Origin of the sequence: Actinorugispora endophytica, from assembly GCF_004363075.1 — a bacterium.
Taxonomy (GTDB): Bacteria; Actinomycetota; Actinomycetes; order Streptosporangiales; family Streptosporangiaceae; genus Actinorugispora; species Actinorugispora endophytica.
This window is the reverse complement of sequence record NZ_SNYN01000022.1, coordinates 1-55,368: the sequence shown is the minus strand read 5'-3', so window position 1 is coordinate 55,368 and position 55,368 is coordinate 1. Positions and strand designations below refer to the sequence as shown.

The following is a 55,368-nucleotide window of genomic DNA, read 5'->3' as shown; positions in this document are numbered from 1 at the left end:
GTCCTCGGACGAGGAGGTCTACCTCTTCCAGTGCGTGGCGCGGGAGAACCCGTCGGACGACCGCCTCGTCGCGTTCGCGCAGGTGCGCGACCTGACCGAGCTGCGCGAGCACGACGGCAGGCTGGTCTCGCTGCCCACGGCCGAGGACACGGTCGCCGCCTGCCTCGACTCGATCCGCCGCGCGCAGGCGCGGCGGCCGTCCACGAAGCGCTTCAACACCAACCGGATCGTGGTCTACGTCTGGCCTCCGATCGACATCACCCGCGCGGAGCTGGAGATGATCGCCGGGCGCGTGCGGCCCACGACCGTGGGCGCCGGGCTGGAGGAGATCCTGTTCATCGCGCGCCAGCGCGACCGGGAGACCGGCGAGCTGGCCAAGATCGCCGTGCGCGTCTCCTTCGGCGCTGCCGGCGGCGCCGAGCTGACCGTCGGCGAGCCGTCGGACGAGCCGATCGAGCCCATCGACGACTACCGCCTGAAGGTGCTGCGCGCGAGCAGCCGCAACACGGTGTACCCGTACGAGCTGACCGGCCTGCTCGGCGACTTCGTCGAGCATGACCTCGACGGCGGCCACGCGCTGGTGCCGGTCGACCGGCCGAAGGGGAACAACACCGCGGCGATCGTCGCGGGCGTGGTGACCACGCCGACCCCGCGCCATCCGCAGGGCGTCACCAGGGTGGTGCTGCTCGGCGACCCGACCAGGTCGCTGGGCGCGCTGTCGGAGCCGGAGTGCCGCCGCGTGATCGCGGCGCTGGACCTGGCCGAGCGGATGCGGGTGCCGGTGGAGTGGTACGCGCTGTCCTCGGGGGCCCGGATCTCCATGGAGTCGGGCACCGAGAACATGGACTGGGTGGCCGCGGCGCTCAAGCGGATCGTCGAGTTCACCCAGGACGGCGGCGAGATCAACGTCGTGGTCGCGGGCATCAACGTCGGCGCGCAGCCGTACTGGAACGCCGAGGCGACGATGCTCATGCACACCAAGGGCGTCCTGGTGATGACGCCGGACTCGGCGATGGTGCTCACCGGCAAGCAGTCGCTCGACTTCTCCGGCGGGGTGTCGGCCGAGGACAACTTCGGCATCGGCGGCTACGACCGGGTGATGGGCCCCAACGGGCAGGCGCAGTACTGGGCGCCGAACCTGACCGCCGCGCGGGACGTGCTGATGGCGCACTACGCCCACTCCTACGTCGCGCCGGGGGAGGAGGCGCCGCGGCGGGCGGAGACCACCGACCCCGTCGACCGCGACGTCTCCGACTTCCCGCACGCCGTGGCGGGCAGCGACTTCACCACCGTGGGCGAGATCTTCTCCGCCGAGGCCAACCCCGACCGCAAGAAGCCGTTCGACATCCGGACCGTGATGCGGGCGCTGTCCGACCAGGACCACCCGGTGCTGGAGCGCTGGGCGGGCATGGCCGACGCGGAGACCGCGGTGGTACAGGACGCGCACCTGGGCGGTATGCCGGTGTGCCTGCTCGGCGTCGAGTCGCGGTCGGTGCAGCGGCGCGGCTTCCCGCCTACCGACGGCCCGGACACCTACACCGCGGGAACGCTGTTCCCTCGGTCGTCGAAGAAGGCCGCGCGGGCGATCAACGCGGCCAGCGGCAACCGGCCGCTGGTGGTGCTGGCGAACCTGTCGGGTTTCGACGGCTCGCCGGAGTCGATGCGGAGTCTGCAGCTGGAGTACGGGGCCGAGATCGGCCGCGCGATCGTGAACTTCCGCGGCCCCATCGTGTTCTGCGTGGTCTCGCGGTACCACGGCGGCGCGTTCGTGGTGTTCTCGAAGGCGCTGAACCCGAACATGACCGTGCTCGCGCTGGAGGGCTCGTTCGCCTCGGTGCTCGGCGGCGCGCCCGCCGCGGCGGTGGTGTTCTCCGGTGAGGTCAACGCCCGAACGGCGGCCGACCCGCGCGTGCGGGACCTGGAGGCCCGCGTCGCGGCCGCCTCCGGCGCCGGCCGCGCCTCGTTGACCGCGGAGCTCGACGAGCTGCGCTCGTCGGTCCGCTCGGAGAAGCTCGGCGAGGTGGCCGCGGAGTTCGACCGGGTGCACGACATCCGGCGCGCGGTCGAGGTCGGCTCCGTCGACGCCGTCATCCGCGCGGCGGAGCTGCGTCCCCGGATCATCGAGGCCATCGAGTCCCGCCTGCGCTGACCCCGCCCCGGGGCACTTCCGGCCGGGCGGGCCGACGCGACCGGTGCGCGTCGGCCCGCCCGGGTACCGCTCCGGGAGGGGACGGGCTACGAGCGCGCTCTGGCCGTTTCGGCCCACCACCAGGTCGCCCTCCCGGTGACCGGGCACGGCCCGGTCGCCGGCCTCGGCGGGCCGCGCCGAGATGTGGAACCGGTCGCTGGTCCGGGGCCGCCCCGAGCCGGCCCCGGTCGCGCGCGACCGGGGCCGGCGCGCGGTCTGCGGGGACGGCGACGTCCAGTTCCTCGCGCAGCGCGGGAACCAGGACGAACCATGGGGGTGTGATACTTCGCGGCCGTCGTGCCGCCCCGGGTGCGGCACGGGGTGCCGGCGGGTGCTTCACCGTTGGGGCAGTCGTGGCCTTCGACCGCTCGCGCGGCCTGATCGGGGGTCAGATCCGTGACCGCGGCCTCTCAGAACCCCTCGCACGACACATCGGTTTCGGGAGGACTTCCGCAAATGCTCACCTGCGGGAATCGGGGCACGCGGCGAACGTCTCGCAGAACTCCCACAACCGGTCGTTTATGAGAGATACTCGGCGGGTGTTCAAGGACTTCACCGCCGAGCAGATCCCGGTGGGCGACGCCTCCATCTTCGTCCGCCATGGCGGTGAAGGCCCTCCCGTGCTGCTGCTGCACGGCCACCCCAGGACCTCCGCGACCTGGCATCGCGTCGCCCCTGCACTCGTCGCACGCGGTTTCAAGGTCATCTGCCCGGACCTGCGGGGATACGGTCGCTCGCGCGGACCCGCGCCCTCAGGGGACCACACCGAGTACTCCAAGCGCGCGGTCGCCGAAGACCTGGTGAAGGTGATGCGAGCCCTGGGACACGACCGGTTCGCTCTGGCCGGTCACGACCGCGGGAGCTACGTCGCCTTCCGGCTCGCCCTGGACCACCCCGGCGCGGTCTCGCACGCGGCACTCATGGACGGCGTGCCGATCAGTGAACACCTCGCCCGCATCACCCCTGGTTTCGCGACCCGCTGGTGGCACTGGTTCTTCTTCGCCCAGCCCGAGACCCCCGAGCGCGTCATCAACGCCGACCCCGACAGCTGGTACCGCGGTGACCCGCAGTCCATGGGCCAGGAGAACTACGACGAGTGGCGCGCGGCCACCCGGAACCCCGCCGTGGTGCGGGCCATGCTGGAGGACTACCGAGCCGGCCTCACCGTCGACCGCAGCCATGAGGAAGCCGACCGACGCGCCGGCCGACGGCTGCGGTGCCCGGCTCTGATCCTGTGGTCGCTGCGAGACGACCTCGAAGACCTGTACGGCGACCCGGTGGAGATCTGGAAACCCTGGACCCGCGAGGTGCGCGGCCAGAGCATCGACTCGGGTCACCATATGGCCGAAGAGGCCCCTGAAGCGGTCGTCGCTTGCCTGGCGGACTTCTTCAGCGCCTACCGCTAAACCCTGTGGTGATCCTTCTCGGCCCCCGTCCTCCGGCCTAGGGGCTGAGGAGGATTGGGGGACGAGGGCGGGCCCGTGCGGGTCGGCCACGTGGCGGCACGCCGAACACCGTGGGTAGGCGGGCTGGTCGGGGCGAGGGCGAGCCACACCATGATCGGGACATCGACGCCTCCAAGGGGGGCGGGGCGGTCAGGGCTGCTCTCCCATCCCCAGTTCACGTTCGGTCGGGCACGGGTAAGTGGTTTCGCACGTCAAACAGCGGCGCTCGCGGACAGTGGGGCTCTCGTGGAGGTCGGAGGCGCGCGGTTCGAGGGAGGCCTGGATGACGGCCGGGCCGGTCTCGGGCACGGCTTCCACGGCGGCGTCGACGCGCGGCGCCTGCTCCAGGAGCTGGATGTGGTTCTCGGCCTTCAGGCCCGGGTGGGTGTGGGCCCGGTCCTCTCGAAGCTGCGGGGAGCCACAAAGTAACCGGTGGGTAACCACAACGGGCCCTGTGGTGTCATCCCCGCCGAAGTCGCAGACGGACGCGGCTGTTCCCCTCTTCAAGGGGTGGGCCGGGCTGTCGGATCTCGGTACGCGACCGGCCGAGGAAGACGGAGTGCGGCAGGTTTGCCAGTCGGGCCTGCCGCGCGGCCGCATCGAGCAGCCGGGCGACGAGGCGAGAGCAGCATCCGCTGGTCGCCGCGGAGTATGGGCGCGGATCGGCTGAGTGTGGGGGGCCGCCCTTCGCGTCCGCGGGACACCGGCGGGGCGGCCCTCGCGGTGCTTGTCTGGTGACCAGCGCCGCGAGGGTGGCGAGCGCCGTGGTCTGCTACAGGCTGTTCCAGAAATCTGACAGCATGCGGGCTGTCCGCGCCGGGTCGTGAAGCATCCACCAGTGACCGAGCCCGTCGAGGTCGACGGCGCGAGCGCCGGCACGCCGGGCGGCGCGGTGGCGGAGGGCGACGCTGCCGGCCGTGTGGTCCTCGGTGGCGACGGGAACCAAACCCGGTCTGACAGCGGCCGCGGGCAGGCCGAGGCCGCGTTCGGTCAGCACCGCCTGGGGCACGGACCGGTACAGAGCGAGAATGGCCTTGCCCATCTGCGGGCCCTGGCCGAGCGCCACCTCGTAGGCTGTCGGCTCGGGAACGCCCCAGTCGACCATGCGCGCTGCCCGCTCCTCGACGCCGCCCGAGAAGAGCTCCTCGACGTGGCGCTCCCCGTCGCCCGGCGTCTGCCATAGCTTCGCGATCTCGTGCCAGGCGAAGTCCGGCTCGTAACCGCCGATGGTGTCGCTGACCCAGCTGCGGAGCAGGTCGGGGCGGGTCATCGCCACCTCCAAGACGTACCCTCCGCCGAAGTCGTGGCCGACGAGGTCGACGGGCGCCTCGAATCGGGACAACTCGTCGATGAGCCAGTCCCGGTAGTCGACGAACGTGGCCCCGAAGTCCGGGGGAAGCGGCGCACCGAAGCCCGGAGGTGAGAGCAGGACCGCCTCCTGCTGCTGGGACTCGGACAACTCGTTGATCAGCGGCGTCCACACCGCGGAGGTCACGGGGACGCCGTTGACGAAGACAGTGGTCATAGGTGAATGACAGCAGAGGCCGGAGCGGGCCGTCCAAGACCCGTTTCGCACCCCGTCATGCACTAATCGCATAACGGGTAGGCTGTGCGGCATGAGCGCGCTTCCCGATCTGGATCTGCGGCTGGTCCGGTACTTCGCGGTCGTCGCCGAGCGGTTGAACTTCGCTCGTGCCGCCGAGGAGCTGCGGGTCGCCCAGCCCTCCCTGAGCCGTCAGATCCAGCGGCTGGAGAACGCCCTGGGCGTACGCCTGCTGGAGCGCACCACCCAGGGCAGCCGGCTCACCGCCGCCGGCGCGGCGTTCCTTCCCCAGGCCCAGCAGCTGGTGCACGGCGCCCAGCAGGCGGTGCTCACCGCACGCGCCGCCGCGCCGGCGCGCACTGTCACCATCGGGTACGCCGACGACCTGATCGTCACGCCCGCCGTACGCGACCTGCGCCACCGGCATCCCGACGCCCACGTCCGCACCCGCCACCTCGGCTCGCGGGAGGCCGGCGCCCTGCCCGACCGGCAGGTCGACGCCCTGGTCATCCGCACACCGCTGCCGATCCCGGCCGACGGCCTCGACCTGGCGGTCCTCTACGCCGAGCCCCGGGTCCTGCTCGTGCCCGCGTCCCACCGCCTCGCAGGCAAGGAGTCGGTCACCGCCGCTGACATCTCTGCGGAACCACTCGTCGGCTGCACCGGCGCGGGTGCCGACTGGACCGCCTTCTGGCGGCTCGAACCCCGACCGGACAACGGTCCCGCCCCGCTCGGCCCCACCCTTGCCGACACCTACGACGACAAGCTCGAGGCCATCGCCGAGGGGAATGCCATCGCCGTCGTCCCGGCCGGCGACCTGCGCCACACCCTCCGCCCCGGCCTCGTCGCCGTTCCAGTCGACGAGGTCGAGCCCTGTCAGGTCGTCGTCGCCACCCGGTCCGCGGACACCAGCCCCCTCGTCGCGGAGTTCGTCGAGTCCGCGAAGCGGCTCCTCGTCCGCCACGCCTGACCACCGGCCCCGCCGGCCTCATAGGCCCCATCGGTCCCGTCCGTCATGCAGCTCCTGCATGAGGGGTTGCGAAACAGGTCTTGGACGGGGCCGCCGGCAAACCCGTTGACTGGTCCCATGACCGTTGACTACCGCGCACAGACCGTTCTGCTCACCGGGGCCAGCTCCGGGATCGGAGCCGCCTTCGCCAAAGCCCTGGCCGCACGCGGTTCGAACCTCGTGATCGTCGCCCGGCGCGCCGAGCGGCTGGCATCGATGGCGGACGAGCTGCGCCGCACCACGGACGCCCGTATCGAGGCGATCCCGGCCGATCTCTCTCACCCGGCCGCCGCACACGAACTCCACCAGGCGGTCGCCGATCGGGGCATCCAGGTCACGAGCCTGATCAACAGTGCCGGGTTCGGCTCGTTCGCCCTGTTCCCCGGCGCGGATCCCGGACGGCTCACCGCCGAGATCGCCGTCCACGCGATGGCGCCGGTGCAGCTGACCGCGGCGTTCCTGCCCCAGATGGTGAACGCCGGCAACGGCTTCGTCATCAACCTCGCCAGCGTTTCCGCCTACCTTCCGTCCCCCCGGATGGCCGTCTACAGCGCCACCAAGGCATTCGTGCTCAGCTTCACCGAATCACTGTGGACGGAGCTGCGCGGCACCGGCCTTACCGTGTTCGCCGTCTCGCCCGGCGCCACCGCCACCGACTTCACCACCGGGATGGGGCCGGACGCCGAAGTACTGACCGCCGGGAGGCTGCGCACGCCCGAGGACGTCGTCACCACCACGCTGCGCCACCTCGAGCGCCGCAGCCCCGGCCCGACCGTCATCGACGGGAACCTCAACAAGCTCGGCGTGTTCACGAGCCGGTTCATGAGCCGACGCCGGAACGCCCTGATGATGGCGCGCGTCTTCGCCCCCGACCGTCGGTCTCCTTCGGAGGGCGGACAGGACAAGCCGGAAAGGGGCGATGGACAGCTCGGCGTGGGGAACTCCCCAACGCCCCGCGACAGGACGAGCAACCGGTGAGTCGCTGCACAAAGGCCTGTCGCCTCACTGAGGGCGGGTGTGGCAGCGCGGGGGACGAGACCGGCCGGCTCGACCCCCTGATCGAGCCGGCCCGCGGAGCCAGCGGGCCGGGACGCCCCCGGGGGAGGGCGCCGTCACCGGCGGCTCCGCCGGGGGGTGACCACGGTGGTCAGGCCGTCCAGCAGGCGTTCGAGGCCGAAGGCGAACAGCGACTCCAGGTCGAGTTCCGTGCCCGGCTCCGTGATCTGGGCGATCAGCGGCCCCTCGGCGGGGAGCCGGGCCCTGCTCCACTGCTTGCTGGTCATCCCCGTGTCCAGTTCGGCGCCGGCCTCGCTCTCGATGTTCATCGCCGTTCCCCGCACGTAGTTGACCATCGTGGCGTAGACGTGCAGCCGGGTGCCCGGGTCCAGGTCGAGGCCGTCGAGCGCGCCCAGGCTCCAATGCCCGTACTCCAGCAGCCCCGGCAGCGTGGCCGGCCGGGTGATGGACACGAGCCGCGGCAGCCAGGGATGGCGCTGGTAGGCCGCCCACTGCAGCCGGGCGGCCACCCGCAGGTGGGAACGCCATCCCGGCGGCGGCTCCGGGTAGTCGATCTCGGCGAACGCGGCGTCGGCGATCAGCTGGGTGAGCTCGGCCTTGGCGTCGAGGTGCCGGTAGAGGGCCATGGTGGCGACGCCGAGCTCGGCCGCGACCGCCCGCATGGACAGCGCGGCCAGGCCGTCGGCGTCTGCGAGCTTCATGGCCGCGCGAACGACGCGGTCGCGTTCGAGCCCCCCGGCCGAACGCGGGGGCAGCCTCCGGCGGGCGACCACGGCGCCGACCCGGGGCGTGGACTCGATGGCGCCCGCCTGCTTGAGCGCGGCCAGTGCTTTGGTGGCCGTCGCCATGGCGACGCCCCATTCGCGCATGACCACCCGGGTGGTGGGGACGGGATCACCGGGCCGCAGCTCCCCGTCGGCGATGCGCCGCTCGATGTCGGCGACGATCCGGAGGTACGGCGGTTGCGGGTCGTTCACGACGCCATGCTGCCACGCCTCAGCGGTCGGGAAGCCAGTTGCCGTGCAGGCCGAGCGGCACCCTGACCGGGAGGTGGACGCGCGCCACGGGCTCGCCGGTGAAGTCCTGGGCCGCGAGGATCACCAGGTCGCTGGCGTTTCGGAGGGGGTTGTGCGCGTACGTGAGCAGGTACCCGTCGTCCTCTCCCCGTCCCGCGGCGGCGAACACGGCTTCCCCTACCGCCTCGTCCTCGCCGAACCTGTGCACCTCGGCCGTCCCCCGTTCCAGGTCGTGCTTGACCAGGGCGTTGGTGAAGGCGTCGTCCGCCGGTGTGCCCTCGGGCGTGAACGGGAGCCCGTACAGGGCCGTCGCGGCCGAGTAGCCGTAGCGGTGCGGGCGGGTGGCGCGCGCGTCGTTCACACGCGGGAAGTCCTGCGGCCGGTCGTCGAGGCGCCGCTGGTGGACCTTGTCCGGCGCGATCGTCCAGCGGTCCAGCACGGGCCGGATCGCCCCGGGGTCGGCGGGGTCGAACGGGCCCTCGGCCGTGACCAGGTCGACCACGACCGAGTCGCCGTCGTCGTAGGCGTTGAGCGTGTGGCTGACATGGACCGGGTCGATGTCCAGCCAGCGCACCTCTCCACCGGCCCGCGGCATGACGCCCACCCGCGTGGGGTGCCCCGGCAGCCACCGGCACTCGAACCCGTCGAAGCCCAGCGGAGTGTCCCACAGCACCACGTGGTTCTCGGTGAGCGCGAAGTCGTGCATGAACGGCGTCCGCGCCATGGGGACGGAGGCGGCCCGCACGACGCTTCCCCCGGCGTCGGTCACGATGTGCTGCACGAAGTCGCGGCCCGGCATGTACGACAGCGAGTGCAGTTCGCCGGTGAGCGGGTCGTGCTTGGAGTGCGCCCCCGCCGTGAGCCCCTCCGCGGTCCCTCCCAGTTCGCACACGCCCACGGTGTTCAGGTCCTGGTCCAGCTCGGAGGGCGGCAGGCCGCCCTCGGCCAGGGCGAAGGTGCGCCGGGCGTGCTCGATCACGTGCACCATGGGCGCGAAGCCCGGTGCGCGCACGAAGCGGTTGCGGTACCACTCGGCCCGGCCGTCGCGCAGCCGGACTCCGTGCACCATGCCCCGGCCCATGCCCCAGATGTGGACGGCGGGGTCTTCCACGCCCAGCGGGTTGGGCCCGTTGCGCAGGTAGCGGCCGTTCAACTCGGCCGGGATCCGCCCGGTGACGGGGAGGTCGTAGGCGGTGACCTCTTCGGTGACAGGCGCGAAAGGCCCTTCGAGGTATCTCATGTGGACAACGTACGCAGGGCAGCGCCTCACCCCTGCCCCAACGAGGAAAAAGCCGTACCGTGCACTAGTGCAGACGCGTGGTCCGGCGGCACGGGCAGGAGCGTTTCCGCGCCACGCCCCAAGCCCGGGCACCGCCGGGGCCGCAGGCAGGGGGAGTCGGCGGTCATGCGCGGCCTGCTGTTGCCGGTCTTGGGCTTTCTGCCCGTTTCGGGGCCTGGAAGGGCGGAAAGCCCATGATCATTCCGAGCGAGGGCGGGACCGGTGCCCGAACCACCCCGCCCCGCAGACTCCCTCCTAATGGGCGACCCCGGCGTTCCGGGGCTTGCGTCTCAAGTCGCTTGAGGCACCACAGTGGCCCCATGGACAACCGAGAGCTGTACCCCATCGGAGACGCCGCGCGCCGCAGCGGCCTGAGCGTCAGCGCCGTCCGCTTCTACGCCGACGCCGGAATCGTCGAGCCCGCACACCTGTCCGGGGCGGGCCACCGCCTGTACGACGTCGACACCATCGCCCGCTTGGAACTCGTCCGCACCCTGCGCGAACTGGACACCGACCTGGACGAGATCCGCCGCCTGCTCGAAGGCGGCACGACCCTGCACGACCTGCTCACCACCCACCTGGAGATCGTCGAGCGCCAGGAGCGCACCCTGCGGGCCAGGAGGGCGGTGCTGCGGACCCTGATCAGGCAGGGCGGCACGACCGCGCAGGCCGACCTGATGCACAAGCTCGTCTCGATGACCGACGAGGAACGCGAGCAGACCATCGACGACTTCTGGAACGACGTCGGCGAGGGACTCGACGTCCCCGACGGTTTCGTCGACCGGCTGCGCGCGGTGCGGCCGGTCCTGCCCGCCGACCCCACGGCCGCCCAACTGGAGGCGTGGATCGAACTGGCCGACCTGGTGCGGGACCCGGCGTTTCGCGACGCGGTCCGCACCTACCTGCACGGCACCTACTCCACGGATATGGGCAGGAGCATCGCGAGCGCGCCGTCCCAGGACTTCATATACGGGAACGGGGCCGCGCTCATCGAGGAGGTCCTGGCCGCGCACCGCGCCGGTGAGTCCCCCCGGTCCCCCCGGGTGCAGAAAGCCGTCACCCGCTTCATGGAGGCGGCCGCCGCGCTGTCCGACACCCCGCTCACCCCCGAGCTCCGCGACCGCATGGCCGAAGGCTACCGGCGGATCCCCGAGATCGAGCGCCAGATCGCCGAGGAGGACGCCGCCTCCGAGGACCCCGTCTACGACGACACCCACGGCCGGTACCTGTCCCTGGTGGCGGTGGTCAACGGGACCGCGCCCGAGGAGGAAACGCTGCCCTACGCCTGGATCGCCGAGGCCATGCGCGCCCCGGCCGACGGCGTCTGAGGGGCCCGCCCCGCGCGGGCCTTCGCCCCGTCCGCGTCCCCCGGCGGGCCTCGTCCACGGGAGCCGAAAAAAATCCGGGCGGCGATGTCGAGAACCCGTGGCCGGCTTCGTCCCCGCAACGAACGCGGCCAGAATGGGTCGCACCAGTACCGAGGAGAGACACGATGGCCAAGTACCTGCTGCTCAAGCACTACCGCGGCGCCCCGGCTCCGGTCAACGACGTGCCCATGGACCGGTGGACGCCGGAGGAGATCTCGGCCCACATGCGGTACATGCGCGACTTCGCGGCCCGGCTGGAGGAGACCGGCGAGTTCGTCGACGGGCAGGCGCTCGCCCCCGAGGGGACGTTCGTCCGCTACGACGGCGAGGGGCGCCCGCCGGTCACCGACGGACCGTTCGCCGAGACCAAGGACCTCATCGCCGGTTGGATGGTGATCGACGTCGACGGCTACGAGCGCGCCGTCGAGCTGGCCGGGGAGTTGTCGGCCGCGCCCGGGGCGGGCGGGAAGCCGATCCACGAGTGGCTGGAGGTGCGCCCGTTCCTGACCGCGTCGCACACCATCACGGAGTGACCTCCGAGGTGAACGAGGTCCTCCTCCGGAGTCTCACGCCGAGCGTGCTCGGGATTCTCGTCCGCCGTGGGGCCGACTTCGCGGCGGCCGAGGACGCCGTGCAGGACGCGCTGGTCGAGGCGGTCCGCGTCTGGCCGGCCGACCCGCCGCGAGACCCCAAGGGATGGCTGATCACCGTGGCCTGGCACCGGTTCCTCGACGCGACCCGGGCGGACTCCGCCCGCCGCCGGCGTGAGGACCTCGTCGACGAGGAGCCGGCGCCCGGGCCCGCGTCCGCGGTGGACGACACGCTCCGGCTCTACTTCCTGTGCGCCCACCCGTCACTGACGCCGTCGTCCGCGGTCGCGCTCACCCTGCGCGCCGTCGGCGGGCTGACCACCCGCCAGATCGCCCGGGCCTACCTGGTGCCCGAGGCGACCATGGCGCAGCGCATCAGCCGGGCCAAGCGCACCGTCTCCGGTGTGCGGTTCGACCGGCCCGGCGACGTCGCCACCGTGCTGCGCGTCCTCTACCTGGTCTTCAACGAGGGCTACTCCGGCGACGTCGACCTCGCCGCCGAGGCCATCCGGCTCACCCGGCAGCTCGCGGCCGCCGTCGACCACCCCGAGGCGGCGGGGCTGCTCGCCCTCATGCTGCTTCACCACGCCCGGCGCGCCGCCCGGACCGCGCCCGACGGCAGCCTGGTGCCGCTCGCCGAGCAGGACCGCGGCCGGTGGGACACCGCGTCGATCGCCGGGGGCGTCGAAATCCTGCGGGCGGCCCTCGCCCGCGACCGGCTGGGCGAGTTCCAGGCCCAGGCCGCCATCGCGGCACTCCACGCCGACGCGCCCACCGCCGGGGAGACCGACTGGGCGCAGATCGTCGAGTGGTACGACGAGCTCGCGCGCCTGACCGACAACCCGGTCGTCCGGCTCAACCGCGCGGTCGCCGTCGGCGAGGCCGACGGACCGCGCGCCGGCCTGGCGGCGCTCGCGGAGCTGGACGCCTCACTGCCCCGCCACACCGCGGTGGCGGCGTACCTCCACGAGCGCGACGGCGACCCGGCGACGGCGGCACGGCTGTACGCCGAGGCGGCCCGCAAGGCACCCGACCTCGCCGAACGCGACCACCTGACGCGTCAGGCCGCCCGGCTCAACACCCGCCGGTGTCGCTGACGGCGGGTCGCGCCCGGGGTCCCCTCGGCACAGGGCCGATCCGGGTCCGCGCGGCCTCCGGGAAGCCCGGTAGGGGCTATCCGCCGGACGGCCGGGGCTGCCGCCAGCCGTTCCCGACCGACAGGCGGCACCCGGCCGGATCGTCTCCCGCGCCGACGAACAGCGAGGTCAGCATGGGGACGCCGTGGTCGAGGGTCTGGCGTGGCAGGGGGCCGTTGGCGACCAGGGAGACCAGCCCGTGGGCGACGGCCCAGCTCTGGACGGCCAGTTCCAGCGGGACGGTGTCGGAGCGGAAGCGTCCGGCGCCCCTGCCCCGTTCGACGGCCTGGACCAGGTGCTCCAGGGTCGCGTCCGCGGCCTTGAGGTCTTCGAGGTCGAAGCTCGCGTCGAACATGACCCGGTACAGGTCGGGGTGGTCCAGGGCGTTGCCGAGGTAGGCGGAGACCAGGGCGGTCAGGTCCCGCACCGGGTCCTGGGACGTCGCCACCGCCGCGAACCTGGACTCCAGGCGGGTGAAGCCCTCCTGGCGCAGGGCCTTCCACATTCCGTCCATGCCGCCGAAGTGGGTGTAGACGGCCATCGTCGACACGCCGGTCCCGGCCACCAGCGAGCGCAGGGTGACGGGTTCGCGGGTGCGGAGCATGTGCGCGGCCCGCTCGATGAGCAGGGTGCGAACCGCGGGGTCCTTCGTCCTTGCCATGGCACCAGAATACATAGCATTGCACTGCTATATTATTGGTGTCCCGAGCCCTCAGGACTCTCACGACAAGGAGCCGACATGGCCATCACCCTGGTGAACCCCGAAGGACTGCCGAAGGTCGACATCTACCGGCAGGTGTCGGTCGCCACCGGATCGAAGCTGGTGTTCGTCGCCGGCCAGGTCGCCCGCGACGCCGACGGCGGCAAGGTCGGCGAAGGCGACATCGCCGCCCAGGTCGAGCAGTGCTACCTCAACCTCGGCACCGCCCTGGCCGCGGTCGGCGCCTCCTTCGACGACGTGGCGAAGCTGACCGCCTACATCGTCGACTGGACCCCCGACAAGATGCCCCTGATCATGGAGGGGATCGCCCGGGCCGCCGCGAAGATGGGCGTCACCCCGGCGGTCCCGCCGCTCACCGGGATCGGCGTCGCGGCCCTGGCCGAGCCCGACCTCATGGTCGAGGTCGAGGCCACCGCGGTCATCGACTGAACGCGGGGCGGCGCGGCGACCGCCCTTCGACCCCCTGGTGACGAACGGTCCCCGCCCGCGACGGGCGGGGACCGTCCCCCTGCGCGGCCCGACCGCCGTCAGAGCCCGCGGTACATGATGTGCAGGCCGACGTATCCCTTCGAGGGGTGGCGGAACGCCTCGGGCAGGGTTGCCAGCACCTCGAAGCCCAGCGACCTCCACAGCCCGACCGCGCGGGTGTTGGTCTCCACCACGGCGTTGAACTGCATCGCCCGGTAGCCGTCGGCGCGCGCCCGGTCCAGGACGTGCTCGCCCAGGGCCCGCCCCACGCCGCGCCCCGCGTGAGCGGGGTCGACCATGAAGCTCGCGCTCGCGATGTGCGAGGCGGGGCCCATGTGGTTGGGGTACATCTTGGCGGAGCCCAGGACGGTGCCGTCGTCGTCGAGCGCGACGACGGTTCGGCCGGGCGGCGGCAGGAGCCACATGGCGCGGGCCTGCTCCTGGGTGACGTCGCGGTCCCAGGTGTAGGTCTCTCCGGCGGCGACGATGTCGCGCAGGAACGGCCAGATCGCGGGCCAGTGCTCGGGGGTGGCGTCTTTGATGATCACAGTGGTCATCATCAACGGTGCGCCGCCGGAACGCCAGCCCTCCTCCGGCCCGTTCCCCCGGAGAGTCCTGGGGACCGCCGCGCCGCAGACACTCTTCGGACCGGGGACGACGCCTCCCTCCGGGGAGGGATCGGCCTCACCCGCGCGCGGGATGTGGCGGCGGCGCCGGGGGGCGAGACTCGCTTCCATGACCAATGGGAAACCGGAACGGCGCACAGGACTCGGGGGTTCCGGACGACAGGTGCGCTGGCCCGCGTACGCGATGGCGGTGCTGTTCCTCGGCTACGCCGTGGGCAAGGGCCTCTTCGCGGCGCGGGGCAGGCTCGGGTTTCCGGGCGGGCCCGTGGTCCCCGCGAGCGAGTACGAGCGCTACGCCCGCATGGGGATGGACGTGGAGGTGGTGCAGTGGTTCGGAGTGCCGACCGGACTGCTGGCCGCGGCACTCGTCCTGGTGACCGTGACCGCCGCGGGACGCCGGGTCCCGCGCCCGCTGGTGCTGCTCGCGCTCGCCGGCATGCTGGCCGCCGTCGGTGCCGGTGCGGCGTTCATGGTCGTGGACGGGTTCGTCGGGATCGGGATCGGCTGGCAGTGGTACCACGGCGTCCTCGGGATCGCCGTGGTCGGGCTGCTGACGGCGACGATCCGGTCCTACGCCCGGTCGTCCCGGCCGGGGGCCGGCCGCCGCGCCCCGGTACCGGGTCCGTGACACCGGGAGCCTGCCCGGACCTGTCACGGGAGGAGGAATCCGGCCGCGCCGGCCGCCCCGCTCTCCCGGGGCGGGGGGAAGGCGACGGGACCCGGTGCTCACCTGGCCCCCGCTGTGGAGCCGTACTCGCCCGAACCGGTGCCCGCTCCGGGGTCGCAGAATTCACGCAGACGCCGGGAGACCGGTTCGGGGCTGAACCCCTGTATTCGTTCGAGGAGGTCCAGGGACCGCCGCCAGTGGGCACATGATCTACCGGGGTCCCCGGCGTCGCGGAAAACGTCACCCAGGACCATCAGCGAATCCGCTTCGTGGTACCCGTCTCCTATGTCGTGAAAGACCTCCGCCGCTCTTGCGAGCAGGTCGGTGGCTTCTTGATGGCTCCCAGTCCTCCAATGCGAGACGCCCGCCGTGTAAAGGCTGTGGGCCACTCCGTCCAAGTCCCCCTGCTCTTCGTGGAGGCGCAGCGACTCGATGGCGTGGTCGAGCGCTTCGGAGTGCCTGCCGAGGTGGATGCTCACCGCTCCCAGCTGGTTGAGGGCTCTCGCCGTCCAGTTCTCCGCGCCGATCGTACGAAAACGGTCCAGCGCGAGCCGGGCGTGTTCAAGGGCTTCGGGGTACCGTCCGGCCTCTCCGTAGGTCCAGCTCATGGCGAGAAGCGTCTGCCCCTCGCCGCGGGAGTCCCCGAGTTTCCGCCAGGCGTCCCTGGACTTCTCGAGTGAGGAGAGCGCGAGGTCCGGGGATTTCACCCTGTTGTAGTAGTGGCCGATTATGCGGTAGGCGCGGGCCTGGGCGTCCCTGTCCCCCAGTCTCTTCGCTGCGGCAAGCGATATGTCCTGGGTCTCTTTCCATTCGTGCCAGTGCCCTCCGGTGTAGAGGTAGTGGGCCAGTGTCCACGGTATCTTGCACGCGTAGAAATCCAATCCCCTCTCGGCCGCGTACCGCGCGGACGAGACCAGGTTCAGGCGTTCCACGGAAAGCCACTTCACGGCTTTCTCCAAAGAGGGAAAAGAGGGGTGGGCGATCTCAGGGGACCGAGCGGGAAGGATGATCGGGTCCCAGTGTGGACTGGAGGCCCTTTGCGCGTGGTAGGCCGAATGCAGAAGGTGGTCAAGGTAGCGGGACATCGCCTGATCCGGGGGAGTCCCGCTCTCCTCGTCGAGGAATGCCTCTACGGCGTACTCTTTCAGGAGGTCGTGGAGCGAATACCGATGGAGGCTCCTCTTCTCGACGAGATGCAGAGCGGCCAGTTCGGCGAGCAGCCTGCGGGAAGATTTCGGAGGTATTCCGGCGAGGGACGCCGCCGCTTGAATGTCGATATCGGGGCCCGGAGGAAGGCCGAGAAGGCGGAACAGGGACGCGGCCTCTTCTGAGAGTGCTTTGTAGGACCAGGAGAAAACGGGCCGGAGGTTCCCGTGCGGATCATCCATCTCGAGGAAATCCAGCCTGCTCTCCTCCAAGACCTCGCTCGCGAACTCTCCCAAGGGGATTTCGGCGTTCTGTGATATCCGGGCCGAGGCGACGGAAAGGGCGATGGGAAGACCCGCGCAGTGGTCGATGATCGTCGAGACCGCCTGCGGATCGCTTTCGACCCTTTCGGGACCGACGAATCCGGTCACCAGGTCCTCGGCTTCCCCCCGGTTCATAAGCCCGAGGGGAATCGGGCGTGCCCCGTTCAGGGCGACGAGCCCTTCCAGGTTGTTCCTGCTCGTCACGATGACGAAGCAGTCCTCCCCTCCGGGGAGGAGCTCGCGGACCTGGGCCGAGTCCCGCGCGTTGTCCAGCACCACGAGAAGCCGTTTCTGCGAGGTCAGACTCCGGTACAGCGCGGTCCGGGCTTCCAGACCGGTCGGCGCGCTCTCGACGGGAACGCAGAACGCGTCAAGGAAAAGGGACACCACTTCGGCTTGCGAGGCAGGGCGGCCCCCCGGGGAGAACCCTCGAAGGTTGACGTAGAGCTGCCCGTCGGGGAAGAGGTCCTTGGCCCGGTGCGACCAGAACACGGAAAGGGAAGTCTTCCCGACTCCCGCCGCGCCGTAGACCAGGAGGATCGGAGAACCACCGGTCTCTGCAGCGGCCTCGTCGAGGCCAAGAAGCTCTCTCTCCCGGCCGACGAAAACCGCCGGCGGGCGCGGGAGCTGCCGGGGGGTGACTCCGGATCCCCTTTTTCCGAGGTCCAGGTTCAGGTTCGCCGTATGCGCCTGGATCACCGTCCCGTAGACATCTTCTACGGTGTTTCGAACCGAGTCCCCTTCACCGGGCCGGACATCTCCCACTGGGTCGGCCTCCCATGTCCTCGCAGAACCAGTGACCGGTAGCCTGTCGGCTGCGCCTTCGCGACTGAAAGTCCGTTCGATCGCGGCTTCGCCCACTGAAGGATATCTTCCGGCCTCGGGTTCGGACCGTGTTCCGGCGCATCCGGTGGACTGCCCGGGTTCCGGTACAAAAAGCCGGAGGACATCTCACGGGGACGTGGTGGCAAGTGTTTCGGAGCTTTCGCCAACGACGGGGAATCGGTGGGACTCACCGTTCCAAGCCGGGCCCCGTGCTCGTCGCGGAGGCCGGGTCCGGGCGGTCCGGGGTCTCGGAGCGGTAGGAGTGACCGCGCTGGGGCCCCAGGCCGAAGTAGTGACGGAAGCTGTAGACCAGCGGGTTCCAACGGGCCGGATCGATGTGCTGGGTTCCGGGCACCACCAGGCTCTCCTCGGCGTGGACCCGCAGCACGTCGGCTTCGACGACGGCGTAGACATCGGAGTCGTCGAACCGCACCTGCGAGGCGCGGGCCTCCAGTTGCAGAGGGCACTCGGCGACCCGCGGCGGACCGACCAGCTCGGAGGGCTGCGGGGACAGACCCGCCGCGCCGAACTTGTCGGCTTCGAAGCGGCAGCCCGGCGGTTTGCCTTCGGGGACCGGGTGGCGCCCGGTCAACGGCGCCAGCCGCTCGACCTGCCGCCATTGGTCGGCCGCGGGCAGGTTGACCACCAGTTCGGGGCGCGCGGCGAGGTTGCGCGCCGTCTGCCCGGTGGCTCCGAGCCCCATCACGAGCAGGAAGCCCAGGGCCCAGGCCGAGGAGATCGGGGCGAGGTTGGGCGTGCCGTCCTCGTTGAGGGTGGAGACCAGCACCACGGGGGTGCCGAAGTAGAGGATCCGGGGTTCGATCCTGCGGTGGTTCAGGGGCGGGGCGGACTGTTCACGCGGGTTGTCGCTGGTCATGGACGACGACCTTAGAAGCCCGACACTTCGGCGCTCGCCGAAGCGTTCCGGGTGACAATAGGGTTCATGGACTCTGATCAGGGTGTTCCGGCTCTGGCGACGATGGCCGGGCTCCTGGCCGATCCGACACGGGCCCGGTTCTGCCTGGCGATGCTGGACGGACGCGCCTGGACCGCGGGTGAACTCGCCCGCCACGCGGGTGTCGCCGCGTCGACGGCGACCGAGCACCTCAACGCGCTGGTGGGCAGAGGACTGCTGGTGCAGGAACGGCAGGGGCGCCACCGTTACGTGCGTCTGGCCGCCCCGGACGTCGCCGAGCTCATCGAGGGGCTGGTCGCGCTCGACGCGCGACCGGTCGAACCGGAACGCTCCCTCAAGGCGACATCGCGCCGGCGGCGCCTCGCCCATGCCCGCACCTGCTACGACCACCTGGCCGGAACGGTGGGGGTGGCCATCACCGACGCCATGAGTGACCGCGGCCTGCTGGACTCCGGTCGGGGACTGGCCCTCACCCCCCGGGGCGCGGCCTGGGTCGGGGAGCTGGGACTTGCCGTCGCCCCCGGTTCTCGCAGGCCCGTCGTCCGCGCCTGCCTGGACTGGACCGAGCGGCGCCCCCACCTGGCGGGCGCGGTGGGGGCGGCGCTCTGCGGTCACGCCTTCTCCGCCGGGTGGATCGCCCGGGTGGGGGAGACACGCGCGGTCACGGTGACCCCGGCGGGGGTCGAGGCGTTCGAAGACCTGCTCGCGATCCCGCCGGGCACGCTGGTCGGCCCGCGTGACGGCGCATCGTGACCTCGGGGCGGGGGCTCCCCGGTGATCTTGACCTTTTCGGGGCCTCAACTGCTTCCGAGGCCCCGAAAAGGTCAAGATCACCGGGGGACAGCGGGTGGCGACCCGCGCAGGGACGACGAGACGGACAGCCCGGGGCTCCTTAACCGTGGCACCTGCCACGTTCACGTCACTCCCTCATGGCCTGTGAAGCTCACGTCGTCGGTCGCGGCGACGTGTTCGGCGGGCGCGGTGAGGTGCCCGGCGGTGTCCAGGGTTTCCCGGATGCGCTGAGCGAGGGGGTGTCGGTCGGGGTCGTTGATCCAGCGTTCGAAGGCGACCTTGAAGGTGGCGATCCCGATTTCGGCGGCGAGTGCGGCGGTGGTGGCCTCCAGGCCGCGTTCGCGCAGCGTGCGGGCGAGCATGGAGGCGAGTGCGGCGAGTTTGGCCAGTTCGCGTTCCTGGAGTTCGGGGTTGGCGGCGATGACGGCCTGGCGTTGCCGTGCCAGGTCCGCGCGTTCTTCGAGGACGGGGGCGGCTTCGGTCAGGGCGTGGGTGATCACCGCGAGCGGCGGGAGCGAGGCGGGGGCGGTGGCCGTGGCGTTCGCGAGGGTGTCGGCGAGGGGGTTGGCGGCCGGGAAGAGGACTTCCCGTTTGTCGGTGAAGTGCCGGTAGAAGGTCCGTTCGGTGAGCCCGGCGCGGGTGGCGATCTCCGCGACGGTGGTGGCGTCGAAGCCCTGGTGGTTGTAGAGCTCCAGCGCCGCCTTCTCCAGGCGGCCTCGTGCGTCGGGTTTCCATCGGCTCATGCTCCGATCCTAACTGCCGATGACAGAGCCTGACATTACCGTGACGTCAGTCACTGACGTAAGAGTGATGTCAGTGACTGACGTCGGTGTTACGGTGATGTCATCAACTGACATCACGGCGCCCCGGTGGGAGCCCGTAGCAGGAAGGCGCACCATGCGCGTATTCGTCACCGGAGCCTCCGGACACGTCGGCTCCGCCGTCGTCCCCGAACTCCTCGAAGCGGGACACCAGGTCGTCGGCCTGGCCCGCTCGGACAAGTCCGCCGCCGCGTTGGCGGCTGCCGGTGCCCAGGTGTACCGAGGCGACCTGGACAATCTCGACGGCATCGCCGCGGCCGCCGCCGCGGCCGACGGCGTCATCCACCTGGCCTTCAAGCACGACGCCATGTTCGCCGGCGACTTCGAGGGCGCGGTCGCGGCGGACCTGCGCGCCATCGAGGCGCTCGGGGACGCTCTGGCCGGCACCGACAAGCCCCTGGTGGCCACGTCGGGAACCGCGCTGTTCGCCTTCGCCGGCCTCAAAGACACCCTCACCGAAGCCGACGCGTTCGACGCCGGCCCGCGGATCGACGCCGAGAACGCGGTGGTCGCACTCGCGGAGCGCGGCATCCGCTCATCCGTCGTCCGGCTCACCCCGACCGTGCACAGCACACTCGACCACAACGGCTTCATCCCGACCTTCGTCTCCATCGCCCGGTCGAAGGGCGCCTCCGCCTACGTCGGCGACGGGGCCCATCGCTGGCCCGCCGTGCACACGCTCGACGCGGCACGCCTGTACCGTCTGGCACTGGAATCCGCGCCGGCGGGGTCACGGCTGCACGCCGTCGACGACGAGGGGATCACCTTCCGTCAGATCGCCGAGGCCATCGGCCGCGGGCTGGACCTTCCCGTCGTCAGCATCCCGCCGACGCAGGCCGACGACCACTTCGGCTTCCTCAGCGCCCACGCCCAGGCCGACAACCCGTCCTCGAGCACGCTGACCCGCGACCTCCTCGGCTGGAAGCCCCTCCATCTCGGCCTCATCGACGACCTCGCCCAGGGCCACTACTTCGACGCCCCGGCGACCACCACACACTGAGCCAAGCCCCTCAAGCTCCCCGGTTCCGCCGCGCCGCACCCGGCGGCGCGGCGGAACCGGTCCACACGCCCCCCCGCCCACGAAGACCGGCTGCCGCGCACCCCGCGCCACATCGCAGCCAGCGGAGACAACAACATGAACACGAAAGACGCACACGAGCGGATGGACCCCGAACTCGCCGAGGCCCTGAAGGCCATGCCGATGACGCATACGGGGGTGTTCGACCTCAACGACCTGGAGGGAACACGGGCCGGCGTCCGCGCCATGGCCGAATCCATCGCCGCCACCATCCCCGACGAGCCCACGGTCACCGCCCACGAGATCCAGGTGCCGCGCGCCGAAGGCCCCGACGTCCCGATCCTCCTGCTGCGTCCCCGGAACGCGCCCGGACCGCTGCCGGTCATCGTGTGGTTCCACGGCGGTGGGCAGGTGCTCGGCTTCGCCGCCCAGGACGCACCCTGGCTCAAGCCGCTGTGCGCGGCACTCGGCTGCGCCATTGTCAGTGTCGACTACCGGCTGGCCCCGGAAACCCCCGCGCCCGGGGCCGCCGAGGACGGATACACCGCCTACCGGTGGATCAGCGACAACGCCGCCGATTTTGGTCTCGACCCCGCCCGGGTCGGTCTGGCCGGCCAGAGCGGAGGCGGGGGCATCGCCGCCGCCACCGCCCTTCTGATCCGCGACACCGGAGCGGCGCCCCCGCTGTTCCAGCTGCTGATGTACCCGATGCTCGACGACCGCAACACGACTGACTCGAGCCACGAGATCACCGACATCGGCATCTGGGACCGCGCGACCAACGTCCTTGCCTGGAAGTCGATCCTCGGCGACCGCGTCGGCACCGACGGAGTTACGTCCTACTGCGCGGCCTCCCGGGCGACCGACCTCACCGGCCTGCCTCCGACTTTCATCGGTGTCGGTGAACTGGACCTCTTCCGCGACGAGAACCTCGACTACGCGGCGCGCCTGCGCGCCCAGGGCGTCCCCGTGGAGCTGCACCTCTACCCCGGCGCCTACCACGCGTTCGACCTGTTCGCCCCGCGGTCCCACCTTGCGACGAGCTTCCACCACACGTTGAACGACTACCTCGTCCGCAACTTCGCGAAGGCCCCGGAAACGGCGACCGTTTAGCAACACGCAGATCCGAAGGCCCGCACCTGTGCGGAATCCGCCGGCCTCCGAGCCGATTGCCCACACCGCCGCCCACGGGGCCTGGTCCTGGAGATGCCCGCCGGGCCCCTGTCCGGCGTCTACGACCCCACCGGGCCCGGCAAGTTACTGTTCGCGTTCTTCGCCGCGATGGCGGGGGAGCGGGAGAACATCCGCGAGGCGACCTTGGGGGCTCGACACCGCGGCCCGCAAGCACGGCGGCCGGCCCTTCGGCCCGTACGGCGCGGGCGTTCGCGATCCTGGAGACACGGAGATCGAGGTCCTGGTCGTGCCGGACTGCCCTCACCGGCAGTTCGCCGAGGAGTGAGGCAGGCCCTGGACGACCTCGGGCTGGACACCACCGGCTTCACCACCCGGGTGGTCGCCGACCAGGCCGAGGCTGAGCGGTCGGCCTTCGCCGGGTCCCCGACGATCCTGACCGACGGCCGTGACCCGTTCGCCGAGCCCGGCACAATGCCCTCGCCCTCTTGTCGGATCTACCGCGCCCCGCAGGGTCTGGCCGGGGCGCCCGGTCTCGACCAGCTCCACAGCTACTGGCGGGTTGCTTGTCACCTGGTTCGCCGCTCGTTAACGGCCCCGGATTTGTGAGGAGCGGGCCCGGTCGTGTTGCCCCCGTGGCGCCACTGTTCTTGTGCCGTTAATTACGTTGCGTTTGTTACGTTAAAGCTCAACGAAATCTCGTTTTCACGAACGAAATCACCTCCAGAGATGCCGGTTTTCACCCCTCCGATAAGTGAACCTTATCGGAGGTGAGCAAAGGAGGTGCGACGAGAGAGCCAGGAGGGGGGCCGGTTACGTTTGCGGGCGGGTTTCACACCCGTCGGGTGGGGTTCGACGCGATGAGAAGCAGCTGGCGGGGCGGTCTTTTCCCGAAAAGGCCCTGAAGTCGCCGCAGCGCGGAGTGGAAAGCCGAGCCATGCCCTGACATTCGGAGGGGTTCAATAGGGCTCCTCCGTTCGCCTGAGGGGCCCTGTTTTCAGGAGGACCGCCCAAAAAACTTCACAAAACGGTCATTTGGCCAAGTGGCCATCCGGTTGGATTCGTTGAACCACAGGTCAGAGGGCTCTCCGGAAGCGTGGTGACACGCCGAGGGCCTCGCCTCGCATGCCCATCGTCCCCGACGCCCCTCGGCCCACTGTCCGGTGGAAAGCGGCTGGATGGACGGTTTTTCTCGTCAGGGCGCTGAGATCGACGTGGAAGGAGGCGAGAAGTCGAGCCATGTCCTCACACTCGAACGATCCCGATGTGGCGCCTGCGTGCGTCTGGGGAGCCTTGTTTTTGGGAAACTGGGCCAAAAAAATTCACAAAACGGACATTTAGCCGGATGGTTGTTCGGTCAGATTCGTTGAACCGCAGGTCAGAGGGTTTTCCGGGAACGCGGTGACATGCCGACAGCCTCACGTGTGAAGCGGTGGGCCGGGATGCTCGCGTGGAACCAGCGTCAGGTCGACATTGCCGAGCGTGGAGTCGCGGTGAACCGCGCCGCGGTTCCCCGTGTCCTCCGGGTTGCTTGCGGCGGCAGGCGGGGACGACGGCCCCGCTGTCGAAGGGGACGGTGTCCACCAGTTCGAAATGGGCAGGGGAGAACCCGGCGATGACCGGGGAGAGCTTGACGACCAGTTCGTCGATCTCGGGCAGCAGCGCGCCCGCCGGCTTCGCGCCGCCCGCCAGGTAGATCCCCTTTCCCTCCTCCTGCTTGAGCTCGCGGACCTCGGCGAGCGGATCGCCGGAGACGACGCGCCGGTCAGGCGACGCACACGCCTCCGTAAGACGCCCCGGCCCCGGAGCTGCCGGCCACCCTCGACATGCCGGGCAAGGTCGCCGACTTCCTTCGCACCACCGAGCTGGAGCCCGCCGAGCGGGCCGCGCTCGACCATGGGATGACCGTACGGTGCGGCCGGGGCTACACCCGGCGCATCACAGCCGTGCCAGCGGTCCACCGCCAGCTCCTCGCCCGCTGCCAACCGCTCGACGGCGACCAGGTTGTCCCTGCCCAGCGCAAGGCCCGTCGCGAGTACGAGAACCGCGTCACCGGCCTCGGAGCTCCGGCCTGAACAAGATCACCGGCTTAGCGTCCACCGCTGTACCGATGTTCCCCGAGGCTTCTGTCGAAGCAGAGGCGCTTCACGATCGATACTCGGGGCCGATCGAATCCCGCAATCGGATAGGTCATCCGTTTATGCTATCGTCCTACTCAAGCGGATAACTTATCCAATTGTTTGGGTGGAGGAGCTCATGACGAAGACAGCCGTGGTCACGGCCGGCACAGGCGGCATCGGCCTGGAGACGGCACTGGGGCTGGCCGCCGCGGGATTCGCCGTCACCGTGATCGGTCGCGACGCCGACCGGGGCGCCAGGGCGGTCGAGCGGATCAACGCGGAGCAACCCGCGCACTCCGGCCGGTTCCTTTCTGCCGACCTGGCTTCGCTCGACCAGGTCCGCGCGCTGGCCGCCATGCTCGCCGCCGAGCACGCGGCGTCGGGGGAACCGCTGACGGTGCTGGTCAACAACGTGGGGGCGATGTTCGCCCGGCGGCAGCACATCGACGGCGTCGAAGCGTCGTTCGTGGTCAATCACCTATCGCCGTACCTGCTGACCGAGCTGCTGCTGCCCACGCTCACGGCCGGGGCCCCCAGCCGGGTCGTGAACGTGACCTCGGCCGCGGTCGGCACCGCCAGGCGGGTGTTCGACGACGTCGAGCCGCCGGGCGGCTACTACGGCTTCCACTGGTACGGGCGTGCCAAGCTGGCCAACCTCGCCTACACGCTCGACCTGGCGAAGCGGCTGCGGGGAACGGGCGTGTCGATCTTCGCCGCCGACCCCGGCGGCGCCGCGACCGACATGACCAACGGCACCCTGACCGACCCGAAGATCGTCTCCCCGCCGTTGCGGCTGTTGTGGCCGCTGGTGCGCCGCCGGTTCGAACGCTCCACCTCCGGCTCCGCGTCCGTGGCCGCCCGGCCCTCAATCACCGCCGCCACCGACCCCGCGCTGACCGGCCGGACCGGCCTCGTCATCGGCCCCTCGGCTGATCCCGTCGCCCCGTTCCGCGCCGCGACCGACCCCCGCATCGCCGACGCCGTGCGTCGGCTCAGCCAGGCCCACGCACCCGTGGCCACCCCAGCGAACACAGAGCACCTCGGATGAGCCCAGGGCTCGACGCCGGCCACACGACCAGCGCCGCCCCACCGCCGCCGCCCATTCATCCCTTCCGCATGAGGACACCATCATGACCACCGCAGACCCGACCCTCTACGCCCGGACCGTGCACGGCTCCGGCCTCCCCCTCGCCCATGGCGCAGGCGGCGGCATCGCGGCCGGCTTCGGGCCGATCATGGACGGTCCCGCCCCCCGGAATGATCACGGGCTTTCCGCCCTTCCCGGCCCCGAAACGGGCAGAAATCCCATGACCGCCAACGAAACCCCCACACAACGGACACCATGGGCGCGGTCCCGACCCGCACCCGCCGTCGCCGCCCGCCGTAACCTCGCGGTTCGCGGGCGTGAAGCCGAAAGACCCACCCGAAGCACCCGTGCGCGAATCACCCCCGCGTCGGAGACTCCGAACCGGCCGCCGCCGTCCCCGGCGCGCAGACCGCCGAGCTGATCACCGGGCACCTGCCGTTCCTGGAGCAGCCGAACCAGTGGCTGGAGACCATCACCGACTTCCTCGCCAAGCAGAACGACGCTCGCTGACCTGGGTGGTGGGAGGGCCAGGCAGCCCGCCACCCGAAGCCACCGCCCGCCCGGAAACGCCCGCATATGATCATCTGACCGGCCCGCGAACCAAGACGAGCAACCTGGACACTTCCCATGACGACCGCACCGCTGCGCAAGGACGCCGCCCGCAACTGGGAACGGATCGCCGCGATCGCCCGTACCCTGGTCGACCAGGGCACCCCCCTGCAGCTCAACGATGTCGCACACCGGGCCGGCCTCGGGGTCGCCACCGTCTACCGGCACTTCCCCACCCCCGAGGCACTACTGGAGACCGTCGCCGCCCCCTGCCTCGAAGACCTCGTCGGCCATGGCAAGCAGGCCCTGGCCGACGCCGACCCCTGGCGGGCGCTGGAGGGCTTCCTGTCCCGCGTCCTCGAAGCACAGCTCACCGATGCCGCTCTGCCCCCGGTCGCCGCCGCCGCCGTGGACGCCCTGCCACGAACCACGGAACTCAAAGAGTCACTCGCGTCGGTCGGCACCGAGCTCCTCGACCGGGCCCGTGACGCCGGAGCCGTCCGCCCAGACCTCGCCGCCCACGACCTGGTCCCGCTCATGTGCGGCATCGCCCATGCCGTGAACGTCCACGGCGGCACCCCCGCCGACAAGACCGAAACCGCCCACCGCTACCTTGACACCCTGCTCGGAGGCATGCGCCCAGCACCGTCGAACGCGTGACGTCCAAGACCCCCCCTTCTCGAAAACGACCCTTTCCGGGAGCAAGATCGGAAACGGCCGCTGGAGACGGTCCGGACGCCAGATCGGTTCTCGGAACTCGTTCTCACTCAAGTAGTGACAGGCCCGGTTCCGGGAATGGTTTGTGGGAGGACTTCGGGCGTGACGGCCCCTCAGGGCACCATCGAGAGCGACGACGTCGAGCGCCACGACTGCCCGCGCTGCGGCGTCCAGCCAGGCTCGCCCTGCCGCTCGCACTCGGGCGTGATCGCCGGGATCTACCGCACCGGCCGATTCAAGAAGGCGGCCCTGCGGGTGCCGACCGTGGCCCCGGACAGCCCTGGCGGCCTGGTATCCCGCCGCCGGCCGTGCCCGAGACGGACGCCCCAGGCGCGGGCATCCGCATCGGGTACGCCCGTTGCAGTCACCTCACCCAGGAACTGCAGTCGCAGCTGGACGCGCTCAGCGCGCACGGCATCCCGCGCGACAGGATCTTCTCGGAGAAGATCAGCACCCGTATCCGGGTCCGTCCCCAGTTCGAGGCCGCGCTCACCCTATTACGGCCGATCCGGTTTCGTCGGGGTCGTGGGTCGGATCCGCAGCCGCGGCCAGGCCGCGGTGTCGCGGAGCAGCTGTCGGTCGTGGGTGGCCACCACGACGGCGGCGTCCGTCGCGGCCAGCGCCCGGGACAGGTCCTCGACCAGGGCCATCGAAAGGTGGTTGGTCGGCTCGTCGAGCAGCAGGACGTGCGGTCGCGCGGCCAGCAGGACCGCCAGGTCGAGTCGTCGCTGCTGGCCGACCGACAGCTCGGCCACCGGCCGGTGGACCGTGTCGGAGGGGAGCAGGCCGAGCTGCGCGAGCTCGACCCGGTCGTCCTCGCGCAGCTCGCCGGAGACGACGAGGCGGTTCACGGCGGTTTCGTAGACCTCGTGGGCGGTCCGCCGGGACGGCGCCGGGGACTCCTGTCCGAGCAGCCCCACCCGCGCGCCCGGCTCGCGCAGCACCGTCCCCGAGTGGGGGGTCAGTTCTCCCGAGAGCACGGAGAGCAGCGTCGACTTGCCGGAGCCGTTGGGGCCGGTCACCACCAGGCGGCCGCCGGTCTCGAGGAGCGCCGAGCACGGCGTCGTGAGCCTGCCGTCCACCGTCACCTCTTCGGCCCGCAGGAGTGTGGTCTCCGGCCGCGCTCCGAGCGTCGGTGGTTGGAACCGCAACGGCGGTTCGGGGACGTCGAGGGCGTGCGCCCGGAGTTCCTCCTGGCGTCGGTGGACCGCCCGCACCAGGGCCGGCGCGCGGGTCGCGCGGGTGTGCTTGCCGGTCCCCTTGTCGGGACGCCATCCGGTGGACAGCCGGTTCCGCGCGGTGGAGAGGTTCTGTTCGAGTCGTCGCCGCTCCTCCTGCTGGTCCCGGTACTCGGTCTCCCAGCGTTCCCGCTCGGCGCGGCGCCCCTCCCGGTAGCCGGGGTAGCCGCCGCCGTAGGTCCGGGGGCGGCCGTCGCGGGTGGGGTCGAGGTCGATCACCGAGGTGGCGACGTCGGCCAGCAGCGCGCGGTCGTGGCTGACGAGCACGACCCCGCCCGGGTACTCGCGGAGCCGGGCGGTCAGGTGCTCCAGTCCGGCCGCGTCGAGGTGGTTGGTCGGCTCGTCCAGCAGGAGCAGGTCGTGTCCGGCGCCCAGCAGGCAGGCCAACCGGACGCGGTAGCGCTGTCCGACGGAGAGGCCGGCCAGCGTCCGGGTGCGGTCGCTCACCGCGCCGAGGGCGGCGAGCGAGACGTCGACGCGGCGGTGGGCGTCCCAGGCGTCGACGGCCTCCGCGTCGGCGAGCGCGTCGGCGTAGTCCTGTTCGGCGCCGGGGTGTCCGTCGGTGAGGGCGAGGGTCGCCGTCTCGAACGCGTGGAGTGCCGTGCGCACCCGGGAGAGTTCCACGTCGATCAGGTCGCCGACCGTGCGGTCGGCGTCGATCGGGACCTCCTGGCCGGCGACCCCGATCGTGCCGACCCGGCGCACCGTGCCGGAGTCGGGTCTCAGTGTCCCGGCGAGGGCCTGGAGCAGTGTGGTCTTCCCGCGCCCGTTCTCTCCCACCACCCCCAGCCGTTGGCCGGGGGAGACGGTCAGGTCGACACCGGTCAGAACCGGTCGGCCGCCGCGGGACAGGCGCAGGTCGGCGGTGCTGAGATGGACGCGCGCACGCGCGCGCGAAGCAGTGATGGCGGGCACTTTTCCTCCAGGGCGAAACCCTGCGGGCGGCGGCGCGGAAGAGGCGCGGCGGCCCGCGGGAGCGAAGAACGACGCGGGGGACGTCCGGCCGGGCCCGGTGCAGGGGCGGAAACGGCGGCCGGGGGCGTCGTCCTCAGAGGAAGTACAGGTACTGCATACCGCCAAGCTAACAGACGGCCTCCCCGGACCGCCAGTTCTCCGCCCCGGCCGCGGAGGGGGCCGGCTTGACGCCCTTTTAGATAACCGCTATCTATTGAAGTGTCGCAGAGGAGGATGGCCCGTGCAGGACGTGGTACTGGCGCTGCTGGCCAAGGAGCCGTCGCACGGGTACGACCTGCGCAGGCGGTTGGCGGCGGCGCTCGGACCGTTGGGGGAGACGCTGAACGCCGGGCAGGTCTACGTGACGCTCACCCGGCTCGAAAAGGCGGGCCTGGTCGTTCAGGAGCGTGAGGACGCGCCGGTGCGCGGCCCGCGGCGCAAGGTGTACGCGCTGACCGCGTCCGGGCAGGAGCGCGTGGCCGCGTGGCTGGCCGAAACCACCGGGCCCAGAGCCGACGTGACGGAGTTCCACCTGAAGCTGGTGGCCGCCGCCGAGTCGGGGCTGGCCGATCCGCTCGCGCTCGTGGCCGCGCGGCGGCGGGAGCTGATCCGCAACCTCGCCGAAGCCCAGCGAGCCGCCCTCGCTCACGACGCGAACTCGGAGGCCGGTCTGCTCCTGGAGGGCGTCGCCCTCCGGTTGCAGGCCGATCTGCGCTGGCTGGAGGCGTGCGAGCGGACCTGGGCCGCCCGCGCTCCGCGTGGGAAAGGCGGAGGAGACGGATGAGCAGAGACGGTCTGCGGGTCAGGGGCCGGTCGCAGCGAAGGGGTGCGAAGGACGGCCCCGACGCGGGACCGGCCGATCGCCACCCCGGTGAGGCGGCCGGGACGGCGCTGCGGGCGGTCGGCCTGTCGCGGACGTACGGGCGGGGCGAGAACCTGGTGCGGGCCGTCGACGGGGTCGACCTCGACGTTCCCGCCGGGCAGACGTTCGCCGTGACCGGGCCCAGCGGCTGCGGAAAGTCGACGCTGCTGCAGCTCTTCGGCGGTCTGGACCGGCCCACCGAGGGCGAGGTGTGGCTCGGCGGGCGGCGCGTCGACCACCTCGGCGAACGGGCGCTGGCCAGGCTGAGGCGCCGCGCCGTCGGCTTCGTCTTCCAGTCCTTCCACCTGATGGACGAGCTGACGGCGGCGGAGAACGTCGAGCTGCCCGCGCTGCTCGCCGGAGCCTCGCCGCGCACCGCCCGCCGCCGTGCCGCCGGGCTCCTCGACCGGGTCGGGGTCGCCGACCGGGCCCGGCACCTGCCCTCGAAGCTGTCCGGCGGGCAGCGGCAGCGGGTCGCCATCGCCCGCGCCCTGGTCAACGAACCGCTGGTGGTCCTCGCCGACGAGCCCACCGGAAACCTCGACAGCGCCGCGACCCACGACGTCCTCCGCCTCTTCGACGAGCTGCGCGCCGCCGGCCAGACCCTGGTCGTGGTCACCCATGACGAGCGCGTCGCCGCCACGGCGGACCGCGTCGTCTCCCTGCGCGACGGGGCGCTGGCCGACGACATCCGTCTGGGCGGCGACGGCGGCACGGGGCTCGGCACGCTGCTGGGCTGGGAGGACTGACCATGGGGCACCTGCTGCTGGTGTGGCGTCTGGTCCTGCGCGACACGCGTCGCCGTCCCGGCGACGCCGTCGTGTTCCTGCTCGCCGTCACCGTCGCCACCGCCTGCCTGTCCCTCGGGCTGGCGGCCGACAACGCCGTGGCCGCCGGGTACGCGAGGACCCACGAGGCCACCGCCGGTCCCGACCTCACCGCCATCACGACGGCCGCGGACTCGTCCGACCTGGTCGAACGCATCGCGGATATGCCCGGGGTGGCCGCGCGGGCCGATCCCGTCTTCGCGTTCTCCACTGTCGTCCAGGCCAACGGCCGAACCGCGCGCTCCTCGGTCGAGGGGCGCGAGAGCGCGCCGTCGGCCGTGGACCGGCCGCTGGTGACCTCGGGGACCTGGGTGCGTCCGGGCGGCGCGGTGGTGGAGCGCGGCTTCGCGCAGGCGCTCGGCGTGGGCGTCGGCGACCGCGTCACCGTCAGCGGGCGCGGTTACCCGGTCGTCGGGATCGCGGTCAGCGCGGCCACCCCGGTGTATCCGTGGAGCGACTGGGCCCAGGGCCCGGGGACCACCGACAGGGGCGGCAGGATCTGGTTCACCACCGCCGACGCCCGCGCGGCGGCGGGCGACGCCTCCGGTGTCCACCTGGTCCACCTGAAGCTGACCTCCCCCGACGCGGTCATCCAATGGCGCGACACGGTGTTCACCCCCGGCCTCAGGGGCGACGCCTGGGTCAACACCCGCGACTGGCAGACCGTTCTCCGGATGAACACGAACATGATCAGGGGTTCCCGGCCCGCCCTGGTCGTCGGCGGCTGGCTGCTCGCCGCGGCCGCGATCGTCACCCTCGCCGCGCTCGCCGCCGTACGCGCCTCCCGAGACAACCGGCGCGCCGGGCTGCTCAAGGCCGTCGGCGCCGGTCCCGGCACCGTCGCCGTCGTACTGCTGGCGCAGCACCTGCTGCTGACCGCCCTGGCCGCCGCGCTCGGACTGGCCGTCGGGGCCCTGGTCGCACCCGGACTGGTCGATCCCAGTGCCGGGCTGCTCGACACCGCCGGTCCACCGTCCGCCGGCGTCGTCGCCGCCGCGGTCCTCGTCGCCGTCCTGGTCGCCATGGCCGGTACGCTCGGCCCCGCCCTGCGCGCCGCCCGCACCAGCACCGTCCACGCCTTGGCCGAGCCGGCCCGCCTGCTCACGCGCCGCCCGTGGCTGACCGCCGTGACGGCGTACCTGCCCACCTCGCTCCTGATCGGGGTCCGGCTGCTCGCCCGCCGCCCCGGCCACGCCGTCCTGACCGCCGTCTCCGTGGCCGCGACCAGCGTCATGGTCACCGCGCTGCTCTCCTTCCGCACCGCCCTCGCCACCGTGGCGACCGCTCCCGCCCTGGAGGCGGTGGACGCCCGCACCGGCCAGGTGCTGCTCGGTGTCACCCTTGTGACGGTGATGCTGTGCGCGCTCAACACCGTGTTCCTCGGCTGGAGCTGCGCGGTGCGGGCCCGCCGGGTCCTGGCCGTCACCCGCGTCCTCGGCGCCACACCCGGCCAGGTCGTCGCGGCGCTCTGCGCCGCGCAGCTCCTGCCCGCCGTGCCCGGGCTGCTGGCGGGATCCTTTGTCGGGATCGTCCTGTACTGGTTCTTCAACCCCGGGAACGCGGTCACGCCCCCGGGATCGTGGCTGGTCGCCGCCGCGCTCGCCGTCCTGGCGGCGGTCGCGGCGCTGACCGCCCTGCCCGCGTGGGTCCACTCCCGCAGCCCCGCCGGACGCGCCCTCGACACCGGCCCCGTCTGACGGACCTCTCCGGCCGCCGGTCGGGGCCGGGCTTCGCCGGATCACCACGGGGAGTCGTCGTCAGAGGCGCAGCGGCTCCAGCGGCCACCCGCGTCCGGGACGATCGGGGTGGCGGTCTTGTCGTGGAACCCCGGCGACCGCGCGGTCACGGGCGCGCGGCCCGGGGAACGAGCCGGCGGGCGCATCAGCGGTGGATCCGCCTCGCCGCCTGGGTCCGTCCGGGCGGACCGGCCTCCGGAAGGCCCAGCCGGAGGGCTCAGGCCGAACTCGTGAGCGGGCCGGGTGCGCGGTGGACGGCCGGAGCGGGAAACCCGCGGCCGAGCAGGAACAGGCCGAAGGCGACCTCGAAGAGCCCGCCCGGCGCGGCGAGTGCGATGCCCGCGCCGGGAAGGGCGAACTCCACCACCGCGCCCAACCCGAGCAGGGCGTATCCGGCCGCGCCCCACCAGGCGAACCAGCCGGGCACCCAGCGGTGCCTCCCCAACGCGAGGCAGAACGGGACGCTGCCCGCTCCGAGGACGAACATGGCGGTCGCGTAGGCGATGTCGTTGGCCGCGGCCGCCCCCGATCCCAGCAGCGCCACGCCGAGGGCGAGCAGGACGGCCTCCGCGGCCCGGACGGCCAGGTACAACCGGGCGGTCCGCGGGGCGGGCTCGCGCAGGGCCCGGAAGGCCAGCCCTCCGATCGCCGCCACCGCGACCGAGTTCAGGAGCATCAGACCGATCCCGACGGGCCGGTCGGCCAGAGCGCTGCCGCCCCCGTAGAAGACGAACGCCGCAAGGAAGAGGGCGCCGGTTAGTCGGCCGGCGGCGCGGTGGGACATGTCGTACTCCTGTCGTACTTAGTACACTTACTAAGTACGGTACGGTAGGAACCCGAGGCCGTCAACGCCGCCGAAGGAGGTCCACGTGTCCGACTCCGACAAGACCCGCCCCCCCAGGAAGCCGGGGGTCCTCAACCGCGACCGGGTCCTGGCCGCCGCGATGGAACTCGCCGACGCCGACGGCCTCGGCGCGCTGACGATGCGGTCGCTGGCGCTCGCCCTGGGCGTGAAGCCGATGTCGCTGTACCACCACGTGCGCGACAAGGAGGACCTGCTGGACGGCATGCTCGACCTGGTGTTCGGCGAGATCGAGCTGCCGCGGACGCGGGAGCCCTGGCGGTCGGAGATACGACGGCACGCCGTCTCGGCGCGGACCGTGCTGGCCCGTCACCCGTGGGCGCTGGCGCTGGCGGGGACGCGGACCTCGCCGGGCCCGGCGACGCTGCGCCACCACGACGCGGTGGTCGGCACGCTGGCGAACAGCGGGTTCTCCCCGCCGATGACCGCGCGCGCCTACGCGACCATCGACGCCTACGTCTACGGCTTCGTGCTCCAGGAGGCGTCGTTGCCGTTCGAGGACCCCGGCGGCGCCGACGTGGCGAAGTCGGTCATGGCCGGGTTCGACGCGGGGCGGTACCCGCACCTGACCGCGTTCGCCACCGACTACCTGACGCAGGAGGGCTACGCCTTCGGGGACCAGTTCGAGCCCGGCCTCGACCTGGTCCTGGACGCCGTCGGGACACTCGTCGACCGCTGACCCGGGTGCGGGCGGCGCCGCGCCCCTCAGGGTCCCCGCCCGGCCACGGCTGCCGCCGGCCGGTCCGCCTGCTTTCGCGGCGGGCGCGGGGGAGGACGTCCCTGAGCGCGTTGTCGTCCGTGTCCTCGCCGGTCAACGGTCTTTCGGCGGCGGGTCGGCCGAGGGGAGGGCGCCTCAGCGTACGTCGGGAGCCCCGACCACCGAGGCCAGGGCCGCGAACAGCAGGGCGGTGGAGGCCGCGCCCGGATCCTGGTGGCCCCGGCTGCGCTCTCCCAGGTAGGAGGCGCGGCCCTTGCGCGCGGTCATCGGAACGGTGGCCTGCGCGCCCTCCCCGGCGGCGCGCGCGGCGGCCCCGACCGCCGCACCCAGGTCCGCCCCGTCCTCCAGCGCCGCCGAGTACGCGGCCAGCGCGGGGGCGAGCGCGTCGACCATCGTCTTGTCGCGGACCTGGGCGCCGCCGAGTCCGCGCACCGCCTCCATCCCGTCGCGCAGGGCGTCGAGGAGTTCGCCGGGGGAGGCCGTGGAACCGGTGAGCCGCTTGCCCGCCGAGCGCAGGACCGTCCCGTACAGCGGTCCCGAGGCTCCTCCGACCGTGGAGATGAGGGTGCGGCCGCTCAGTGTCAGCACGCTGCCCACGCTGGGGAAGTCGGTGTCGGCGAGCTTGCCGGCCACGGCGGAGAAGCCGCGCCGCATGTTGCTCCCGTGGTCGCCGTCGCCGATGGCCGCGTCGAGCCGGGTCAGCTCCTCGGCGTGCTCGTCCATGCTCTCGGCGGCGGCCCGCATCCAGGCGCGGGCCAGGTCGATGGTCACGCTGTCCATACTCGTGCTCACTCCCTCTCCGGTCCGGGTCAGAGACCCCAGCGCAGTGCCGGGGTGCTGACGGGGGCGTCCCACAGTTCGAGCATCCGGTCGTCGGCGCGGCACACGGTGAGGGAGGCCCCCGCCATGTCCAGGCTGGTGACGTAGTTTCCGACCAGGCTGCGGGCGATCGTGACACCCCGCTCCGACAACCGCGCCGCGACCTCGCCGAAGAGCAGGTAGAGCTCGAGCAGGGGGGTGCCCCCCATTCCGTTGAGCATGACGATCGCCGGGTCCTCCGACGACAACGGGAGGTCCTCCAGGACGGTCCGCACGGTCAGGTCCGCGAGGTCGCGGGCGGGGAGCAGCTTCTCCCGGCTGCGTCCGGGTTCGCCGTGGATGCCGATGCCCACCTCGATCTCGTCGTCCGCCAGGTCGAACCCGGGCCGCCCCGAGGCGGGAGTGGTGCACGCGGTGAGCGCGACGGCGAAGGAGCGCGAGGCCGCGTTGACGCGCCTGCCGATGTCGGCGACCGCCTGGAGGTCGCCGCCCTGCTCGGCGAGGGCCCCGGCGATCTTCTCCACGAACAGGGTCGCGCCGGTGCCGCGCCGCCCCGCCGTGAAGGTGGAGTCGCGCACCGCCACGTCGTCGTCGACCAGGACCGTGGCGGTCCGCACCCCCTCCTCCTCGGCGAGTTCGGCGGCCATCTCGAAGTTCATGACGTCGCCGGTGTAGTTCTTCACGACGAGGACCACTCCGGCGCCGCTGTCCACGGCGGTGGCGGCGGCCAGGACCTGGTCCGGGACGGGCGAGGTGAAGACCTCCCCGGGGCAGGCGGCGTCCAGCATCCCGGTGCCGACGAAGCCGCCGTGCAGGGGCTCGTGCCCCGAGCCCCCGCCGGAGACGAGCGCGACCCTGCCGGGGCGGGTGGGCCGCGCGCGCGTGATGATCCGCTGCCGCGTGTCCACCGCCAGACCCGGGTGGGCGGCGGCGATCCCGGCGAGGGCGTCGTCGATGACCGTGTCGGGGCTGTTCAGGAACTTCTTCATCGTCAGGGCCTCCTGGCGGTGTCGCCGCGGCGGGCGCCCGCGGATCGGCTTGGGTCTACCCGCCGAGCCGACGGGAAAAGCCTCCGCCGGGGATCTCCCCGGACGGTGGGTAGGGTGCGGGTATGGCAGCCACGGTCGGGATCGTCCTCGTCTCCCACAGTTCCCTTCTCGCCGAGGGGGTGGCCGAACTGATCGGCGCGCTCGGGTCGGGGAGGGTCGGCGTCCGCGCGGCGGGCGGGACCGACGACGGCGGTGTCGGTACCTCGTACGAGAAGGTCGTCCGGGCCGTGGACGAGGCCGACTCGGGTGCCGGGGTCGTGGTCCTGGCCGACCTGGGCAGCGCGGTGCTGACCGCGCGGATGGTCCTGGAGGACGGGGCGGATCCCCGGGCGGTGCTGGTGGACGCCCCCTTCGTCGAGGGTGCGGTCGCCGCCACGGTCACCGCGAACACCGGCGCCGACCTGGTAGCCGTGGTGGCGGCCGCCGAGGAGGCGCGGGGTTTCCGGAAACTCTAGTGCCGGGACCGGGAGTGCGGAGGTTCCTTCCGTTGATCGTGGCCTTTCCGGGGTCTCAGCCACTTCTGAGACCCCGGAAAGGCCACGATCAACGGAAGGAGCGGCCTGGATCGAGTCCATCGGGGCTGGACAGGCGGGCTGCCCGGGAGGCGAGGTGGCGCCGCTCGGGGGCGCTGGCGGTGCGCCGGGCCGCGTCGCGGTAGGCGGCCGCCGCGGCGGTGCGGTCGCCGAGCATCTCCAGGAAGTGGGCGCGGGTCGCGAGCAGGCGGTGGTGGCGCGCCATCCGCTTGTCCGACTCCAGCGCGGCGAGCAGGTCCAGCCCGGCGGTCGGGCCGTGCACCATGGCGACGGCGACCGCGCGGTTGAGGGTGACCACCGGGTTCGGCGCGACCCGCTCCAGGAGGTCGTACAGCGCGAGGATCTGCGGCCAGTCCGTGTCCCCGACGTGCTCGGCCTCGTCGTGGACGGCGGTGATGGCGGCCTGCAGCTGGTACGGGCCGACCGGCCCCCGGGGCAGGATCCGCTCCAGCAAAGCGGTTCCCTCGTCGACGAGCCGCCGGTCCCACCGGCCGCGGTCCTGCTCGGGCAGCGGCACCAGCGCGCCGTCGGGGCCGGTGCGCGCGGGGCGGCGCGCCTCGGTGAGCAGCATCAGCGCCAGCAGCCCGGCGACCTCGCCGTCGTCGGGCAGCAGGCGGTGCAGCGTCCGGGTGAGCCGGATCGCCTCGCCCGACAGCCCGGGCGCGGTCAGGTCGGCGCCGCCCGTGGCGGTGTACCCCTCGTTGAAGACGAGGTACAGCACGCGCAGCACCGCCGCGAGCCGCTCGGCCCGGTCGGACTCCTCCGGCATGCGAAACGACGCGCCCGACGCCCTGACGGCCTGCTTCGCGCGGCTGATGCGCTGGGCCATGGTCGGCTCGGGGACGAGGAAGGCCGCGGCGATCTGCGCGGTGGTCAGGCCGCCGACCGCGCGCAGGGTCAGCGCGACGCGGCTCGGCGCGGACAGGGCCGGGTGGCAGCACAGGAAGAGCAGGGTGAGGGAGTCGTCGCGGTCCGCGTCGGGGGCCGTGTCCGCGGGCCGGGCGAGCAGCTCCGACTGCGGGGTGGCCAGGGCGACGCGCTCCTCGCGGTTGCGGCGCGCCTGCTCGCCGCGCACCTGGTCCACCAGTCTGCGGGCGGCGACGGTGGCCAGCCAGCCCCGGGGGTTGTCGGGGACGCCCTCGTGCGGCCATTGGAGGGCGGCGGCGAGCAGCGCCTCCTGGACGGCGTCCTCGCACGTGTCGAAGGCGCCGTACCGGCGCACGAGCGTGCCGAGGACCTGCGGTGCCAGCGCGCGCAGCAGGTCCTCGACGCCGCGGTCCGCGGTCGGGTCCGTGCTCACAGATCCGTCGCGGACTCGTGCAGGACCGGCCAGACCTCGACCGGGTTCCTGTCGGCGAAGGGCATGTCCGCCGCGATCTGCTGCGCGCGCTCCTCGCTCTCGCAGTCCAGGAGGTAGAAGCTGGCCATGTACTCCTTGGTCTCCAGGTACGGTCCGTCGGTGACCGCCGGGGCGCCGTCCTCGCGCCGCACCAGCGTCGTGGAGGCGGCGTCGGACAGGCCGTAGGCGCTCAGCAGTTCACCGGTCTCGCGGTACCTGGCGTTGAACGCCTCCTGGGCGGCGACGGCCTGGGGCCACTCCTCCGCGGGGAAGGAGTCCCACTTCTCCTGGTTGCCGTAGACCATCAGCAGGTACTTCATTTCGGGTGTCCCTCCGGTTCCGCGCGCCCCGTCGGCGCTCTGTCACCCCTTGGTCGGAGCCGGGGGCGGGGCCTCGACATCCGGCGGCGCTCTTCTCCGGATCTTTCTTCGCGGTGAGTCGGACAGGATCCTCCCACCGCGCGGCCGGGGCCGGGGGTGGGCCCCTCCCCGATGTCCGTGGTGTCCGTTCCTCCCGGTGATCTTGACCTTTCCGGGGCCTCAACCGCGTCCGAGACCCCGAAAAGGTCGAGATCACCGGAGAGGCAGAGGTCGGCAGGGGACGGCGGGTCGGGCCGGTCAGGGGCTGCGGTTGTGGGCGCCGGGGGTGTGGCCGAAGGCGCGGCGGAAGACGTCGATGAAGGCGCTGGTGGACGACCACCCGCAGCGGTGGGCGACCGTGGTCACCGGCACGTCGTCGGCCAGCATGCGCAGGGCGTGGTAGAGCCGCAGCTGGGTGCGCCACTGGGGGAAGGTCATGCCCAGCTCCCGGCGGAAGAGGCGACTGGCGGTGCGCTCACCGGCCCCCGCCTCGGCGGCCAGGACGGACAGGGGGCGCGGGTCAGCGGGGTCGCGGTGCAGGATCGCGCAGACGGCCGCCAGGCGGGGGTCGGCGGGGGTCGGAAGCCGGACGGGCTCCTGCGGCGAGGCGCGCAGCTGGTCCAGGAGGACCGCGCGCAGGCGCAGCCGCTCGGGGGTGTCGTCGTGGGGGGCGCGGGTGGAGGCCAGGATCAGTTCGCGCAGCAGGGGGCCGACCGCCAGGACGGTGGGCTCGTCCAGGCCGAGCGGGTTGGTGTCGGGGGGCAGGCCCAGCAGGTGCAGGGCGAGGTGGCCGTGGGCGCGGTGCGCGTGGACGCACCCGGCGGGGACCCAGATGGCGCGGGTCCCCGGGGCGAACCAGGTGCCCGCGTCGGTGGTGACGGCCAGGACCCCGGAGCCCGCGTAGATGATCTGGTGGTCGTCGTGGCGGTGCGCGTCGATGCTCTCCCCGGGGGCCAGCACCCGGATCCGGGTGGGGGCTTCGGGGGTGTGGCGGATTTCCGGCATATGTTGGCACTTTATCGGAAGCGCGCCCGGCCGCCCGTGGCGACGATGGGGAGGTGCTGATGAAACAGACCCCCCGTACCCGGTCCATCACGGCGCTGTCCCTGGGGCACGCCTGCGTGGACGTCTACCAGGGATCGGTGGCCGCCCTGGTGCCGTTCCTCGTCTCCGAGCGCGCCTACACCTACGCCGCCGCCTCCGGTGTCGTCCTCGCCGCCTCCCTGCTGTCCTCGGTCGTGCAGCCGCTGTTCGGGGCCCTCGCCGACCGGTGGCCGATGCCGTGGCTGCTGCCGGTGAGCACGCTGGTGGGCGGCGTCGGGGTCGCGCTCGTCGGGGTCGGCGGCTCCTACTCCCTCACCCTGGCGGCCGTGGCGGTGTCGGGGATCGGCGTCGCCGCCTACCATCCGGAGGCCGCGCGTGTGGCGCGCCGCGCCAGTCGGGGCAGCCACAGCGCGATGGGCTGGTTCTCCCTCGGCGGCAACCTGGGCTTCGCCGCCGCGCCCCTGATGGTCTCCGCCGTCGTCGCCACGGGCGGCCTGCGCGCCTCCCCTCTGTTGGTCGTCCCCGCCCTCGCCGGCGCGGCGCTGTGCGCGGCCGCGCTCCGGGGTGTCGGGGCGCCCGCCGCGCCGACGGCGGCCGCCCCGGCCCGGGAGGCCGGAGGACGGGACGACTGGGCGTCCTTCGCGAAGCTGACGGGGGCCGTCGTGTGCCGCTCGATCGTCTTCGTGGGTCTCAGCGCGTTCGTCGCGCTGTACGTGCGCGAGCGCACCGGCGGAGGCGACGTCGCCGGCACGGTCGCGCTGTTCGTGCTCTACCTCGGGGGCGCGGCGGGCACGGTGGCCGGGGGCGGGCTCGCCGACCGCCACGGCCGGATCCGGGTCGTCCAGTGGTCCTACGCCCTGACCGTCCTGGCCGTGGCCGGGGTGGTCCTCGTCCCGGGCCCGCTGCTCTACGTGTTCGTCGCCCTCGCCTCGGCCGGGCTGTACGTGCCCTTCTCCCTGCACGTCACCCTCGGCCAGGACTACCTGCCCCGGCGCGTGGGGACCGCGGGCGGCGTCACCCTGGGCCTGACCGTCAGCGTCGGCGGATTGGCCGTCCCGCTCATCGGCGCCGCGGCCGACGCCGCCTCCCTGCAGGTCGCCCTCGCGCCGCTGGTCGCGCTGCCCGCGCTCGGCTGGCTCCTCCTGCGCACCCTGGAGGAGCCCGGGGTGGAGGGGGCGGGCTGATCGGCCGGATGCGGCCGACACGCCGGTTCCTTTCTGTGGTGGACTGGTGCCGTGGAAGCTATCTGGACGAGTGTCGTGGCGGTTTCGGGAACGCTGCTGGGGTCTGTCGTCACCCTCACATTCCAGCGCCTCTCGGCCAGGCGCGGCGAGCTGTTCACGCGGTCCGAGGCGCTCCGGCAGGAGCGCATCGCCACGTACAGCGCGTTCGCGGCGGCGACGGAGGAGTACCGCCGCGGCCAGGCGGCCCGCTGGTACCTCAGGCTGGAGGACCCCGACGGGAAGGCGTTCGTCGCGGCGCGGGACGAGGCGCACCGGCTCCGCACGGCGGCGCGGCAGGCGCTCTACCGGGTCGAACTGCTCACCGACGACCGGGACGTGGTCCTCGCCGCCGAGCGGGCCTACCGGTGCACGTGGGAGGTGTCGAACGCGCAGGACTCCGCGGACCACGACGGACGGGACACCGAGGCCAGGGAGGCCATCGAGGCGTTCGTGTCCCGCGCCGCGCCCCTGGTCCGGTGAGGGGCGGGGGGCCGGGCCGCTGAGCGCAGGGTCATTCGGCGGAGCCTTCGCCCTCGGCCCGGGGGAGGACGGCGAGGGTGGTGACCAGGGGAGCCAGTTCCGGTAGCTCCTCCGCCCGGCGCAGAGCGGCGGCCAGGGACTCGTCGTGGGTCGGCCGCGCCCGTTCCAGCGCGGCCCGGCCGTCTGCGGTGACCTCGGTGTAGACGCCCCGGCGGTCGTCGGGACACAGGTACCGCTGCAGCAGTCCCCGCTCCTCGAGCCGGGCCACCAGGCGGGTGGTGGCCGACCGGCTCAGTACCACGGCCCCGGACAGCTGGTTCATTCGCAGGTGGAAGCCGTCCTGCCGGGCCAGCACGTCGAGCACGCTGTACTCGCTCACCGACAGGCGGTGCTCGCGCTGCAGCGCCCGTTCGAGGGCGTCCTCGATCCGCGCGTGCAGCGCGGCCAGGGTGCGCCACCCCTGCGCGCGGGCTTCGGCGGCACTGTCGTCGATCTCCACGGGCACCACACCTCCTTGCGAAAATTGATTGCGTAGGACATTGTTGCTCATGCAAAATGATGCACACGCAACTATTTCGGGCGCCGAAGGTTTCGCGCGCTCCATACGAGTCTACTGGGGGAGCACATGCCTGCCGTCGAAAGCGGAGTCGTCGTCCAACGCGACGGTCGGGCGGCGACCGCAGGGGAACTGGCGCCGCTCGCCTTCGCGGGCTACGCCCACTTCACCGCCATGCAGGTGCGCGGGGGCCGGGCGCGAGGGCTCGACCTGCATCTGGAGCGGCTGCGGTCCGCCTCGGTGGAGCTGTTCGGCCGAGCCCTGCCGGAGGACCGGATCCGGTCCTTCCTGCGAGCGGCGCTGGAAGGCGGTCCGGCCGACCTCTCGCTGACGGCCACGGTGTACTCGCCGGCGGGCGAGTTCACCGTGGCCGGGCCTGATGCGGTGCCCGAGGTGCTGGTCCGCACCGGGCCGGCCTCATCCGGCCCCGAAGGCCCGTTGGCGCTGGCGGCGGTCGAGTACGAACGAACCCTCCCCGCCGTGAAGCACGTCGGCGAGGTGGCCAAGACGTACTTCCTCCGCCGGGCCGCCGCACTGGGCTTCGACGACGCCGCCTTCGTCGACCGGCGGGGGCGGCTCAGCGAGGGGACGATCTGGAACCTGGCCTTCTGGGACGGCGCCGCGGTGGTGTGGCCCGTGGCCGAGGTCCTGGGCGGGACCACCATGGGCATCCTCCGCCGGCAGCTGGACCGCCTCGGCGTCCCCCAGCGCGACCAGGAGGTCACCCTCGCCGACCTGCCGGGGATGGCCGGGGGCGTGGTCATGAACTCGTGGACCCCGGGTGTGGCGGTGCGCCGGATCGGCTCCGTGGCCCTGCCCGAGGCGCCGGCCTTCCTGGAGGCGCTGCACCGGGCCTACCGGGCCGAACCGCTCACCTCACCGTAGGAGCCGGGGCGGTCCCGTTGCCTTCCCGGCGGTCGCGCACTCGCGGACGCGCCCGGGAAGCGGTTCGGAAAGGCCCGGACGGGGCGCCGGCGAGGGCCCGAAGCGGGCACGGGCACCTCGCCGGCGTCGTGAACGGGGCCGCCGGTCACCAGCGGTGGTGCACCTGGGGGCGGATCAGGTCGTCGTAGACCGCGCGGACCGCGGCGTGGGCCTCCGCCGGCAGCGGGGCCGCGGCCGCCGCTGCGGCGTTGCCGCTGGCCTGCTCGGCGTTGCGGGCGCCGGGGATGACCACGCTCACACCCTGCTGGTCGAGGATCCAGCGCAGCGCGAACTGCGCCATGGTCATGCCCTCGGGGACCAGTTCGCGGACGCGCTCCACCGCCGCCAGGCCCGTCTCGTAGTCCACGCCCGAGAAGGTCTCGCCCACGTCGAAGGACTCGCCCTTGCGGTTGAAGTTGCGGTGGTCGTCGGCGGCGAACTCGGTGCTCGCCGAGAACCTGCCCGACAGCAGTCCGCTGGCCAGCGGCACCCGCGCGATGATCCCGACACCGGCCGCGCGAGCGGCGGGCAGCACCTCGTCCAGGGGCTTGTGCCGGAAGGCGTTGAGGATGATCTGCACGGTGGCCACGTTCGGGCGCGCGATCGCGGCGAGGGCCTCGGCGCAGGTCTCCACGCTCACCCCGTAGGCGGCGATCCGGCCCTCCTCGACCATGGCGTCCAGGTCGTCGAAGACGGCGTCGGCGGAGTAGACGGGCGTGGGCGGGCAGTGCAGCTGCACCAGGTCGATCGTGTCCACGCCGAGGTTGGCGCGGGAGCGGTCGTTCCAGGCGCGGAAGTTGCCGGGGTTGTACGCCTCCGGGGTCTGCTCGACCCTCCGGCCCATCTTCGTGGCCACGGTCAGGCCGGTCCGCTCCTTGAGCAGCCGCCCCACCAGGCGCTCGCTGCGGCCGTCGCCGTAGACGTCGGCGGTGTCGACGAACGTGACCCCGCCGTCCACCGCCGCGCGCAGCGCGTCCAGCGCGGCGTCCTCGCTCACCTCGCCCCAGGAGGCGCCGATCTGCCAGGCGCCGAATCCCACGACGCCGACGTTCCTGCTGGTCCTGCCGAGTTCACGTGTCTCCATGAAGGTCGATCCTACGGGGTCGCTTAACCGGTTCGGCGAAAAAGCGGTTGACGATCCTCCGATACTGGGACGCATGGTGCGATTCGCGGATTTCGACACGCGCGGCTATCCGATGGTGGACGTGCGGACCGGGTACGGGCAGTGGGTCACCACCTACGAGCGGACGGTCGAGGACGTGATGGACCTCGCCCTCCTGGAGGAGCTCGCCGTGCCCTCCTGGGGTTCCGTGCGCCGTGCCGCGGACCTGGGCTGCGGCACGGGCCGGACCGGCGCGTGGCTACGCGGCAAGGGGGTGGCCTCGGTCGACGGTGTCGACCTCACCCCCGAGATGCTGGCCGTCGCCCGGTCCCGGGGCGCGCACGACCTCCTGGTCGAGGCCGACGTGGCCGCGACCGGGCTCGACGGGGGCGGCTACGACCTGGTGGCCTCCAGCCTGGTCGACGAGCACCTGGCCGACCTCCGGCCGCTGTACGGGGAGGCGTGGCGCCTGGCGGCGCCCGGTGCGCTGTTCGTGCTGGTGGTGTTCCACCCGCACTTCATCATGGCCAGCGGGATGCCCACGCACTTCACCTCCGGTTCGGGTGAGTCGATCGCCATCACCACGCACGTCCACCTGATCAGCGAGCACGTCACGGCCGGGATCGGGGCGGGCTGGACGCTGGCGGAGATGCGCGAGGGCGTCGTCGACGAGCGCTGGCTCGAGGTGAAGCCCAAGTGGGAGGGGTACCGGGGGCACCCGGTGTCCGCGGCGATGGTCTGGCGCAGGCCGGGGCTCTGAGGTCCGGCCCCGGGGTTTTCGGTCCGGCCGCCTTTCCGCGCCGATCGCGAGCGCCGGTCCGCCTTCGGGACAGGGGACGGATGGAAAACACGCGGACCGTCACTGTCGCCCCCGACACGGTCGGGATCGAGACCGGAGGGACCACGGCGACGACGGCTTGCGATCTCCCATGCCGTTTCGGCAATGTCGTGGGTATGGACGAACTGAGCGACGTGCTGGCCGCGGTGGGCCCCCGCCTGCGGGGGCTCCGCCGCACACGGGGGATCACGCTGTCCGACCTGGCGGAGAGGACCGGGATCTCGGAGAGCACCCTGTCGCGACTGGAGAGCGGCGGTCGGCGGCCCAACCTGGAGCTGCTGCTGCCGCTGGCGCGGGTGTACGGCGTCCCGCTCGACGAACTGGTCGGGGCCCCGCGCACCGGGGACCCCCGCGTGCACTTCCGCCCGGTGCACCGCTACGGCATGACGTTCGTGCCGCTGTCCCGCAGGGCCGGCGGCACGCAGGCCTACAAACTGGTGATCCCGGCGGGGGGCGGGGAGGACGGCCCCGAGCCGCAGACCCACGAGGGGTACGAGTGGGTCTACGTCCTCAACGGCAGGCTCCGGCTGGTCCTGGGAGACCAGGACCTGGTCCTGAAGCCCGGTGAGGCCGCGGAGTTCGACACCCACGTGCCGCACTGGCTGGGCAGCGCCGGCGCCGAACCCGTCGAGCTGCTCGTCCTGTTCGGCCAGCAGGGCGAGCGCGCCCATCTGCGCGCCCGCACGAGGTGACCGGGGGTTTCCGCGCCGACGCGCGAGGAGGAGCGCGCGGGTACTCAGACACCCTGAGCCGGCCGGTCGCGGGCGGTCGGGCGCGCGTGCTCAGGAGGAAGGGCCCCGACCGGGTGACGATGGTGGACATGAACCACCCGATGCCACCACCCCCTCCGTCGTCCAGGACCACCAACGCCTACTTCCTCCAGTCGGCCGTCGCCTTCGGGGCCTCCTTCGCGGGGCTCGGGATCGGGGTGGCCTACCTGCCCGTCGACCCGTGGACGCGGGCCTTCCTGGCGATGGGGACACTGTTCGTGATCACCTCGTCCTTCACCCTCGCCAAGTGCGTGCGCGACCGGCAGGAGGAGGCCGCCCTCCGCCGCCAGTGGGGCGGCTGACCCGCCGCGGGGCGGGCCGACGCGGCGCTTTCCGGGGGCCGGACACGGGGGTTTCCCCCGGTCCGGCCCCCACCTCGTTCTCCGGGGCTTCTCAGGGGCGGCTCGGGGACGTCCCCCGTGGTTTTCTGACCGTATGTGTTAAATTCTGGCCATGCGGTCAGAAAATCAGCCAGTCAGCCAGAAAGAGCGGTCGTTCATCGAGACGGCGCGCAGGGCCCAGATCATGGACGCCGCCGTCGAGACCATCGCCGAGGTGGGGTTCGCGCGGGCCTCCCTGGCGCGGATCGCCCGGCGCGCCGGGATCAGCAAAGGCGTCATCTCCTACCACTTCGCAGGAAAGGAGGAACTGATGGAGCAGATCGTCATCGCGGTCTACACCGACATCGGCGAGAACGTCGCCGGAGGCCTCCACGGGGTGGAGAGCGTCACCGAGATGGTCCGCGTCAACACCACGCGGGTCGCCGAGTACATGCGCGGCCACCGCAGCAGTCTCCGGGCGCTCGGCGAGATCTTCCTCAACCTGCGCGGCGCCGACGGCGAGCCCCACTACGGAATGCACACCAACGAGCCGCTCTACCAGCCGCTGGAGGACGCCTTCCGGCGCGGTCAGGAGTCGGGCGAACTGCGCGACTTCGACACCCGGGTCATGGCGATCAGCTACCAGTCCGCACTGGACGCCATGTTCGGCTACTGGGCCCTGAACCCCGAATGGGACCTGACCGCGCACGCCGAGCAGGTGTCCGACCTCTTCGTACGGGCCATCCGGGCCGAAGCGCCCCGGGACGCCCCCACCCCCCACAGGAGTTCCCGTGACAGACACGACCCGCCCCCCGACCCAGCGGAAGGAGGCACCGCGTGAGCGGATCCTCTTCTACGACAACCTCCGCGTGGTGCTCACCGTCCTGGTGATCCTGCACCACGTGGCCGTGACCTACGGCAACATCCCCGTCTGGTTCTACACCGAGCCCGCCCAGGACCCTTCGGGCGGGCTGCTGGACCTCCTGGTCGTCTTCAACCAGGCGTTCTTCATGGGCTTCTTCTTCCTCATCTCCGGCTGCTTCGTGCCCGGGGCCCACGACCGCAAGGGCGGGCGGCGGTTCCTCACCGACCGGCTGCTGCGGCTCGGCGTCCCGCTGGTCCTGTTCCTGGTGGTGCTACGGCCCGCGCTGACCTTCGGCAGCTACACCGCGATGGCCGACGACCTGCCGTACTGGATGTTCTACCTGGTCACCTGGGACCCGGGGCCGATGTGGTTCGTCGAGGTGCTGCTGGTGTTCAGCGCGGTGTACGTGCTGTGGCGGCGCTTCGCGGACCGCCGCGGCGCCCCCGCTTCCCCCGCCGCTCCCGCTCCGGCCCCCGGCCGGGCTCCGGGACCGCTCGCCGTCATCGGGTTCACCCTGGCCCTGGCCGCGGCCACCTACCTGTGGAACATCGTCGTCCTCCCCGGCAGCTACTGGCCGCTCGTCGGCCTGCCCAGTCCCAGCTACCTGCCGCAGTACGTGGCCCTGTTCGCCGTCGGGATCCTGGGCTTCCGGCGCGGCTGGTTCCAGTCGCTGCCCCGCTCCGCGGGCTGGGCCGGGTTCGCGGTGGCCGCCGTCGGGGCCCTGGCGTTCCTGCCGCTCCTGGGTGTCCTGGGTGACGAGGCCATGACGGGGGGCGGGACCTGGCAGTCCCTGGTGTCCTCCCTGTGGGGGGCCGCCTTCGCCGTCGGCGTCATCCTGGCGTTGCTCGTGCTGTTCCGCGAGCGCTTCGACCGCCAGGGCCGGCTGGGCCGCCTCCTGTCGGGCAACGCCTATGCCGTCTACGTCCTGCACCCGCTGGTGCTGGTCGCCCTGGGCCACTCCTTCGCCTGGCTGGAGGCCCCGGCGGTCGTCAAGTTCGCGATCGTCGCCGCCCTGGCCGTCCCGCTGTGCTGGGCGCTGGCCGCCCTCGTGCGAAGCGTCCCCGGCGTCAGGCGGATCCTCTGACCGCCCCGGACCGAGGGTGACGGGTGGGCCCGACAGAGGCTGCGGGCCCACCCCGCCGGACCGCCTCCCGTGGACCGGAACGCCTGTCACCACGGCGATGCGGGGTTGTTACGCTCATTGCCCGGTGGGCCGCTGGGGTGTACGGAGAGGAAGCGGATGACACAGGAGAACCCGGTTCCGCCCGGCGTCGACATGGACAAGCCGAACGTGGCCCGGGCCTACGACTACGCGCTGGGCGGCAAGGACAACTTCGCCGTCGACCGGGCGTTCGCCGACAAGTTCTTCGCCATGGTGCCGTCCGCGCTCGCGGACGTGCGGCAGAACCGGGAGTTCCTCGTCCGGGCGGTGCGGTTCCTCGCCCGGGAGAAGGGCGTCCGCCAGTTCATCGACATCGGGACCGGTCTGCCGACCCAGGAGAACGTGCACGAGGTGGCGCACGCGGTCGCGCCGGACGCGCGGGTCGTCTACGCCGACTACGACCCGATCGTGTCCGCCCACGGCGACGCGCTGCTGGCCGGCGACGACAGGGTGGCGTTCATCCAGGCCGACCTGCGCAGACCCGAGGACATCATCGACCACCCCGACACCCGCGCGCTCATCGACTTCGACGAGCCCGTGGCCGTCCTGCTCGCGGCGGTCCTGCACTTCGTCACCGACGAGGAGGGCCCCGACCGGATCGTGGCCCGGCTGCGGGACGCGCTTCCCCCGGGCGGCTACCTCGCGGTGTCACACGTGATCCCGCCCCCCGGCGTGGCGGACCTGGAACGGCTCACCGCGGTGATCAAGGGCGCCTCGGCCCCGTACGTGCTGCGCACCCGCGAGGAGATCCTTCGGTTCTTCGACGGCCTCGACCTCCTCGCCCCCGGCCTGGTCCCCCCTCTCGAATGGCACGCCGACACCACCGGGGGAACCGACAGCGAGAACGCCATGCTCCTGGTGGGCCTGGGACGCAAACCCGGGTGATCCTCCCGCCGGCCGCGCGGAGTCCTCGGGTCGTGTCCTGTAGAGCCTCCGGCGCGGGGTGGTCGGCGTACGGGTACTTGGGGCGGGGACCGGCAGCCCAGGACGCGCCCGTTGCCCTCACCGACGCCTACCGGTGGTGCACCATCCGGGCCCGGAGCCGGCCCGGGGGGGTGAGGCGCGGTGTCGGGGTGGAGGATCCGCAGGGCGATCAGGGCGATGTCGTCCTTGTTGTCGTCGGGGCGGGCACGGCGCAGGAGTTCGTCGCAGAAGTCGTCCAGGGGGCGTCGGGCCAGTGCGGAGGCGTGCCGCTCCAGCCTGGCCAGCCCCTCGTCCAGGGACTGGGCGGGGGTCTCGACCAGTCCGTCGGTGTAGAGGACCAGGGTGGACAGCGGCGGCAGCGCGGCGATCGCGTCGGGCCGGATGAGGTCGGTCTCGGTGCCCAGCAGGACGCTGTGCCCGGCCTCCAGGAAGGTGGTCAGCCCCTCGTGGTCCACCAGGAGCGGTGGCGGGTGCCCGGCGTTGGTCCAGTGCAGCTGCCACGGCCCGACCGGGGTCTTCTCCACGCGGGCGAACACCATGGTGGCCATGGGCACCTCGCTGATGTTCACCATGGCCCGGTCGAGCCTGCCGACGATGACGCTGGGCGGCTCCAGGCGGTCCCAGGCGAACGCGCGCAGCATGTTGCGGATCTGGGACATGCGGGCCGCGGCCTGCAGGTCGTGGCCCACCACGTCGCCGATCACCAGGGCGAACGTGTCGCTGGTGAGCTGGAAGGCGTCGTACCAGTCCCCTCCGACGTGCGAGGCGTGGGGCGCGGCCTGGTAGCGCGCCGCCATATCCAGTCCGGGGGCTTCGGGCAGCTGCGGGAGCAAGTGGCGCTGCATGGTCTCGGCGACCCGGCGCTGCCGCTCGTGCAGCTGCGCGTTGTCCACCGCGAGCGCGGCCCTGCGGGCGATGTCGTCGACCAGCGCGAGCTCGGTGGTGGCGAACTTCTCGGTCTGGCCGGCGCGGCCCAGGGTCAGGGCCCCCAGAACCGTCCCGCCCAGGGTCCGCAGCGGCGCGATGGCCGCCGAGTGGATCCCGCTGACCCGGAACAGCTCGCGCTGCACGACCATGATGCCCGAGTCGGCGGGCCCTTCGTAGTCCTCGGGGCCCAGCAGTCTCGGGGACGCCCCGCGCAGTGCTCGCGAAAGCGGTTTCTCCGAGGTCTCCGTCACCGGCGGCATCGGCCCCTCGAACTCCGCCATGCTCACGTGGACGCCGTCGCGGTACTGGACCACGGCGACGCGCTGCAGCTCGTCGTCCTCGGTCAGCAGGTCCACGACGGCCCAGTCGGCCAGGCGGGGGGTGACCAGCCACACCAGTCGACGCAGCGCCTCGTCCACCTCCAGGGTGGAGGTGAGCACCGTGGTGACCTCCGACACCAGGGACAGGCGGTCGGCCAGGTCCGACAGCGCGTTCACGTGGTCGCCGGGGTCGGACTCGTCGGCCGCCTGCCGGAAGTTCTCGTGGAAGAGCACCGCGGACCCGGTGGTGCCCTCGGTGATCTCGTACGGTGTGGTGAGCCAGAGCACGGGCAGGAGGGTGCCGTCGCCGCGCGTGAACCACTTGTTGCCGCCCTGCGCGGCCCGGCCGCCGAGGAACGCCCTCATCAGCTGGCACTGCGCGCGCGGCAGGCTCCGTCCCCCCTCCCCCCGGTGCAGCAGGTCGTGGGCGTCCCTGCCGATGAGGTCGGCCGCGGGCCGCGCGAGCAGCTCCTCGGCCCGGGGGTTGACCGCGACGATCCGCTCCCCGTCGTCGGTCACGTACACCCCGACGTCGAGTCCGTCCAGCACCTTCCTGGCCAGTTCCGGGTCCACCGGGGGTTGCGTCCGGGGGGCGTGGCCGTTTTCGCCTGGGACCGCCATGCTCGTTTCCTCTTCTCGCCTGCGCCGCTGTGGCTGTGATTCTCTACCCTTCCCGCTTTCCCGGCGGGAACCGGTGAGGACGCGCCTCAGGGCGCGTCCGGCGGCAGGACGCGTTCGACCAGCTCGGCGACCAGGTCGTGGATCCGCGGTTCGGGGAAGACGTCGGGCAGGGTGAGCCGCTCCATGATCAGCCAGTTCAGGGCGAGGTAGAGCAGCACCACGGCGGTGTCGTCGCCCGGCAGTCCCGACGCCCGGTGCGCGGTGACGTTGGCGTCGACGTCGGCGCTGATCGCGCGGGTGAGCACGGTGCGAAGCCCGGGGCGGCGGGTGGACTCCAGGCGCAGTTCCACCAGGGCCAGGAAGCCCGACCGGTAGGCGCTGACCCGGTCCGTCAGCTCGTACATCAACTCGGTGACCCGCTCGCGGTCGCGAGCCCCCTTCAGGGTCTCGGCGACGGCGGCGGAATCGGGTTGCAGCCGCTCGTAGACGCGGTCGCCCACCTGGACGAACAGGGCGTCGCGGTCGGCGAAGTAGTTGGACGCGGTGCCCGCGGGGACTCCCGCCTCGGCGTCGACCGCGCGGAAGGTCAGCCCTCGCGCGCCCTCGCGCGCCAGCACCTCGATCGCGGCGTCGGCGAGCGCCGCGCGCCGCTGCGGATTGCGGACCATCGGTCCTCCTCAGGAAATGGACATTGCAACTACTACGTTTAAAGTACTACATTCGTCCTTGTTGGGAGGGTGTTCGGTCCCGGTTGCCCGAACACCCCGGAAAGACCCGAGAGAGAAGAGACCCGCGTGCGCAAGCTCGGCTACTACATCGCCTCGACCATCGACGGCTTCATCGCCGCGCCGGACGGGACCGCCGACTTCTTCCCCGTGGACCCCGAGATGGCGGAGGACCTCACCACCCGCTACCCCGAGACCGTTCCCACCGCCGTGCGCGCCGCGATCGGCCTGGACACCGCCAACCAGCGCTTCGACACCGTCCTGATGGGGCGCGGCACCTACGAGGCGGGCCTGGCCACCGGCACCGCCAGCCCTTACCGGCACCTGCGCCAGTACGTCGTCTCGTCCACCCTCGCCTCGACGGCCGACCCCGAGGTGGAGCTGGTCTCCGGTGACCCGCTGGCCCTGGTGCGCCGCCTCAAGCGGGAGGAGGGCCTGGACATCTGGCTGTGCGGCGGCGGGGGGCTGGCGGGCTCGCTGCTGCCCGAGATCGACGAGCTGATCGTCAAGCGCTACCCCGTGGCCGTCGGCGCGGGCGTCCCGCTCTTCGCCGGGGAGTTCGCCCCCACGCGCTTCGACCCCGTCGACACCCGCGCCTTCGACAACGGGACGGTGGTCACGACCTACGCCCGGGCCTGACCGGCGGGTCCGCCCCGGCACTCGGGGGCGGACCCGCGGCCTGGCACGGCGGATCAGTCCGCGCGGACCTCCAGGCCCAGCCCGCCCGCGAGCACGACGGCCTGGTAGGCGTCGATCACCGCGCCCTTGAGCTCCACGGTGGACGGGTCCAGGGCCGACAGGTCGCTTCCGCGCAGGTCGGCCTTGGAGAGTCTGGAGCTGTGCAGCCAGGCGCCGGACAGGTCCACCCGGTGCAGCGTGGCCCCCTCCAGCCGCGCGCCGGTGAGGTCGGCCTCGCGCATCCGCACGTTCTCGAAGGAGCAGCCGCGCAGGTCGGCGCCCGGGAGCCCGACGAACGACCAGTCCCCTCCCTCGACCCGCGTGATCCCGAAGGTCCCGCCGTCGAACATGCTGCCCAGGAGCTTGCAGCCGGTGAAGGCGGCGTCGAAGAACGAGCAGCGGACGAAGGTGCAGTTCAGGAACGCGGCGTTGGTGTGCGTGGAGGCGTTGAACCGGACCCCCCGAAAGGTGCAGTCGGAGAAGACCGACCCCCGGTTCGTCATCTCGGTCATGTCCACGTCGACGAAGAGGACGCCGTCGTGGGTCTCGCCCTCCAGGTCCCGGCCGTCCCACTCCCCGGACCGGACGCTCGTGCGGGTCTCGGGGGCCGGACGGCCGTGTTTCCGCTCAGCCACGCGGCTCCCTCCCCGCACGCCGGACCGGACGCGTGGCCTCTTCGTATGGCATGGAACTCCCCAGCATCGGTTCTCCCAGACGGACGCCGCCGGGAGCCGGGGAGGGCCGCGCGGGCGCCGCCCGGCCACGGGCCGCGCCCGGCAAACCTATCCGGGGGCGCTGTCAGGAACGGTCGGCGTCGGTGCGGCCGCTGAGCCGCTCGTGCCGCTGACGCGCGGCCTGCGCGGTGCCCAGTCCCAGGCCGAAGGCGATCTCCTGCCAGGTCATGCCCCGTCCCCGGGCCATCTGGAGCAGCCCGGCCTCGAGGGCGTCGAACTCGGCCCGGGCCCGGGGGGTCAGGGTGAGGGCGGCGGTGAGGTCGTCGGAGTCCAGGGGCGGTTCCCCCGGTTCGGGCTGCGCGGTGCCCGCCGCGAGGTCGGCGACCCTGCGCACGGCGTCGAACGGCTCCATCGGCATCTGCCGCTGGTTCCACAGCTCGCGGGCCGCGCCGGTGGAGTGTCGCTCGGTGAGCCGGAACAGCGCGGTGTACTCGCGCGCCTGCCGGGTCTGCTCGGGATCGGGCTGGGCGAACGGGTTGTGTTCTTCAGACATGAGGGAACCATATGTTGTGAATCATTACTTGGCAACAAGTCGAATGGCACAACTTGTTCAAACCGGGAGGAGGGGAGAAGCGGTACGCCGGTCGGCGTGACGGCCGGGGCCCCCTTATCCGGTTGACTGGCATCGGGTTCCCGTTGAACCATTACCGGGGCCCGTGGAAGCCCGTGTCCGCTCCGAGCCCAGGAGGCCCCGTGATCGTCGTCGCTCACCTGAGTGATCTGCACATCGACGGAGAGGAGCGCAGCCGGAGCCGGACCGAGCGCGTGGCGGACCACCTGCGCGGACTGTCCCGTCCGGCCGACGCCGTCCTGGTGACCGGCGACGTGGCCGACTCGGGCCGCCCCCGGGACTACGCCCTGGCCGCCGAGCTGCTGGCGGGCCAGAAGGCGCCCGTGCTGTTCTGCCCCGGCAACCACGACGACCGCGCCGCGCTGCGCGCGGGCCTGCTCGGCGGTTCGGGCGACGCCCCCGTCCACCAGGCGCACCACGTCGCGGGCGCGCTGTTCCTGCTGATGGACTCCACCATCCCCGGCCGGGACGAGGGCTCGCTGGGCCCGCGAGACCTCGAATGGCTCAGAGACCGGCTCTCCGCCTCGCCCGCCGGGACCCCGGTCCTGCTCGCGCTGCACCATCCGCCGGCGACCGTGGGAAACCCGCCCGTCGACGAGCTGCGGCTGCGCGACAGCGGACCGCTCGCCGAGGTCCTGGCAGACTTCCCCGACGTCGTCGCGGTCCTCGTCGGCCACGCGCACACCGCCATGGCCACCACCTTCGCGGGACGCCCGCTGCTCGGAGCCCCGGGCGTGGTCTCCACGTCGCGGCTGCCGTGGGAGCCGTCCGACACCGACGCTCCTCCGGGGCTGGCGTTCCACCTCCTGCACGACGACCGCCGCCTCACGAGCCACTTCCGGTTCCTGACCGCGCCGAACCCGGCATGAGAGGCTGACGCCGTGCGTGTGATCGTGATCGGCGGGGGCGTCGTCGGGGCCAGCGCGGCCTACCACCTGACCCGGCGCGGGGTGTCCACCACGCTCGTGGACCGCTTCGACCCCGGAGCGGCCACCCCGGCGGGGGCCGGGGTGGTGTTCCCGTGGCCGTTCCCCGGCTCCTCCGCCGCCGAGGCCGCGTTCCGGCGCGCGGCGGCCGCCCACTACCCGCGGCTGATGGCCGACCTGGCCGACGACGACTGCGGGCCCACCGGGTACGCGGTCGTCGGCGGGGTCTCGGTCGGAGCCGACGCGGCCGCGCTGCGCGCCGAGGCCGAGGCGATGGCCGCCATGGCCGCGCTCCCCGGGCACGAGGGGATGGGCGAGGTCGCCTTCCTGCCCCCGGGCGAGCCCGCCCGGCGGATGCCGGTGCTGCGGGCGGAGTACGCGGGGGTGGCGGTCCCGGGGACGGCCCGGGTCGACGGGCGCCTGACCCGGGCCGCGCTGGTCGGCGCCGCGGAGGAGCGGGCGCTGCGCCGCCGCGCGGGGGACGCCGGACTCGTCACCGACGGGACCCGGGTGACGGGCGTGCGCGTGGGCGGCGACGAGCTGTCCGCCGACGCCGTCGTCGTGGCGGCCGGGGCCTGGTCGCCGGGACTTCTGGAACCGCTGGGCGTGCGGCTGGGCGTGCGTCCGGTGCGCGGCCAGCTCCTGCACCTGCGGCTTCCCCGTTCGGACACGTCGGCGTGGCCGGTCGTGCGGGCGGGGGAGCGGGAGCACTACCTGCTGGCGTTCGCCCCCGACCGGATCGTCGCGGGCTCTACCCGCGAACCCGGGGCGGGCTTCGAGGCGCGCACGACGGCGGGCGCCGCGCACCGGCTTCTCACCGACGCCCTGGCCACCGCCCCCGGCCTGGCCGCGGCGGGCGTCGTCGAGGCCCGCGTGGGCCTGCGCCCGGAGGGAGTCGACGGCGCGCAGCTGCTGGGCGTCGTCGACTCCCTGCCCGGCCTGGTCGTGGCCACCGGGCTGGGCTCCGAGGGCCTGACCCTGGGCCCGTACCAGGGAGCGGTGGCCGCCCGCCTGGCCATGGGCGAGGACCCGGGCCTGGACCTGGAGCCGTTCCGCCCCGACCGCTTCACCGAGACCGCTCACGACCCCTTGTAACCGCGACCGAGAGGCCCACACCATGGGAAAGCTGTACGAATCGATCGACGACCGGCTGGCCGCGTTCCTCCTGGCCCAGCCCGTCTACTTCGTGGGGACCGCGCCGCTGGACGGGGAGGGGCACGTGAACGTCTCCCCCAAGGGCATGGCGGGGACGTTCGCCGTGCTCGGCCCCCACCGGGTCGCCTACCTGGACTACACGGGGTCGGGGGTGGAGACGATCGCGCACCTGCGCGAGAACGGCCGGATCGTGGTGATGTTCTGCGCCTTCGACGGGCCCCCCAAGATCGTCCGGCTGCACGGCCGGGGCCGCGTCGTCGTCTCGGGGGACCCGGAGTTCGCCGGTCTGCGCGCGCGTTTCCCCAAGGAGCGGACCAGCGGCCAGCGCTCCGTCATCGTGGTGGACGTGGACCGCGTCTCGGACTCGTGCGGCTTCTCGGTGCCCCTGATGGACCTGCGCTCCGACCGCGACCTCCTCGACCGCTACCTCGAGCGCCGCGAGCCCGCCTACTTCGAGGAGTACTGGAAGGCCAAGAACACCGAGAGCGTCGACGGCCTCCCGGGACTGGAGGGCCTGCCGATGACGGCGAACAGCGGCTGAGGCCGCCGGCGGGCCGGCCGTCCGGCCCGCCGGATCACCCCCGCGACGGATCTTCCCTAGATCGTTGATGGGAAATCCCTGAAACGCCTGCGCCCATGGCGAAGGGCGTCGAGGATCGGTGTGTGAAAACTGACCTTGACGCCCTTCTG

The 55,368-nt window shown here is 72.3% G+C and carries 54 protein-coding genes and 2 pseudogenes (1 of these 56 only partly in view); 35 read left to right on the top strand and 21 right to left on the bottom strand.

What is annotated here, in order from left to right:
- Positions 1-2,149, top strand: the 3' end of a protein-coding gene (locus EV190_RS19315; protein ID WP_133743003.1) for an ATP-binding protein. 3,311 nt of this gene lie to the left of the window's left edge; the window shows 2,149 of its 5,460 coding nt (coding positions 3,312-5,460); the start codon falls outside the window, past its left edge; it ends in the stop codon at positions 2,147-2,149.
- 578 nt (positions 2,150-2,727) lie between these two features.
- On the top strand, positions 2,728-3,594 hold the full coding sequence (locus tag EV190_RS19305; protein WP_133743002.1) for an alpha/beta fold hydrolase: 867 nt from the start codon (positions 2,728-2,730) through the stop codon (positions 3,592-3,594).
- 811 nt (positions 3,595-4,405) lie between these two features.
- On the opposite strand, the gene EV190_RS19300 is transcribed toward EV190_RS19305, so the two are convergent.
- Positions 4,406-5,158: an alpha/beta fold hydrolase gene (locus EV190_RS19300; RefSeq protein WP_133743001.1), complete on the bottom strand. Its 753-nt coding sequence runs from the start codon at positions 5,156-5,158 to the stop codon at positions 4,406-4,408.
- A gap of 91 nt (positions 5,159-5,249) precedes the next feature.
- On the opposite strand from EV190_RS19300, the gene EV190_RS19295 reads away from it, so the two are divergent.
- Together EV190_RS19295 and EV190_RS19290 are read left to right on the top strand one after the other, a co-directional pair.
- Complete coding sequence (locus EV190_RS19295; protein ID WP_133743000.1) at positions 5,250-6,146, top strand: LysR family transcriptional regulator; 897 nt, start codon at positions 5,250-5,252, stop codon at positions 6,144-6,146.
- Positions 6,147-6,263: 117 nt separating this feature from the next.
- Complete coding sequence (locus tag EV190_RS19290) at positions 6,264-7,163, top strand: SDR family NAD(P)-dependent oxidoreductase (RefSeq protein WP_133742999.1); 900 nt, start codon at positions 6,264-6,266, stop codon at positions 7,161-7,163.
- A gap of 134 nt (positions 7,164-7,297) precedes the next feature.
- Here EV190_RS19290 and EV190_RS19285 read toward each other — a convergent pair whose 3' ends face one another.
- Both EV190_RS19285 and EV190_RS19280 read right to left on the bottom strand, forming a co-directional pair.
- On the bottom strand, positions 7,298-8,179 hold the full coding sequence (locus EV190_RS19285) for a TetR/AcrR family transcriptional regulator C-terminal domain-containing protein (protein WP_133742998.1): 882 nt from the start codon (positions 8,177-8,179) through the stop codon (positions 7,298-7,300).
- A gap of 19 nt (positions 8,180-8,198) precedes the next feature.
- A complete protein-coding gene (locus EV190_RS19280) occupies positions 8,199-9,458 on the bottom strand; it encodes a carotenoid oxygenase family protein (RefSeq protein WP_133742997.1) in 1,260 nt (419 codons plus the stop codon).
- A gap of 359 nt (positions 9,459-9,817) precedes the next feature.
- On the opposite strand from EV190_RS19280, the gene EV190_RS19275 reads away from it, so the two are divergent.
- The 3 genes from EV190_RS19275 to EV190_RS19265 all read left to right on the top strand — a co-directional run bounded on the left by EV190_RS19275 (position 9,818) and on the right by EV190_RS19265 (position 12,551).
- The gene (locus tag EV190_RS19275; RefSeq protein WP_133742996.1) at positions 9,818-10,825 is read left to right on the top strand and encodes a MerR family transcriptional regulator; all 1,008 of its coding nucleotides are present in this window, start codon (positions 9,818-9,820) and stop codon (positions 10,823-10,825) included.
- A gap of 164 nt (positions 10,826-10,989) precedes the next feature.
- Positions 10,990-11,397 (top strand): YciI family protein, encoded by a 408-nt coding sequence (locus EV190_RS19270; protein WP_133742995.1) that lies wholly within the window; start codon positions 10,990-10,992, stop codon positions 11,395-11,397.
- Between the two features lie 8 nt (positions 11,398-11,405).
- Entirely contained in the window at positions 11,406-12,551 is a 1,146-nt protein-coding gene (locus EV190_RS19265; protein WP_133743025.1) for an RNA polymerase sigma factor, read from the top strand.
- Between the two features lie 76 nt (positions 12,552-12,627).
- On the opposite strand, the gene EV190_RS19260 is transcribed toward EV190_RS19265, so the two are convergent.
- A complete protein-coding gene (locus EV190_RS19260; protein ID WP_133742994.1) occupies positions 12,628-13,251 on the bottom strand; it encodes a TetR/AcrR family transcriptional regulator in 624 nt (207 codons plus the stop codon).
- Positions 13,252-13,329: 78 nt separating this feature from the next.
- Between EV190_RS19260 and EV190_RS19255 the strand changes: the two genes are divergently transcribed.
- Complete coding sequence (locus EV190_RS19255; RefSeq protein ID WP_133742993.1) at positions 13,330-13,740, top strand: RidA family protein; 411 nt, start codon at positions 13,330-13,332, stop codon at positions 13,738-13,740.
- A 98-nt stretch (positions 13,741-13,838) separates the two neighbouring features.
- Here the strand turns inward: EV190_RS19255 and EV190_RS19250 are convergent, their stop codons facing one another.
- Positions 13,839-14,336, bottom strand: coding sequence for a GNAT family N-acetyltransferase (locus EV190_RS19250; RefSeq protein ID WP_243742680.1), 498 nt, complete (start codon positions 14,334-14,336; stop codon positions 13,839-13,841).
- Between the two features lie 178 nt (positions 14,337-14,514).
- Here EV190_RS19250 and EV190_RS19245 point away from each other — a divergent pair, with 178 nt between their 5' ends.
- Positions 14,515-15,033, top strand: coding sequence for a hypothetical protein (locus EV190_RS19245; RefSeq protein ID WP_243742679.1), 519 nt, complete (start codon positions 14,515-14,517; stop codon positions 15,031-15,033).
- A 98-nt stretch (positions 15,034-15,131) separates the two neighbouring features.
- On the opposite strand, the gene EV190_RS19240 is transcribed toward EV190_RS19245, so the two are convergent.
- Both EV190_RS19240 and EV190_RS19235 read right to left on the bottom strand, forming a co-directional pair.
- Entirely contained in the window at positions 15,132-17,402 is a 2,271-nt protein-coding gene (locus EV190_RS19240; protein WP_133742991.1) for an ATP-binding protein, read from the bottom strand.
- Positions 17,403-17,553: 151 nt separating this feature from the next.
- The gene (locus tag EV190_RS19235) at positions 17,554-18,243 is read right to left on the bottom strand and encodes a flavin reductase family protein (protein WP_133742990.1); all 690 of its coding nucleotides are present in this window, start codon (positions 18,241-18,243) and stop codon (positions 17,554-17,556) included.
- Positions 18,244-18,309: 66 nt separating this feature from the next.
- Between EV190_RS19235 and EV190_RS19230 the strand changes: the two genes are divergently transcribed.
- A complete protein-coding gene (locus tag EV190_RS19230; RefSeq protein ID WP_133742989.1) occupies positions 18,310-19,035 on the top strand; it encodes an ArsR/SmtB family transcription factor in 726 nt (241 codons plus the stop codon).
- 161 nt (positions 19,036-19,196) lie between these two features.
- Here the strand turns inward: EV190_RS19230 and EV190_RS19225 are convergent, their stop codons facing one another.
- Positions 19,197-19,817: a TetR family transcriptional regulator gene (locus EV190_RS19225; protein ID WP_133742988.1), complete on the bottom strand. Its 621-nt coding sequence runs from the start codon at positions 19,815-19,817 to the stop codon at positions 19,197-19,199.
- Positions 19,818-19,971: 154 nt separating this feature from the next.
- On the opposite strand from EV190_RS19225, the gene EV190_RS19220 reads away from it, so the two are divergent.
- The 7 genes and pseudogenes from EV190_RS19220 to EV190_RS24580 form a co-directional block, all read left to right on the top strand.
- The gene (locus tag EV190_RS19220; RefSeq protein WP_133742987.1) at positions 19,972-20,895 is read left to right on the top strand and encodes an SDR family oxidoreductase; all 924 of its coding nucleotides are present in this window, start codon (positions 19,972-19,974) and stop codon (positions 20,893-20,895) included.
- A gap of 135 nt (positions 20,896-21,030) precedes the next feature.
- On the top strand, positions 21,031-22,026 hold the full coding sequence (locus EV190_RS19215; RefSeq protein ID WP_133742986.1) for an alpha/beta hydrolase: 996 nt from the start codon (positions 21,031-21,033) through the stop codon (positions 22,024-22,026).
- Between the two features lie 342 nt (positions 22,027-22,368).
- On the top strand, positions 22,369-22,653 hold the full coding sequence (locus EV190_RS19205; protein ID WP_208113243.1) for a thioredoxin family protein: 285 nt from the start codon (positions 22,369-22,371) through the stop codon (positions 22,651-22,653).
- Positions 22,654-23,990: 1,337 nt separating this feature from the next.
- Complete coding sequence (locus EV190_RS24365) at positions 23,991-24,119, top strand: hypothetical protein (protein ID WP_279536627.1); 129 nt, start codon at positions 23,991-23,993, stop codon at positions 24,117-24,119.
- Between the two features lie 181 nt (positions 24,120-24,300).
- Positions 24,301-25,212 carry an SDR family NAD(P)-dependent oxidoreductase gene (locus EV190_RS19195; RefSeq protein ID WP_133742985.1) on the top strand — a complete coding sequence of 304 codons (912 nt, stop codon included), beginning with the start codon at positions 24,301-24,303 and terminating at the stop codon, positions 25,210-25,212.
- Positions 25,213-25,878: 666 nt separating this feature from the next.
- Complete coding sequence (locus EV190_RS19185) at positions 25,879-26,460, top strand: TetR/AcrR family transcriptional regulator (protein WP_133742984.1); 582 nt, start codon at positions 25,879-25,881, stop codon at positions 26,458-26,460.
- A 135-nt stretch (positions 26,461-26,595) separates the two neighbouring features.
- Positions 26,596-26,718: pseudogene (locus EV190_RS24580) on the top strand (zinc finger domain-containing protein); the annotation flags it as partial.
- A gap of 296 nt (positions 26,719-27,014) precedes the next feature.
- On the opposite strand, the gene EV190_RS19175 reads toward EV190_RS24580, so the two are convergent.
- A complete protein-coding gene (locus EV190_RS19175) occupies positions 27,015-28,670 on the bottom strand; it encodes an ABC-F family ATP-binding cassette domain-containing protein (RefSeq protein ID WP_133742983.1) in 1,656 nt (551 codons plus the stop codon).
- 280 nt (positions 28,671-28,950) lie between these two features.
- Here EV190_RS19175 and EV190_RS19170 point away from each other — a divergent pair, with 280 nt between their 5' ends.
- From EV190_RS19170 to EV190_RS19160, 3 genes are read left to right on the top strand one after another with little or no spacing between them, the layout of a single operon-like run.
- Complete coding sequence (locus tag EV190_RS19170; protein ID WP_133742982.1) at positions 28,951-29,493, top strand: PadR family transcriptional regulator; 543 nt, start codon at positions 28,951-28,953, stop codon at positions 29,491-29,493.
- On the top strand, positions 29,490-30,320 hold the full coding sequence (locus tag EV190_RS19165; RefSeq protein WP_133742981.1) for an ABC transporter ATP-binding protein: 831 nt from the start codon (positions 29,490-29,492) through the stop codon (positions 30,318-30,320). Before EV190_RS19170 ends, EV190_RS19165 begins: the two co-directional genes overlap by 4 nt.
- A 2-nt stretch (positions 30,321-30,322) precedes the next feature.
- The gene (locus EV190_RS19160; RefSeq protein WP_133742980.1) at positions 30,323-32,095 is read left to right on the top strand and encodes an ABC transporter permease; all 1,773 of its coding nucleotides are present in this window, start codon (positions 30,323-30,325) and stop codon (positions 32,093-32,095) included.
- Between the two features lie 256 nt (positions 32,096-32,351).
- Here the strand turns inward: EV190_RS19160 and EV190_RS19155 are convergent, their stop codons facing one another.
- Complete coding sequence (locus EV190_RS19155; RefSeq protein ID WP_133742979.1) at positions 32,352-32,918, bottom strand: DUF4386 family protein; 567 nt, start codon at positions 32,916-32,918, stop codon at positions 32,352-32,354.
- Between the two features lie 85 nt (positions 32,919-33,003).
- On the opposite strand from EV190_RS19155, the gene EV190_RS19150 reads away from it, so the two are divergent.
- Positions 33,004-33,675 carry a TetR/AcrR family transcriptional regulator gene (locus EV190_RS19150; protein ID WP_243742678.1) on the top strand — a complete coding sequence of 224 codons (672 nt, stop codon included), beginning with the start codon at positions 33,004-33,006 and terminating at the stop codon, positions 33,673-33,675.
- Positions 33,676-33,849: 174 nt separating this feature from the next.
- Here the strand turns inward: EV190_RS19150 and dhaL are convergent, their stop codons facing one another.
- Positions 33,850-34,506 carry a dihydroxyacetone kinase subunit DhaL gene (gene dhaL, locus EV190_RS19145; protein ID WP_243742677.1) on the bottom strand — a complete coding sequence of 219 codons (657 nt, stop codon included), beginning with the start codon at positions 34,504-34,506 and terminating at the stop codon, positions 33,850-33,852.
- Between the two features lie 17 nt (positions 34,507-34,523).
- Positions 34,524-35,522: a dihydroxyacetone kinase subunit DhaK gene (dhaK, locus tag EV190_RS19140; protein WP_133742978.1), complete on the bottom strand. Its 999-nt coding sequence runs from the start codon at positions 35,520-35,522 to the stop codon at positions 34,524-34,526.
- A 122-nt stretch (positions 35,523-35,644) separates the two neighbouring features.
- Between dhaK and dhaM the strand changes: the two genes are divergently transcribed.
- Positions 35,645-36,037 (top strand): dihydroxyacetone kinase phosphoryl donor subunit DhaM, encoded by a 393-nt coding sequence (gene dhaM / locus EV190_RS19135; protein WP_133742977.1) that lies wholly within the window; start codon positions 35,645-35,647, stop codon positions 36,035-36,037.
- 88 nt (positions 36,038-36,125) lie between these two features.
- On the opposite strand, the gene EV190_RS19130 is transcribed toward dhaM, so the two are convergent.
- The 3 genes from EV190_RS19130 to EV190_RS19120 form a co-directional block, all read right to left on the bottom strand.
- Positions 36,126-37,415 (bottom strand): RNA polymerase sigma factor, encoded by a 1,290-nt coding sequence (locus EV190_RS19130; protein WP_133742976.1) that lies wholly within the window; start codon positions 37,413-37,415, stop codon positions 36,126-36,128.
- Positions 37,412-37,774, bottom strand: coding sequence for a YciI family protein (locus EV190_RS19125; RefSeq protein ID WP_133742975.1), 363 nt, complete (start codon positions 37,772-37,774; stop codon positions 37,412-37,414). The genes EV190_RS19130 and EV190_RS19125 overlap by 4 nt, the downstream gene beginning before the upstream one ends.
- A gap of 297 nt (positions 37,775-38,071) precedes the next feature.
- Positions 38,072-38,818 (bottom strand): helix-turn-helix transcriptional regulator, encoded by a 747-nt coding sequence (locus tag EV190_RS19120; protein WP_133742974.1) that lies wholly within the window; start codon positions 38,816-38,818, stop codon positions 38,072-38,074.
- Positions 38,819-38,877: 59 nt separating this feature from the next.
- Between EV190_RS19120 and EV190_RS19115 the strand changes: the two genes are divergently transcribed.
- Together EV190_RS19115 and EV190_RS19110 are read left to right on the top strand one after the other, a co-directional pair.
- On the top strand, positions 38,878-40,041 hold the full coding sequence (locus tag EV190_RS19115) for an MFS transporter (RefSeq protein WP_133742973.1): 1,164 nt from the start codon (positions 38,878-38,880) through the stop codon (positions 40,039-40,041).
- Positions 40,042-40,092: 51 nt separating this feature from the next.
- The gene (locus EV190_RS19110) at positions 40,093-40,560 is read left to right on the top strand and encodes a hypothetical protein (RefSeq protein ID WP_133742972.1); all 468 of its coding nucleotides are present in this window, start codon (positions 40,093-40,095) and stop codon (positions 40,558-40,560) included.
- 31 nt (positions 40,561-40,591) lie between these two features.
- Here the strand turns inward: EV190_RS19110 and EV190_RS19105 are convergent, their stop codons facing one another.
- Positions 40,592-41,059: a MarR family winged helix-turn-helix transcriptional regulator gene (locus EV190_RS19105; RefSeq protein WP_133743021.1), complete on the bottom strand. Its 468-nt coding sequence runs from the start codon at positions 41,057-41,059 to the stop codon at positions 40,592-40,594.
- A 126-nt stretch (positions 41,060-41,185) separates the two neighbouring features.
- On the opposite strand from EV190_RS19105, the gene EV190_RS19100 reads away from it, so the two are divergent.
- Positions 41,186-42,001 carry an aminotransferase class IV family protein gene (locus EV190_RS19100; RefSeq protein WP_208113242.1) on the top strand — a complete coding sequence of 272 codons (816 nt, stop codon included), beginning with the start codon at positions 41,186-41,188 and terminating at the stop codon, positions 41,999-42,001.
- 145 nt (positions 42,002-42,146) lie between these two features.
- Here EV190_RS19100 and EV190_RS19095 read toward each other — a convergent pair whose 3' ends face one another.
- Positions 42,147-43,124, bottom strand: coding sequence for an aldo/keto reductase (locus tag EV190_RS19095; RefSeq protein ID WP_133742971.1), 978 nt, complete (start codon positions 43,122-43,124; stop codon positions 42,147-42,149).
- Between the two features lie 73 nt (positions 43,125-43,197).
- Here EV190_RS19095 and EV190_RS19090 point away from each other — a divergent pair, with 73 nt between their 5' ends.
- The 6 genes from EV190_RS19090 to EV190_RS19065 all read left to right on the top strand — a co-directional run bounded on the left by EV190_RS19090 (position 43,198) and on the right by EV190_RS19065 (position 47,982).
- Entirely contained in the window at positions 43,198-43,902 is a 705-nt protein-coding gene (locus EV190_RS19090) for a class I SAM-dependent DNA methyltransferase (RefSeq protein ID WP_133742970.1), read from the top strand.
- Between the two features lie 194 nt (positions 43,903-44,096).
- Positions 44,097-44,672, top strand: coding sequence for a helix-turn-helix domain-containing protein (locus EV190_RS19085; RefSeq protein WP_133742969.1), 576 nt, complete (start codon positions 44,097-44,099; stop codon positions 44,670-44,672).
- A gap of 128 nt (positions 44,673-44,800) precedes the next feature.
- Positions 44,801-45,052: a YiaA/YiaB family inner membrane protein gene (locus EV190_RS19080; RefSeq protein ID WP_243742676.1), complete on the top strand. Its 252-nt coding sequence runs from the start codon at positions 44,801-44,803 to the stop codon at positions 45,050-45,052.
- 151 nt (positions 45,053-45,203) lie between these two features.
- Positions 45,204-45,911 (top strand): TetR/AcrR family transcriptional regulator, encoded by a 708-nt coding sequence (locus tag EV190_RS19075; RefSeq protein WP_133742968.1) that lies wholly within the window; start codon positions 45,204-45,206, stop codon positions 45,909-45,911.
- Positions 45,862-47,019 carry an acyltransferase family protein gene (locus tag EV190_RS19070; RefSeq protein ID WP_133742967.1) on the top strand — a complete coding sequence of 386 codons (1,158 nt, stop codon included), beginning with the start codon at positions 45,862-45,864 and terminating at the stop codon, positions 47,017-47,019. The genes EV190_RS19075 and EV190_RS19070 overlap by 50 nt, the downstream gene beginning before the upstream one ends.
- A 156-nt stretch (positions 47,020-47,175) precedes the next feature.
- Entirely contained in the window at positions 47,176-47,982 is an 807-nt protein-coding gene (locus EV190_RS19065; RefSeq protein ID WP_133742966.1) for an SAM-dependent methyltransferase, read from the top strand.
- A gap of 206 nt (positions 47,983-48,188) precedes the next feature.
- Here EV190_RS19065 and EV190_RS19060 read toward each other — a convergent pair.
- Both EV190_RS19060 and EV190_RS19055 read right to left on the bottom strand, forming a co-directional pair.
- Positions 48,189-49,889: pseudogene (locus EV190_RS19060) on the bottom strand (SpoIIE family protein phosphatase); the annotation flags it as partial.
- 86 nt (positions 49,890-49,975) lie between these two features.
- Complete coding sequence (locus EV190_RS19055; RefSeq protein ID WP_133742965.1) at positions 49,976-50,557, bottom strand: TetR/AcrR family transcriptional regulator; 582 nt, start codon at positions 50,555-50,557, stop codon at positions 49,976-49,978.
- Positions 50,558-50,683: 126 nt separating this feature from the next.
- Here EV190_RS19055 and EV190_RS19050 point away from each other — a divergent pair, with 126 nt between their 5' ends.
- Positions 50,684-51,253: a dihydrofolate reductase family protein gene (locus tag EV190_RS19050; RefSeq protein WP_133742964.1), complete on the top strand. Its 570-nt coding sequence runs from the start codon at positions 50,684-50,686 to the stop codon at positions 51,251-51,253.
- Positions 51,254-51,306: 53 nt separating this feature from the next.
- Here EV190_RS19050 and EV190_RS24360 read toward each other — a convergent pair whose 3' ends face one another.
- Both EV190_RS24360 and EV190_RS19040 read right to left on the bottom strand, forming a co-directional pair.
- Positions 51,307-51,927 (bottom strand): pentapeptide repeat-containing protein, encoded by a 621-nt coding sequence (locus tag EV190_RS24360; RefSeq protein WP_133742963.1) that lies wholly within the window; start codon positions 51,925-51,927, stop codon positions 51,307-51,309.
- A gap of 163 nt (positions 51,928-52,090) precedes the next feature.
- On the bottom strand, positions 52,091-52,519 hold the full coding sequence (locus EV190_RS19040; RefSeq protein WP_133742962.1) for a DNA-binding protein: 429 nt from the start codon (positions 52,517-52,519) through the stop codon (positions 52,091-52,093).
- A 200-nt stretch (positions 52,520-52,719) separates the two neighbouring features.
- On the opposite strand from EV190_RS19040, the gene EV190_RS19035 reads away from it, so the two are divergent.
- The 3 genes from EV190_RS19035 to EV190_RS19025 are packed head-to-tail and all read left to right on the top strand — an operon-like array spanning position 52,720 to position 55,219.
- Complete coding sequence (locus tag EV190_RS19035; protein ID WP_133742961.1) at positions 52,720-53,466, top strand: metallophosphoesterase; 747 nt, start codon at positions 52,720-52,722, stop codon at positions 53,464-53,466.
- A 12-nt stretch (positions 53,467-53,478) separates the two neighbouring features.
- Complete coding sequence (locus EV190_RS19030) at positions 53,479-54,618, top strand: NAD(P)/FAD-dependent oxidoreductase (protein WP_133742960.1); 1,140 nt, start codon at positions 53,479-53,481, stop codon at positions 54,616-54,618.
- Positions 54,619-54,640: 22 nt separating this feature from the next.
- Positions 54,641-55,219, top strand: a complete 579-nt coding sequence (locus EV190_RS19025) for a pyridoxamine 5'-phosphate oxidase family protein (RefSeq protein WP_133742959.1) — start codon at positions 54,641-54,643, stop codon at positions 55,217-55,219.
- The last annotated feature ends 149 nt before the right edge of the window (positions 55,220-55,368 follow it).

What these genes read in the sequence shown, in the direction of transcription:
- EV190_RS19270 (WP_133742995.1), top strand. Translation starts at nt 10,990, where the DNA reads ATGGCCAAGTACCTGCTGCTCAAGCACTACCGCGGCGCCCCGGCTCCG.
- EV190_RS19165 (WP_133742981.1), top strand. Translation starts at nt 29,490, where the DNA reads ATGAGCAGAGACGGTCTGCGGGTCAGGGGCCGGTCGCAGCGAAGGGGT.
- EV190_RS19055 (WP_133742965.1), bottom strand. Translation starts at nt 50,557, where the DNA reads ATGGTCCGCAATCCGCAGCGGCGCGCGGCGCTCGCCGACGCCGCGATC.
- EV190_RS19260 (WP_133742994.1), bottom strand. Translation starts at nt 13,251, where the DNA reads ATGGCAAGGACGAAGGACCCCGCGGTTCGCACCCTGCTCATCGAGCGG.
- dhaK (WP_133742978.1), bottom strand. Translation starts at nt 35,522, where the DNA reads ATGAAGAAGTTCCTGAACAGCCCCGACACGGTCATCGACGACGCCCTC.
- EV190_RS19290 (WP_133742999.1), top strand. Translation starts at nt 6,264, where the DNA reads ATGACCGTTGACTACCGCGCACAGACCGTTCTGCTCACCGGGGCCAGC.
- EV190_RS19195 (WP_133742985.1), top strand. Translation starts at nt 24,301, where the DNA reads ATGACGAAGACAGCCGTGGTCACGGCCGGCACAGGCGGCATCGGCCTG.
- EV190_RS19125 (WP_133742975.1), bottom strand. Translation starts at nt 37,774, where the DNA reads ATGAAGTACCTGCTGATGGTCTACGGCAACCAGGAGAAGTGGGACTCC.
- EV190_RS19025 (WP_133742959.1), top strand. Translation starts at nt 54,641, where the DNA reads ATGGGAAAGCTGTACGAATCGATCGACGACCGGCTGGCCGCGTTCCTC.
- EV190_RS19235 (WP_133742990.1), bottom strand. Translation starts at nt 18,243, where the DNA reads ATGACCAGCGACAACCCGCGTGAACAGTCCGCCCCGCCCCTGAACCAC.
- EV190_RS19065 (WP_133742966.1), top strand. Translation starts at nt 47,176, where the DNA reads ATGACACAGGAGAACCCGGTTCCGCCCGGCGTCGACATGGACAAGCCG.
- EV190_RS19040 (WP_133742962.1), bottom strand. Translation starts at nt 52,519, where the DNA reads ATGTCTGAAGAACACAACCCGTTCGCCCAGCCCGATCCCGAGCAGACC.
- EV190_RS19155 (WP_133742979.1), bottom strand. Translation starts at nt 32,918, where the DNA reads ATGTCCCACCGCGCCGCCGGCCGACTAACCGGCGCCCTCTTCCTTGCG.
- EV190_RS19275 (WP_133742996.1), top strand. Translation starts at nt 9,818, where the DNA reads ATGGACAACCGAGAGCTGTACCCCATCGGAGACGCCGCGCGCCGCAGC.
- EV190_RS19220 (WP_133742987.1), top strand. Translation starts at nt 19,972, where the DNA reads ATGCGCGTATTCGTCACCGGAGCCTCCGGACACGTCGGCTCCGCCGTC.
- EV190_RS19090 (WP_133742970.1), top strand. Translation starts at nt 43,198, where the DNA reads ATGGTGCGATTCGCGGATTTCGACACGCGCGGCTATCCGATGGTGGAC.
- EV190_RS19160 (WP_133742980.1), top strand. Translation starts at nt 30,323, where the DNA reads ATGGGGCACCTGCTGCTGGTGTGGCGTCTGGTCCTGCGCGACACGCGT.
- EV190_RS19225 (WP_133742988.1), bottom strand. Translation starts at nt 19,817, where the DNA reads ATGAGCCGATGGAAACCCGACGCACGAGGCCGCCTGGAGAAGGCGGCG.
- EV190_RS19085 (WP_133742969.1), top strand. Translation starts at nt 44,097, where the DNA reads ATGGACGAACTGAGCGACGTGCTGGCCGCGGTGGGCCCCCGCCTGCGG.
- EV190_RS19295 (WP_133743000.1), top strand. Translation starts at nt 5,250, where the DNA reads ATGAGCGCGCTTCCCGATCTGGATCTGCGGCTGGTCCGGTACTTCGCG.
- EV190_RS19075 (WP_133742968.1), top strand. Translation starts at nt 45,204, where the DNA reads ATGCGGTCAGAAAATCAGCCAGTCAGCCAGAAAGAGCGGTCGTTCATC.
- EV190_RS19215 (WP_133742986.1), top strand. Translation starts at nt 21,031, where the DNA reads ATGAACACGAAAGACGCACACGAGCGGATGGACCCCGAACTCGCCGAG.
- EV190_RS19095 (WP_133742971.1), bottom strand. Translation starts at nt 43,124, where the DNA reads ATGGAGACACGTGAACTCGGCAGGACCAGCAGGAACGTCGGCGTCGTG.
- EV190_RS19250 (WP_243742680.1), bottom strand. Translation starts at nt 14,336, where the DNA reads ATGACCACTGTGATCATCAAAGACGCCACCCCCGAGCACTGGCCCGCG.
- EV190_RS19300 (WP_133743001.1), bottom strand. Translation starts at nt 5,158, where the DNA reads ATGACCACTGTCTTCGTCAACGGCGTCCCCGTGACCTCCGCGGTGTGG.
- dhaM (WP_133742977.1), top strand. Translation starts at nt 35,645, where the DNA reads ATGGCAGCCACGGTCGGGATCGTCCTCGTCTCCCACAGTTCCCTTCTC.
- EV190_RS19115 (WP_133742973.1), top strand. Translation starts at nt 38,878, where the DNA reads ATGAAACAGACCCCCCGTACCCGGTCCATCACGGCGCTGTCCCTGGGG.
- EV190_RS19245 (WP_243742679.1), top strand. Translation starts at nt 14,515, where the DNA reads ATGACCAATGGGAAACCGGAACGGCGCACAGGACTCGGGGGTTCCGGA.
- EV190_RS19120 (WP_133742974.1), bottom strand. Translation starts at nt 38,818, where the DNA reads ATGCCGGAAATCCGCCACACCCCCGAAGCCCCCACCCGGATCCGGGTG.
- EV190_RS19230 (WP_133742989.1), top strand. Translation starts at nt 18,310, where the DNA reads ATGGACTCTGATCAGGGTGTTCCGGCTCTGGCGACGATGGCCGGGCTC.
- EV190_RS19100 (WP_208113242.1), top strand. Translation starts at nt 41,186, where the DNA reads ATGCCTGCCGTCGAAAGCGGAGTCGTCGTCCAACGCGACGGTCGGGCG.
- EV190_RS19080 (WP_243742676.1), top strand. Translation starts at nt 44,801, where the DNA reads ATGAACCACCCGATGCCACCACCCCCTCCGTCGTCCAGGACCACCAAC.
- EV190_RS19185 (WP_133742984.1), top strand. Translation starts at nt 25,879, where the DNA reads ATGACGACCGCACCGCTGCGCAAGGACGCCGCCCGCAACTGGGAACGG.
- EV190_RS19280 (WP_133742997.1), bottom strand. Translation starts at nt 9,458, where the DNA reads ATGAGATACCTCGAAGGGCCTTTCGCGCCTGTCACCGAAGAGGTCACC.
- EV190_RS19255 (WP_133742993.1), top strand. Translation starts at nt 13,330, where the DNA reads ATGGCCATCACCCTGGTGAACCCCGAAGGACTGCCGAAGGTCGACATC.